53 protein-coding genes (1 of these 53 only partly in view) are annotated in these 56,337 nt (G+C 64.5%); 24 read left to right on the top strand and 29 right to left on the bottom strand.

All coding sequences use genetic code 11. The annotated features are described in order from the left end of the window. The 5 genes from IB235_RS11820 to IB235_RS11800 form a co-directional block, all read right to left on the bottom strand. On the bottom strand, positions 1 to 563 hold the 5' end (the start) of the coding sequence (locus tag IB235_RS11820; RefSeq protein ID WP_192336899.1) for an FAD-dependent monooxygenase. Its footprint begins 736 nt before the window's first position; the window shows 563 of its 1,299 coding nt (coding positions 1–563); it begins with the start codon at positions 561 to 563; its stop codon lies beyond the left edge, outside the window. Positions 564 to 593: 30 nt separating this feature from the next. Beyond that, on the bottom strand, positions 594 to 1,820 hold the full coding sequence (locus IB235_RS11815; RefSeq protein WP_192336898.1) for an MFS transporter: 1,227 nt from the start codon (positions 1,818 to 1,820) through the stop codon (positions 594 to 596). 109 nt (positions 1,821 to 1,929) lie between these two features. Then, a complete protein-coding gene (locus tag IB235_RS11810) occupies positions 1,930 to 2,325 on the bottom strand; it encodes a DUF4440 domain-containing protein (protein ID WP_192336897.1) in 396 nt (131 codons plus the stop codon). After that, positions 2,325 to 3,107 (bottom strand): SDR family oxidoreductase, encoded by a 783-nt coding sequence (locus IB235_RS11805; protein WP_192336896.1) that lies wholly within the window; start codon positions 3,105 to 3,107, stop codon positions 2,325 to 2,327. The genes IB235_RS11810 and IB235_RS11805 overlap by 1 nt, the downstream gene beginning before the upstream one ends. Before the next feature lie 8 nt (positions 3,108 to 3,115). Then, entirely contained in the window at positions 3,116 to 3,826 is a 711-nt protein-coding gene (locus tag IB235_RS11800; RefSeq protein WP_192336895.1) for a dienelactone hydrolase family protein, read from the bottom strand. A gap of 190 nt (positions 3,827 to 4,016) precedes the next feature. Here IB235_RS11800 and IB235_RS11795 point away from each other — a divergent pair, with 190 nt between their 5' ends. After that, positions 4,017 to 4,406 (top strand): 5-carboxymethyl-2-hydroxymuconate isomerase, encoded by a 390-nt coding sequence (locus IB235_RS11795; protein WP_192336894.1) that lies wholly within the window; start codon positions 4,017 to 4,019, stop codon positions 4,404 to 4,406. Between the two features lie 36 nt (positions 4,407 to 4,442). Here IB235_RS11795 and IB235_RS11790 read toward each other — a convergent pair whose 3' ends face one another. The 3 genes from IB235_RS11790 to IB235_RS11780 form a co-directional block, all read right to left on the bottom strand. Beyond that, positions 4,443 to 5,447, bottom strand: coding sequence for a VOC family protein (locus tag IB235_RS11790; RefSeq protein ID WP_192336893.1), 1,005 nt, complete (start codon positions 5,445 to 5,447; stop codon positions 4,443 to 4,445). A 103-nt stretch (positions 5,448 to 5,550) separates the two neighbouring features. Next, the gene (locus tag IB235_RS11785; protein WP_155041328.1) at positions 5,551 to 6,357 is read right to left on the bottom strand and encodes an IclR family transcriptional regulator; all 807 of its coding nucleotides are present in this window, start codon (positions 6,355 to 6,357) and stop codon (positions 5,551 to 5,553) included. Between the two features lie 22 nt (positions 6,358 to 6,379). Further along, the gene (locus IB235_RS11780; RefSeq protein ID WP_192336892.1) at positions 6,380 to 7,039 is read right to left on the bottom strand and encodes a GntR family transcriptional regulator; all 660 of its coding nucleotides are present in this window, start codon (positions 7,037 to 7,039) and stop codon (positions 6,380 to 6,382) included. A gap of 220 nt (positions 7,040 to 7,259) precedes the next feature. On the opposite strand from IB235_RS11780, the gene IB235_RS11775 reads away from it, so the two are divergent. The 7 genes from IB235_RS11775 to IB235_RS11745 all read left to right on the top strand — a co-directional run bounded on the left by IB235_RS11775 (position 7,260) and on the right by IB235_RS11745 (position 14,964). Continuing rightward, positions 7,260 to 8,495, top strand: a complete 1,236-nt coding sequence (locus tag IB235_RS11775) for a DUF3500 domain-containing protein (protein WP_192336891.1) — start codon at positions 7,260 to 7,262, stop codon at positions 8,493 to 8,495. Beyond that, positions 8,488 to 9,960, top strand: coding sequence for an NAD-dependent succinate-semialdehyde dehydrogenase (locus IB235_RS11770; RefSeq protein ID WP_225612246.1), 1,473 nt, complete (start codon positions 8,488 to 8,490; stop codon positions 9,958 to 9,960). The genes IB235_RS11775 and IB235_RS11770 overlap by 8 nt, the downstream gene beginning before the upstream one ends. Beyond that, a complete protein-coding gene (locus IB235_RS11765; RefSeq protein WP_192336890.1) occupies positions 9,957 to 10,811 on the top strand; it encodes a fumarylacetoacetate hydrolase family protein in 855 nt (284 codons plus the stop codon). Before IB235_RS11770 ends, IB235_RS11765 begins: the two co-directional genes overlap by 4 nt. Further along, positions 10,808 to 11,614 carry a 2-oxo-hept-4-ene-1,7-dioate hydratase gene (hpaH, locus tag IB235_RS11760; RefSeq protein ID WP_192336889.1) on the top strand — a complete coding sequence of 269 codons (807 nt, stop codon included), beginning with the start codon at positions 10,808 to 10,810 and terminating at the stop codon, positions 11,612 to 11,614. Before IB235_RS11765 ends, hpaH begins: the two co-directional genes overlap by 4 nt. Before the next feature lie 7 nt (positions 11,615 to 11,621). Then, a complete protein-coding gene (locus tag IB235_RS11755; RefSeq protein ID WP_192336888.1) occupies positions 11,622 to 12,392 on the top strand; it encodes an aldolase/citrate lyase family protein in 771 nt (256 codons plus the stop codon). Positions 12,393 to 12,513: 121 nt separating this feature from the next. After that, positions 12,514 to 13,611 carry an autotransporter domain-containing protein gene (locus IB235_RS11750; RefSeq protein WP_192336887.1) on the top strand — a complete coding sequence of 366 codons (1,098 nt, stop codon included), beginning with the start codon at positions 12,514 to 12,516 and terminating at the stop codon, positions 13,609 to 13,611. A 189-nt stretch (positions 13,612 to 13,800) separates the two neighbouring features. Then, entirely contained in the window at positions 13,801 to 14,964 is a 1,164-nt protein-coding gene (locus tag IB235_RS11745; RefSeq protein WP_192336886.1) for an acyltransferase, read from the top strand. Here the strand turns inward: IB235_RS11745 and IB235_RS11740 are convergent. The 8 genes from IB235_RS11740 to IB235_RS11705 all read right to left on the bottom strand — a co-directional run bounded on the left by IB235_RS11740 (position 14,921) and on the right by IB235_RS11705 (position 22,232). Next, complete coding sequence (locus IB235_RS11740; protein ID WP_192336885.1) at positions 14,921 to 15,796, bottom strand: sugar phosphate isomerase/epimerase; 876 nt, start codon at positions 15,794 to 15,796, stop codon at positions 14,921 to 14,923. The genes IB235_RS11745 and IB235_RS11740 overlap by 44 nt on opposite strands. Beyond that, positions 15,796 to 16,992 (bottom strand): NAD(P)/FAD-dependent oxidoreductase, encoded by a 1,197-nt coding sequence (locus tag IB235_RS11735; protein WP_192336884.1) that lies wholly within the window; start codon positions 16,990 to 16,992, stop codon positions 15,796 to 15,798. Before IB235_RS11735 ends, IB235_RS11740 begins: the two co-directional genes overlap by 1 nt. Before the next feature lie 57 nt (positions 16,993 to 17,049). Next, the gene (locus IB235_RS11730) at positions 17,050 to 17,994 is read right to left on the bottom strand and encodes a substrate-binding domain-containing protein (protein WP_192336883.1); all 945 of its coding nucleotides are present in this window, start codon (positions 17,992 to 17,994) and stop codon (positions 17,050 to 17,052) included. Between the two features lie 65 nt (positions 17,995 to 18,059). After that, a complete protein-coding gene (locus IB235_RS11725; protein WP_155041340.1) occupies positions 18,060 to 18,368 on the bottom strand; it encodes a MocE family 2Fe-2S type ferredoxin in 309 nt (102 codons plus the stop codon). Next, entirely contained in the window at positions 18,365 to 19,399 is a 1,035-nt protein-coding gene (locus IB235_RS11720; RefSeq protein WP_192336882.1) for a sterol desaturase family protein, read from the bottom strand. The genes IB235_RS11725 and IB235_RS11720 overlap by 4 nt, the downstream gene beginning before the upstream one ends. A gap of 84 nt (positions 19,400 to 19,483) precedes the next feature. Then, a complete protein-coding gene (locus tag IB235_RS11715) occupies positions 19,484 to 20,488 on the bottom strand; it encodes a LacI family DNA-binding transcriptional regulator (RefSeq protein WP_192336881.1) in 1,005 nt (334 codons plus the stop codon). Positions 20,489 to 20,614: 126 nt separating this feature from the next. Beyond that, entirely contained in the window at positions 20,615 to 21,526 is a 912-nt protein-coding gene (locus IB235_RS11710; protein WP_370576881.1) for a dihydrodipicolinate synthase family protein, read from the bottom strand. A 4-nt stretch (positions 21,527 to 21,530) separates the two neighbouring features. Further along, positions 21,531 to 22,232, bottom strand: coding sequence for a GntR family transcriptional regulator (locus IB235_RS11705; protein WP_192336879.1), 702 nt, complete (start codon positions 22,230 to 22,232; stop codon positions 21,531 to 21,533). A gap of 111 nt (positions 22,233 to 22,343) precedes the next feature. Between IB235_RS11705 and IB235_RS11700 the strand changes: the two genes are divergently transcribed. Genes IB235_RS11700 through IB235_RS11675 form a run of 6 tightly spaced genes read left to right on the top strand, consistent with a single transcriptional unit; the run spans position 22,344 to position 28,791 of the window. Then, on the top strand, positions 22,344 to 23,939 hold the full coding sequence (locus IB235_RS11700) for an ABC transporter substrate-binding protein (RefSeq protein WP_192336878.1): 1,596 nt from the start codon (positions 22,344 to 22,346) through the stop codon (positions 23,937 to 23,939). Between the two features lie 21 nt (positions 23,940 to 23,960). Beyond that, positions 23,961 to 25,025: an ABC transporter permease gene (locus IB235_RS11695; protein WP_370576880.1), complete on the top strand. Its 1,065-nt coding sequence runs from the start codon at positions 23,961 to 23,963 to the stop codon at positions 25,023 to 25,025. 2 nt (positions 25,026 to 25,027) lie between these two features. After that, entirely contained in the window at positions 25,028 to 25,942 is a 915-nt protein-coding gene (gene nikC / locus IB235_RS11690; protein WP_155041345.1) for a nickel transporter permease, read from the top strand. Further along, complete coding sequence (locus tag IB235_RS11685; protein ID WP_192336877.1) at positions 25,935 to 26,780, top strand: ABC transporter ATP-binding protein; 846 nt, start codon at positions 25,935 to 25,937, stop codon at positions 26,778 to 26,780. The genes nikC and IB235_RS11685 overlap by 8 nt, the downstream gene beginning before the upstream one ends. 18 nt (positions 26,781 to 26,798) lie before the next feature. After that, positions 26,799 to 27,569, top strand: coding sequence for an ABC transporter ATP-binding protein (locus IB235_RS11680; RefSeq protein WP_192336876.1), 771 nt, complete (start codon positions 26,799 to 26,801; stop codon positions 27,567 to 27,569). A gap of 34 nt (positions 27,570 to 27,603) precedes the next feature. Continuing rightward, positions 27,604 to 28,791 carry a galactarate dehydratase gene (locus IB235_RS11675; RefSeq protein WP_192336875.1) on the top strand — a complete coding sequence of 396 codons (1,188 nt, stop codon included), beginning with the start codon at positions 27,604 to 27,606 and terminating at the stop codon, positions 28,789 to 28,791. 39 nt (positions 28,792 to 28,830) lie between these two features. Here IB235_RS11675 and IB235_RS11670 read toward each other — a convergent pair whose 3' ends face one another. From IB235_RS11670 to IB235_RS11650, 5 genes are read right to left on the bottom strand one after another with little or no spacing between them, the layout of a single operon-like run. Next, a complete protein-coding gene (locus IB235_RS11670) occupies positions 28,831 to 29,796 on the bottom strand; it encodes a mannonate dehydratase (protein WP_192336874.1) in 966 nt (321 codons plus the stop codon). Positions 29,797 to 29,855: 59 nt separating this feature from the next. Then, positions 29,856 to 31,571 carry an ABC transporter ATP-binding protein gene (locus IB235_RS11665; RefSeq protein WP_192336873.1) on the bottom strand — a complete coding sequence of 572 codons (1,716 nt, stop codon included), beginning with the start codon at positions 31,569 to 31,571 and terminating at the stop codon, positions 29,856 to 29,858. Between the two features lie 8 nt (positions 31,572 to 31,579). Further along, complete coding sequence (locus tag IB235_RS11660) at positions 31,580 to 32,704, bottom strand: ABC transporter permease (RefSeq protein ID WP_192336872.1); 1,125 nt, start codon at positions 32,702 to 32,704, stop codon at positions 31,580 to 31,582. Between the two features lie 7 nt (positions 32,705 to 32,711). Further along, entirely contained in the window at positions 32,712 to 33,698 is a 987-nt protein-coding gene (locus tag IB235_RS11655; RefSeq protein WP_192336871.1) for an ABC transporter permease, read from the bottom strand. A gap of 57 nt (positions 33,699 to 33,755) precedes the next feature. Further along, on the bottom strand, positions 33,756 to 35,705 hold the full coding sequence (locus tag IB235_RS11650; RefSeq protein WP_192336870.1) for an ABC transporter substrate-binding protein: 1,950 nt from the start codon (positions 35,703 to 35,705) through the stop codon (positions 33,756 to 33,758). A gap of 221 nt (positions 35,706 to 35,926) precedes the next feature. Between IB235_RS11650 and IB235_RS11645 the strand changes: the two genes are divergently transcribed. Together IB235_RS11645 and IB235_RS11640 are read left to right on the top strand one after the other, a co-directional pair. Further along, positions 35,927 to 36,649 (top strand): FadR/GntR family transcriptional regulator, encoded by a 723-nt coding sequence (locus IB235_RS11645; protein ID WP_225612245.1) that lies wholly within the window; start codon positions 35,927 to 35,929, stop codon positions 36,647 to 36,649. 28 nt (positions 36,650 to 36,677) lie between these two features. Then, entirely contained in the window at positions 36,678 to 37,559 is an 882-nt protein-coding gene (locus tag IB235_RS11640) for an SMP-30/gluconolactonase/LRE family protein (protein WP_192336869.1), read from the top strand. Positions 37,560 to 37,562: 3 nt separating this feature from the next. On the opposite strand, the gene IB235_RS11635 is transcribed toward IB235_RS11640, so the two are convergent. From IB235_RS11635 to xylF, 3 genes are read right to left on the bottom strand one after another with little or no spacing between them, the layout of a single operon-like run. After that, complete coding sequence (locus IB235_RS11635) at positions 37,563 to 38,309, bottom strand: ATP-binding cassette domain-containing protein (RefSeq protein ID WP_155041354.1); 747 nt, start codon at positions 38,307 to 38,309, stop codon at positions 37,563 to 37,565. After that, positions 38,306 to 39,595 (bottom strand): sugar ABC transporter permease, encoded by a 1,290-nt coding sequence (locus IB235_RS11630; protein WP_192336868.1) that lies wholly within the window; start codon positions 39,593 to 39,595, stop codon positions 38,306 to 38,308. The genes IB235_RS11635 and IB235_RS11630 overlap by 4 nt, the downstream gene beginning before the upstream one ends. Positions 39,596 to 39,640: 45 nt before the next feature. Beyond that, positions 39,641 to 40,666 carry a D-xylose ABC transporter substrate-binding protein gene (xylF, locus tag IB235_RS11625; protein ID WP_192336867.1) on the bottom strand — a complete coding sequence of 342 codons (1,026 nt, stop codon included), beginning with the start codon at positions 40,664 to 40,666 and terminating at the stop codon, positions 39,641 to 39,643. A 160-nt stretch (positions 40,667 to 40,826) separates the two neighbouring features. Between xylF and IB235_RS11620 the strand changes: the two genes are divergently transcribed. Continuing rightward, the gene (locus IB235_RS11620) at positions 40,827 to 41,849 is read left to right on the top strand and encodes a LacI family DNA-binding transcriptional regulator (protein WP_192336866.1); all 1,023 of its coding nucleotides are present in this window, start codon (positions 40,827 to 40,829) and stop codon (positions 41,847 to 41,849) included. A 9-nt stretch (positions 41,850 to 41,858) separates the two neighbouring features. On the opposite strand, the gene IB235_RS11615 is transcribed toward IB235_RS11620, so the two are convergent. Both IB235_RS11615 and IB235_RS11610 read right to left on the bottom strand, forming a co-directional pair. Beyond that, the gene (locus tag IB235_RS11615) at positions 41,859 to 42,428 is read right to left on the bottom strand and encodes a UbiX family flavin prenyltransferase (RefSeq protein ID WP_192336865.1); all 570 of its coding nucleotides are present in this window, start codon (positions 42,426 to 42,428) and stop codon (positions 41,859 to 41,861) included. Beyond that, positions 42,425 to 43,894: a UbiD family decarboxylase gene (locus tag IB235_RS11610; protein WP_192336864.1), complete on the bottom strand. Its 1,470-nt coding sequence runs from the start codon at positions 43,892 to 43,894 to the stop codon at positions 42,425 to 42,427. The genes IB235_RS11615 and IB235_RS11610 overlap by 4 nt, the downstream gene beginning before the upstream one ends. A 150-nt stretch (positions 43,895 to 44,044) precedes the next feature. Here IB235_RS11610 and IB235_RS11605 point away from each other — a divergent pair, with 150 nt between their 5' ends. The 4 genes from IB235_RS11605 to IB235_RS11590 all read left to right on the top strand — a co-directional run bounded on the left by IB235_RS11605 (position 44,045) and on the right by IB235_RS11590 (position 46,959). Further along, positions 44,045 to 44,527, top strand: coding sequence for an SCP2 domain-containing protein (locus IB235_RS11605; protein ID WP_225612244.1), 483 nt, complete (start codon positions 44,045 to 44,047; stop codon positions 44,525 to 44,527). A gap of 5 nt (positions 44,528 to 44,532) precedes the next feature. After that, positions 44,533 to 45,528 (top strand): peptidase U32 family protein, encoded by a 996-nt coding sequence (locus tag IB235_RS11600; protein WP_192337016.1) that lies wholly within the window; start codon positions 44,533 to 44,535, stop codon positions 45,526 to 45,528. A 2-nt stretch (positions 45,529 to 45,530) separates the two neighbouring features. After that, the gene (locus IB235_RS11595; RefSeq protein ID WP_192336862.1) at positions 45,531 to 46,421 is read left to right on the top strand and encodes a U32 family peptidase; all 891 of its coding nucleotides are present in this window, start codon (positions 45,531 to 45,533) and stop codon (positions 46,419 to 46,421) included. 106 nt (positions 46,422 to 46,527) lie between these two features. Beyond that, on the top strand, positions 46,528 to 46,959 hold the full coding sequence (locus IB235_RS11590) for an EamA family transporter (RefSeq protein WP_155041362.1): 432 nt from the start codon (positions 46,528 to 46,530) through the stop codon (positions 46,957 to 46,959). A gap of 9 nt (positions 46,960 to 46,968) precedes the next feature. Here the strand turns inward: IB235_RS11590 and IB235_RS11585 are convergent, their stop codons facing one another. From IB235_RS11585 to IB235_RS11575, 3 genes are all read right to left on the bottom strand, one after another. Further along, complete coding sequence (locus IB235_RS11585; protein ID WP_192336861.1) at positions 46,969 to 49,128, bottom strand: cyclic nucleotide-binding domain-containing protein; 2,160 nt, start codon at positions 49,126 to 49,128, stop codon at positions 46,969 to 46,971. A 153-nt stretch (positions 49,129 to 49,281) separates the two neighbouring features. After that, a complete protein-coding gene (locus IB235_RS11580) occupies positions 49,282 to 50,751 on the bottom strand; it encodes an FAD-dependent oxidoreductase (RefSeq protein WP_192336860.1) in 1,470 nt (489 codons plus the stop codon). A gap of 42 nt (positions 50,752 to 50,793) precedes the next feature. Then, positions 50,794 to 54,048, bottom strand: coding sequence for an adenylate/guanylate cyclase domain-containing protein (locus IB235_RS11575; protein ID WP_192336859.1), 3,255 nt, complete (start codon positions 54,046 to 54,048; stop codon positions 50,794 to 50,796). A gap of 234 nt (positions 54,049 to 54,282) precedes the next feature. Between IB235_RS11575 and IB235_RS11570 the strand changes: the two genes are divergently transcribed. The 3 genes from IB235_RS11570 to IB235_RS11560 form a co-directional block, all read left to right on the top strand. Then, positions 54,283 to 54,684 carry a DUF983 domain-containing protein gene (locus IB235_RS11570; protein WP_192336858.1) on the top strand — a complete coding sequence of 134 codons (402 nt, stop codon included), beginning with the start codon at positions 54,283 to 54,285 and terminating at the stop codon, positions 54,682 to 54,684. 44 nt (positions 54,685 to 54,728) lie between these two features. Further along, on the top strand, positions 54,729 to 56,105 hold the full coding sequence (locus IB235_RS11565) for a PLP-dependent aminotransferase family protein (RefSeq protein ID WP_192336857.1): 1,377 nt from the start codon (positions 54,729 to 54,731) through the stop codon (positions 56,103 to 56,105). A 105-nt stretch (positions 56,106 to 56,210) separates the two neighbouring features. After that, positions 56,211 to 56,337, top strand: a 127-nt coding sequence (locus tag IB235_RS11560) for a cytochrome ubiquinol oxidase subunit I (RefSeq protein WP_192336856.1), incomplete at its 3' end; no start/stop codon positions are given.

Below are 56,337 nucleotides of genomic sequence, written 5' to 3'. Positions count from 1 at the left end.
ACGGTCACGCCGCGCCACATGGCGACGCCCGAGTAATGCGTGCGGGTGCTGTCGGGCACCAACTGCTTGCGCACCGCCGAATGGATGCCATCGACCCCGATCATCACATCGGCGCGGACGGTTCCCGGCCCTCCCTCGAACTGCATGGTGACGCCGCTATCGTCCTGCTCGAAACCCTGCAGACGTGCGCCAAGGGTGATCGCGTCGGAGCCAAGCCGTTCCAGCACCGCATCGCGCAGCATCATCTGGAAGGTGCCACGATGAACAAAGCGCTGCTCGTGGTCGTAGCCGATATGCTTGCCGCAGTTTTCGGCGAAGATCTCTTGCCCGTGGCCGGTATAGAAGACCGAGTCCAGCGCCTCGACCGAGATCTTCTGGAACTCCTCCAGCAGGCCCATCTCGGTCACTTCCTTGGTGCCATAGACCTTGATGTCGATGCCGACGCCCAAGGGCTTCAATTCGGGGGCGGCCTCATAGATTTTCGGGTTGAAGCCCTGCTGGTGCAGGCGCAGCGCGGTCGCAAGCCCGCCCGGGCCGGCACCGATGATGGCGATGTCGAGCATGGATTTCTCCTTGGATATCAGGGGGTGGGTTCAGTGGCTGCTTTCAGCCAGCGACCCGATGGTTTCGGTGGGGTGTCGGGCGGGTGCCCGATCCGCAAGGCGGCAGACCGGGTAGCGCAGCGCGCAAAGCCCCAGTGCCGACAGGAAGACCAGAAGTTGCGGGGCAGCCGTGACGGCGGCCTGCGCGGCAAAAAAGGCGGGCGGCCCCAGCAGCACGCCCAGCAGCGTGATCTGCGTCACCAGCCCCGAGGTTGCGCCGATGCTGTCGGACGATGGCGCGGTAAAGGGGACCAGCGTCCACATCCCGACCAGCAGCCCGCTGCCGAACATCAGCACCCAGACGGTGACGATCGAGGCCATGAAGCCCGGCGCGGTTCCGTAAAGCGCCAAGCCCGCAATCCCGGTGATTGCCATGCCCAGCGTGGTGATGGCGCGGCTGGAAACGCCCCGGCGCAGCATCAGCCCGACCGAGAGGCAAGCCAACGCGTTCGAGATCATCGAGACCGCGCTCCAATGCGCCACCGCGACTTCCTCGATGCCGTATTTCGCGCCCAGATAATGGCCCAGCGTCGCCAGAACCCCGGTCTGCAGGAAGGAATCCCCGGCAAAGGAAATCCCCAGCAGATAGACCATGGGCGAACGCAGCACCCGCCCTGCCCCGCGCGCCCGGTCCGAGCGGCTGCCCGTATCCCGTGCCGGGATGGCCAGCACCGCCAGCACCAGCAGAACGATCAGCAGCACGACGTGGAAACCGAATGCCGCGCGCCAGGTGCCGAAGCGGTCGGCCAGTCCTGCCGAAAGGAAGGGCAGCAGGAAGCTCATCGGGACAAATGTCGACCACAGCGCCAGCGCCATGCTGCGCTGCTGCCCCGAGGTCATGCGGATCAGCGTCGTCACCGCCGCCACCGCGGCAAGGACATAGCCCAGCCCGGTGACCGCCCGCGCCGCCAGCAGCCAGCCCAGCGACGGCGCCGCCGTGGTCAGCAGATCGCCTGCGATCATGACCAGAACGCCGGTGAACAGCACGCGGCGATCGCCGATCCGGTCGACGAAATAGCCCGAGATCAGCGCCCCAAGCGCCACGATCAGCGAGGGCATCGACATGACCCAGCCGATGGTCGAGCGCGAGGGCGGATGAAACTCGGCGGCGATCTTGCCCAGTTCGGTCACGGCCTCGCTGACGCACATGGCGGCGGCGACGCCAAGACCGTAGATGATCAGAACCCGCGCCAGCGGTGCCTTGATGATGGTCGACATGGTTTTCCTCCCTTGCCGTCAGCCTGATCCATGAGGGCGATGCAGGCCAACGGAACCTCCGCGAATGTTCATATTGCGGAAGCGGTCCTGAATGGGCCGCCTCTCAGGTTCACTTCCGAAGCAGGGTCATCTGCGACAGCAGCACCTGCCAGCGCTCAGCGGTCCGGACCGCGGCGATGGCGCTGAAGCCGTCCAGATCGACCAGCTCGCCCGTATCGATGCGGCGCACGCAGTTCAGGCTGGGACCGGTGATCAGCACGCCGTCGCCCAGGCTGCGCAGCTCCAGCGCGCCGCGCGTGATGGCGACAAAACCGCCCATCCGCCCGACATGCGCGATGAATTCACCCTTGCCATGGACCTGCCCCGAGCTGTGCACATGGGTCAGATCATCATGCAGGATGCGCGCCAAAGCTGCCGGATCGGCGGCGATCAGCGCCGCCTGTCGCGTGGCCTCAAAGGCAAGGATCTCCTGCCCCAGCGCGCTGCCGTGATCGATCAGCGCCATCAGACCAGCCCCTCATAGCTGCCGCCATCCAGTTGCAGGTTCTGCCCCGAGATGAACCCGGCCTGCGCCGAGCAGAGGAAGGCGCAGGCATCCCCGAATTCACCGGGCAGGCCGAAGCGTTTCGCGGCAATGGTGCTGCTGGCGCGGGCGCGGGCCTCATCTCGGGTGATCCCCTCGCGCGCCATCAGCCGCTGCGCCATGAATTCCTGCCGCGGCGTGTCGATGCGCTCGGGCAGGATATTGTTGATGGTGACATTGTCCGCCACCACCTCGCGCGAGATCGCCTTGCAGATCGCGGTCAGCCCCGCGCGGGCCGAGGTCGAAAGCCCCATCATGTAATGCGGCGCCTTCACCATGGCCGAGGTGATATTGACCACCCGTCCAAAACGGCGCGTCTGCATCCCCGGCACCCATGCCCGGATCAGTTGCACCGCCGGGATCATATTGGCCCCCATCGCGGATAGCAGCGCGGCCTCATCCCAATCGGCCAGCGCGCCGGGGGGCGGGCCTGCATTGTTGGTGACAAGGATGTCCACCTTGGGGAAGCGCTGCAAGATCGCGGCGCGGTCCTCGGGTCTGGTCAGTTCGGCGGCGATGAAATCGACATCCGCGCCGGGCAGGTCGGCGCGCAAGGCTTCGGCCACGCGGGCGAGCTTTTCCGCATCACGGCCGTTCAGGACGACCCGCGCCCCCTCGCGCGCCAGGGCCGTGGCGCAGGCAAGGCCCAAGCCCTGCGACGAGGCGCAGACAAAGGCCAGACGGCCGGAAATTCCCAGATCCATGATCTTCCTCAGGAAAAGATGTCATTGAAAAATGTGCTCATTGCGGCCCATGAGCGGCGATCTGCGCGGGCGTCATAGGCCGCAAACGGCGGACGCCCCGGCGCGTCAGGTTCGGTGAAGGCGTGCTTGACCCCGCCGTAAAGGTCCAGTTCCCATGCCACGCCTGCGGCAGACATGGCGGCGGTCAGGCGAGAGATATCCTCGGGCTTGGCCATTGGATCGGCATGTCCCGAACAGATCAGCACCGGGCCGCGCGACTGTGCACCCCAGTCATCCGAGACCAGATCCAGCCCGCCGTGAAAGCTGACGACACCCGCAACCGCGCCGCCGATGCGGGCATATTCCAGCACGCTTGTGCCGCCGAAACAGTAGCCAAGCGCGCCGATGCGGGTGCGATCGACTTCGGGCCGGGCGGCAAGCTGGGCGTGAGCGGCCTCGACACGGGCCATCCAGCCAGCAGGGTTGCGCACACATGCCCCCAGCTTCTCACCGATCCGGGCCGGGTCGGCGATCTGCTCGCGCCCGCCCCACAGATCCAGCGCGAGAGTCGCAAAGCCCTGCCCCGCCAGCCTTTCGGCAATGCCAAGGATAAAGCCGTTCAGCCCATGCGCGCCATGCACCAACAGGATGCCCGGCAGGCCGCGCGAACCGTCGGGGGCGACAAAACGGCCCGACATGGTCAGCCCGTCCTGACTGTAACTGATATCCTCGGCGATCATCGCAGCCCCCTTGTTTTGCCGATCTTGATAGGCGGCAGCGGTCTGCGGGCAATCGCGGGGGTCGGTTCTGTTCACATTGCGAAATGCGTCATGCGCACTCCACATGGTGAAAATCCGGGGCGGTTTTCGTTGCACAGGTCCGCGCGGCAAGGTCCGATCCCTGCCGTTTCAGCAGCGAAAAAGGGCCTTCATGCCGCATTGCATCGTGGAATATTCCGCCAATCTTGAACCGACCGGGCGCATCGACGAGTTGCTTCAGAAGATCGCCGCGCATTTCCGAACCGCGCCGGATGTCTTTCCGACCGGAGGCGTGCGGGTCCGCGCCATCCCGGTCAGCCATTACGTCATTGCCGATGGCAACCCCGACCATGCCTATGTCAACGTGACCTGCCGGATCGGCGCGGGCCGTCCGGCCGAGTTTCGCAAGGCCTTTTTCACCACGGCATGGGACATCACCGTCGCGCATTTCCGTGAGGAAAGCGCACGGCGCGGGCTGGGCATCACCTTCTATGTCGACCAGGCCGACCCCGAAGGCGCGTGGAAGACCAACTCGATCCATGTCCACATGGCCAAGGTATAGAAAATCGGGGCCAGAATTGCATCTGGCCCCGATTGCTCAGGCATTTTCGAGGAAGCGTTCCAGCGTCGGCGGCTCAATCGAAAGCAAGGGCTGCACCGGATCGGTTCCGGCAAAGCTGGTCGCCTCGTTGAACCATTTCGCCTGCGCGGGCAGGCCCCATTGATCGGCGCGGCGGGGATCGGACAGGCTCCACGCGACCGGGGGCTCAAGGTCGATATGTTGGTAATGGGTGTTGAACAGCTCGATCCGGTGGCCGTCGGGATCGCGGAAATAGCAGAACATCGCGCCCGAGATACCGTGCCGCCCCGGCCCGCGTTCCAGCCTGCGACCAAGGCCAAGGCTGCCCGCCACGTCGCAGGCATGGACCAGATCATGGGCGTCGCGCAGCAGATAGGCGAAATGGTGCAGCCGTGGGCCGAGGCCGTTGGTAAAGACCAGATCATGCGGGTTGCCCTTGCGCTGCATCCAGACGCCCCACAGGTTCACTTGTTCCGAGCTGTTTTCGGAATAGGTATATTCCGAGGTGCGAAAACCCAAAGGCTGCCAGAAGCGGAACGCCTTCCACACGTCCTGCGCCTGGATCTGCCAATGGTCCAACCGCTGCGCCGCCGCGCCGTGATAGCGGTCATAAGCCATGAACATGCGGTCACGCAGCGGCATGGACGAGGTGAACTCGACCGGCATCCCAATCGCATCCGTGACCTGCAGCGTCTTGCCCTGATAGGCCACATCGACCAGCTTTGCGGCGACGCCGATACTGTCGAAATGGTCCTTGGCCTTCAGGATGTCGTCATCGGTCAGCACGCGGAAACCGATGCGCGGACAGTCCGGAACCTCGCCTTTGACCAGCACCAGACTGTGATGGCAGTTCTCCTCGCGGCCGCGCAGCCACAGGGTGTTTGCATCCTCGTCGCTGACCACCAGCCCGACCAGATCGGTGTAAAACGCCTTGCTGGCGGCAAGGTCGCGGACGGTCAGCACGGTATGGCTGGCGCGCGTGACGTTGAAGGGCGGGTTCAGGACCGGATCGGGCAGGTGCATGGTTCTCTCCTCATCAGCAAGCTGGACCAGATGAGAGGGATTTTCCCCCTGCCCGCTTCTGCCTCAAGCGTGGCGGGGGGATCTGTTCACATGCCGGAACGCCTTACGCGCTCATGCGCTGGCGACCCAGCGCCTGCGCGACATCGCGCGCGCCCGCACGCAGCAAGGGCAGCAGGCGCGAGGCGCGCTCACCCTTCAGCCGGGCGGTGGGGGCGATGATGCTGATCGCGCCGACGGCACGGCCAACCACGTCGCGCACCGGAACGGCCAGCACATGGCGGCCGGGATCGATCAGGCTGTCCTCGCTGAGATAGCCTTGCGCGCGGGCGGCCTCGACACCGGCCAGCACGGTCGCATCAGAGCAGTGCCAATCGGCAAAACGCTCGGCATTCTGGCGCATCGTGTTGGCCAGACGCTCCTCGCCCATGAAGCCCAGCATGACACGCCCGCCGATGCTGACGCCCAAGGGCCTGCGCGCGCCGACCTTGATGCGCTGCGCCTGCAACGGGAAATTGCCAAACCGCCGGTCCGCATAGACCGAGTCATTATGCGACGGCACCGACAGAAAGATCGAATCCCCGGTCTTCTGCGCCAGATCCTCCAGCGTGGGAACGGCAAGACGGGTGATCGGACAGCGGTTGAAGGGCGCGACGCCCAGCCATGCGGTTTCCGCAGCAAGGCGATAGCGCTGCGTCCCCGAGGCGCGCTCGACGATGCCTTCCTGCTCAAGCGCCTTGAGGATGCGATGCGCCGTCGGATGCGACAGTTTCAGCGATCCGGCGATATCCACGAGCTTTTCGCCGTCGCAATCGCCTCCGGCCAGCAGCCTGACAATGGCGAACGAACGCTGGATGCATTGGGTGCCAGTTGCTTCGCGGCGCGACCCCTCGATCGACGTTTCCATGCCCATGTTCTTTTTCCTCCCAGAAAATTCAATCGTGACCACGGACCAGCCCGGATTCCAGCAACCTCCGGGTGGTCTTATGCATATGTCGTGTCAGCGCCTCGACGGCGGGTTCGGTCTGGCGGTCCAGCACCAGATCAAGGATTTCGCGGTGTTCGGCCTCGATATTGCGGATGCCCTCGACCTGCGGCAGCAGCATCCGGCGGTAACGCTCGGCCTGAACATAAAGCTCGCCGCGCAGATAAAGCCACCACTTGCTGTCGCAGGCGGCAACCAGATCGTCATGAAAGCGCGCATGGATATGCGCCCAGTCGGGATGGCCGCGCCCCTCGGGCGAGGTCCCGGCCCGCGACAGCCTGTGCCATGTCGCAAGCAACTGCGCCTCCCAGTCGACATCGCCAAGCGCGATCGAACGGCGCAGGCAGCGCGCCTCGATTTCGACCCGCACCTCGGTCAGATCCAACAGATCCTCGCGCGAAATGGCGGCGACGTGGAACCCGCGCTGCGGCATGGCGACGACCAGCCGGTCCGAGGTCAGCCGCGCCAAGGCCTCGCGGATGGCGCTGGCCGAAACGGTATAACGCGTGGCCAGCCCATCGATCGCCAGCTTCGCCCCCGGACGGAAGGCACCGTTCAGCAACTCTTCCTTCAGATCGTCGTAAACTTCGGCAGTCTTGCTGATTGCCATAAACCCTTGCCCCCCGATGCGATGGCGCTGTTCCCCCGCGCAATCGCAACACAGATTCTTCGGGGTCAGCAGAGCCTAAATAGATATTTCTGTCAAAATAGATTTTCCTGAAAAACGCGATTTTCCGCGATGTGGAAGATTTTTTTCGCACCGCTTGTCCGGCGGCGGTGGCTTGGGGCTGATGGCCCAAAGCCCGGCCTTATCGGGCAGGAGGAATTCGATGACTGTTGCGGATTTTCGCGCCTTCGTGCTGGCGGAAAGCAATGACCGGGTCGGCAAGTCGCGCGGGCTGGACCCGGTGACCTATTCTCGCCCCATCCTTGAAACACCGCGCGCCATCGCGCTGAAGGCGGAATGGGACCGGCTGCAGGATGAGCCTTATGTCGGCATCACCCATGACGGCACGCCGGAACGGGGGCTGTTCCCGCTGGAGGATCAGGGCTTTGACGCAGCACTGGCGGTATCCGCCGCCGAAAGCCTGCTGGCGACGCTGACGCCCGACGAACGGGCCGCATCCTGCAAGCCCATTGATGCCCGGCAATGGCGCGGCTGGTACAATCCCGAACTGGTCTTCAACACCGAAGGCGTGCGGCTGGAAGACCTGACGCCCGCCTCGCGCGACTGTTTCCTTGATCTGCTGGCGGCCTGCACCTCGGCGCGGGGGTTCCAGAAAATCCGGCGGCTGATGAAGGCCAACCTGTTTCTGGGCGAGGTCTATGACCTGCGCCAGATCATGAACGAGTGGTCCTATCACTTCCACATCTTCGGCACACCCTCGGTGACTGACCCTTGGGGCTGGCACATCTATGGCCATCATGTCGGCTTCAACGTGCTGATCCTTGGCCGCCAGTTGGTGATCGCGCCGCTGTTCATGGGCACCGAACCCAATGAAATCACGCTGGAAAGCGGCGAAACCTTTGCGATGTTCAAAGAGGAAGAGGTGCAGGGCCTTGCCCTGATGCAGTCGCTGTCGCCCGAATTGCAGGACCGCGCCACGCTGTTTATCCAGATGGAAGACCCGGCCATGCCGGCATGGCGCTTCAACTTTGCCGACCAGCGCCATCTGGGCGGGGCGTTTCAGGACAACCGCATCCTCCCCATCGAAGGCGTGCCAGTTTCCGAATTCAGCCAGGCGCAGCGTCAGGCGCTGCTGGACCTATGCGAGACCTTCCATGCCCATTGGCCCGACGGCCCCCGCCACGCCCGGATGCGCCAGATCAAGCAGCATCTGGACCGCACCACCTTCAGCTGGATCGGCGGGCATGGCGATGACGACCCCTTCTATTACCACATCCATTCGCCGGTCCTGATGCTGGAATTCGACCACCATTCGGGCATGTGGCTGAGCAACGAACAGCCCGCCAAGTTCCATATCCACGTCATCAGCCGCATCCCGAACGGCAATGATTACGGCAAGGCGCTGATCGCGCAGCATCAGGATGCCCGACATGCTTGATACCACCCTTTCCGCCATGCTGGACGACCCCGGACTGCTGCGCGAGGCTGCGCTTGTCGGCCCCCGCTGGATTGAAGCGAATGGCGCGGGCATCCCCGTCACCAACCCCTCGACCGGAGCCATTCTGGGCCATGTCCCCGACCTTGGCCCCGCCGAGGTCACCGAGGCGATCCGCGCCGCCGAAGTCGCGCAAAAGGCATGGGCCGCCCGCACCGCCAAGGAACGCAGCCAGATCCTGAGTCGCTGGTTCGACCTGATGATGGTGCATCAGGACGACCTTGCCCGCATCCTGACCGCCGAACAGGGCAAGCCCTTCCCCGAGGCCAATGGCGAGATCGCCTATGGTGCCAGCTTCATCGAATGGTTCGCCGAGGAAGCCCGCCGCGCCTATGGCGAGATCGTCCCCGGCCACGCCCCCGACAAGCGCATCCTTGTCACGAAACAACCCATCGGCGTGGTGGCGGCGATCACGCCGTGGAATTTCCCCAATGCCATGATCACCCGCAAGGCCGGTCCGGCCTTCGCCGCAGGCTGCGCCATGGTGCTGAAACCGGCCAGCGAGACGCCCTTCTCGGCCATCGCGCTGGCGGTTCTGGCGGAACGCGCGGGGCTGCCTGCGGGGCTGTTCTCGGTGCTGACCGGGCGCTCGACGGTGATCGGGGCGGTGCTGACCGCAAGCCCCGTGGTGCGCAAGCTGACCTTCACCGGTTCGACCGAGGTCGGCGCTGCGCTTTACGCGCAATGCGCCCCGACGATCAAGAAACTGGGGCTTGAGCTGGGCGGCAACGCGCCCTTCATCGTCTTTGACGACGCCGATCTGGATGAGGCGGTCGAGGGCGCGCTGGTCGCCAAGTTCCGCAACAATGGCCAGACCTGCGTCTGCGCCAATCGCATCTATGTCCAGTCGGGCATCCATGACGCCTTCGCCCGCCGCCTTGCCGCCCGCGTGGCGCGGCTGAAGACCGGCGACGGGTTCGATGTCGGCGTGACCTTCGGCCCGCTGATCGACGCCAAGGCCGTGACCAAGGTGCAGGAGCATATCGAGGACGCCAAGGCCAAGGGCGCGCAGGTGCTGACCGGCGGCGCGGCCCATGATCTGGGCGGGCGTTTCTGGCAGCCGACCGTGCTGACCGGTCTGACGGCTGACATGGCCATCACCCGCGCGGAGACCTTCGGCCCGGTCGCGCCGATCTATCGCTTCGAAACCGAGGCCGAGGTGATCGCCGCCGCCAATGACACGGAATTCGGCCTCGCCTCCTATGTCTATAGCCGCGACCTCGCCCGGACCCTGCGCGTGGCCGAGGCGCTGGAGGCTGGCATGGTCGGGGTCAATACCGGGCTGATCAGCACCGCCGAGGCACCGTTCGGCGGCATCAAGGCCTCGGGTCTGGGCCGCGAGGGCAGCCGCCACGGGCTCGATGACTTCATGGAGCTGAAATATATCTGCCTTGGAGGCATCCAATGAACCTCGTGTCCTTCACTGCCGGGGAAAAGGCGCTATGGGGCGTGACGGCGGGGGATGGTGTCCTTGCCCTGTCCCCGGAATTTCCCGAATTCCCGACCCTGCGCGACGTGATCGCGGCTCAGGCCATTCCGCAGGTTCTGGGCGCAGCACAGGGCCGCGCGGCCAGCCATGCAGCGGGCAGCTTCGCGCTGCAAATCCCCATCCCGAACCCGGAAAAGATCATTTGCGTCGGTGTGAACTTCCCCGAGCGCAATGCCGAGTACAAGGACGGCAAGGACGCGCCCGCGAACATGTCCCTGTTCCCGCGTTTCGCGCGTGGCTTCTCGGGCCACGGTGCGGCGCTGATCCGGCCCCCGGAAAGCGAGCAGCTGGATTATGAGGGCGAGATTGCCGTGGTCATCGGCAAGCCCGGTCGTCGCATCGCGGAAAGCGAGGCGCTCTCCCATATCGCGGGCCTGACACTGTGCAACGAGGGCACGATCCGCGACTGGGTGCGCCACGCGAAATTCAACGTGACGCAGGGCAAGAACTGGGACCGCTCGGGCGCGATGGGGCCGTGGCTCGTGCCCTTCACCGACCCCGCGCAGATCCTTGATGTCGCCATCGAGACGCGGGTGAACGGAGAGCTGCGCCAATCCGACCGCACGGGGCGGATGCTGTTCCCGGTCGCGCGGCAGATCGCCTATATCTCGACCTTCACCACCCTGGTGCCGGGCGACATCATCGTCACCGGAACGCCGACCGGCGCGGGGGCGCGCTTTGAGCCGCCGATCTGGCTGAAGCCCGGCGATGTGGTCGAGGTCAGCGCCGAGGGCATCGGGATGCTTTGCAACGAGGTGGCCGACGAATGACTCTCTCGGACCATGATATCCGCGCCGCCGCCGAGGACCTGTTCCGTGCCGAAACCGAACGCCGCCAGATCGGGTTGCTGTCGCTGAAACATCCGCAGATGACGCTGGACGACGCCTATGCCGTGCAGGCCGAACTGGTGCGCAGAAAGCGCGCGGCGGGCCTTGGCGTGATCGGCTGGAAGATCGGCCTGACCAGTCGCGCCATGCAGCAGACGCTGGACATCACCACGCCCGATTCCGGCATCCTGTTGTCGGACATGCTGTTTGCCGATGGCGCGGTGGTCCCGCAGGGCCACTTCATCCAGCCACGGATCGAGGCCGAGATCGCCTTTGAGATGAAGGCTCCGCTTGCCGGAAAATCCGTGACCCGCGCTCAGGTTCTGGCCGCGACCGATTTCGTCACGCCCTCGCTTGAGATCCTTGATACCCGCATCCTGCGCGCCGATCCCACGACCAAGGCCACGCGCAGGATTCAGGATACCGTGGCCGACAATGCTGCCAATGCCGGGATCGTTCTGGGGGTGCAGCGCCATGCCCCCGACGCATTCGACCTGCGCCGGGTCGGCGTGATCGTCAAGCGCTGTGGGGTGGTCGAGGAAACCGGCCTTGGCGCAGGCGTGCTGGACGATCCGGTCACCGGCATCCTGTGGCTGATCCATCGCCTTGCCGAATATGGGCAGGGTATCGCGCCGGGCGAGGTGCTGCTGTCAGGCAGCTTCATCCGCCCGATCGAGGCCCCGCCCGGCAGCCGATTTGATGCCGATTTCGGCGATTTCGGTCATGTGACCCTGAATTTCGCGTGAGTCTGATATGCCCGCCCCCATCAACTACCTGAAGCATCGCCTTGCCGCTGGCGAGGTCACACATGGCATCTGGCTTGGCCTTGCCGATCCCTACACCGCCGAGATCGCGGCAACTGCCGGTTTCGACTGGCTGTTGATCGACGGCGAACATGCGCCGAACGACATCCGCTCGCTTTCGGCGCAGGTCGCAGTGGTCGCGGCCTCGGAGAGCGCGCCGATCATCCGCCTGACCGATGACGATCCGGCCAAGATCAAGCAGGCGCTGGATATCGGCGCGCAGACCCTGCTGATCCCGATGATCGACAGCGCGGATCAGGCGGCCCGCGCCGCCCGCGCCTGCCGCTATCCGCCCGAGGGTTTTCGGGGCGTCGGCTCGGCGCTGGCACGCGCCTCGCGCTTTGCGGCGATCCCGGATTATCTGGCGACGGCCAATGCCCAGATCTGCCTGATCCTGCAGGTCGAGACCCGCGCAGGCCTTGCCGCGCTGGATCAGATCGCGGCAACCGAGGGCGTGGACGGCGTTTTCATCGGTCCCTCGGATCTTGCCGCCGATATGGGCCATCTGGGCAATCCCGGCCATCCCGAGGTGCGGGCCGCCGTGCTGGACGCGCTGACCCGCATCCGCGCCGCGGGCAAGGCGGCGGGCGTCCTGACCACCGACCCGGATTTCATCGAGGCCAGCAAGGCCGCTGGCGCGAATTTCGTCGGTGTGGGCATCGACGTCACCCTGTTTGCCCAGACGCTGCGCATGCTCGGCCAACGCTGCCGCGCGGGCTGAGACCACGCCTCATCGCCAAGATTTCCCGAACGTCCCCATTGGGGGCGATCGGGTACGGCCGGCCTGATCCGGCACCGGCTGGAAGACCCGGAAAGATCTTCGAAAGGGAGGAAGAATGAACATGAAATCCATCATCTGTGCGGGTCTGCTGATCTCGGCCAGCGCGCTGCCCGGCGTGGCGCAAGACCGGTCTGCGGGACATGCGGGTGCCCATGCCGGAGGGCCACCCAGCGGCATGGCGACGTTCCAGCGCAAATTCAGCGCGGCGGGTCTGCTAAGCATCTGGGGCGTCGACGATACTTTCGGCGCGACCCAAAGCCGGATCAACAACGGCCTGTCGCAACAGGCCAAGGCCGAGGCCACGGGCATCACCACCGGCTATGAGGACGACATCTCGACCCTGCTGGTTCCGGTTTCGGTGTTGCAGGGCCTGCCGGACGGGCAGTCGTTCATCTATAGCAAGTTCACCTTCAACGCCAATCGCGGCGCCGAGAACCCGACCTATTCCGAAGGCACGCTGCCCAGCATCCTTGTGTCATATCTGAACATGCCCAGCGACAATCTGGTCTGGGGCATCGGCGTGCTGGGCCAGCGCGCGGATTCCGACATGAAGCATAATGGCGGCGAGATCAGCTCGACCTCGGCCGGGTTCCGGGGCGATCTGATGTATATCATGAACGACCATTGGGCGATGGCGCATCGGGTGGTGGCGCTGTGGGGGGATAGCACCACGGATATTCCGACGCCCTTCGGAACGGTCAGCGAGGATCGCGACAGCTCGCTGCTGTACTGGCAGGGCGATCTGGTCGGCACCTTCACCGACGCCGACCTGCCGCAGCTGGGCAAGGGCTGGGTGCTGCATCCGCGACTGGGCATCGTGGCGCAGGAAACCATCCGCGACGAGGCAACCAACAACAAGGGCGGCCACAGCCCCGAGGAAGATCTTGACTACGGCATGGTGCAGGCCGTCGCGCGCCTTGAGAAGCCGGTCTTCAAGCCCGGCGAATGGTCCCCGCAATTCGAGCTGGGCGTGAAGCACGAATACGAGAACTCGGTCGGCAGCTACACCGATGAGGACGACTACCTGTACAGCCAGATCGCCTTTGGCCGGAAGTTTCAGAACGGCGCCTTCCTCAACGCCGCCTATACCCGCGACGACGGCTTCAACGGCAACCGCCGCACCCAGACCTTCAAGCTGATCTATTCGATGAGCTTCTGAAACTGGACCGGGCGGCACCGTTCGCCGCCCGGCGCTTTCTCGGTCCGTGGCCGCAACAGGTTTGCCGCCGTGCCGTCCCCTTCGCTGCCTTTTTGACCGGGTTTCGGCAACGACCTGTCCCCCTGAACAGATTGACAGATCCCCTAATCCCCGCCCATTTCTAGGAAGAACGGTCTGGAACTGGGACAGATGAGCGCTCCGACCCCCTATGCGGCCCTTGCCGACGACCTTCGTGCCCCGGTGCAAGCGGCACATCAGGATTATCTTTCAAGGCGTTACTTCTCATCCCTGAACGGGCTGCGCTGCCTGTGCATCGCCGCGGTCATGTGGCATCACAGCCCATTTGCCAATCCCGAGGGCGGCCCGCGCATCCTGAGCCGCGGTTTTGTCGGAGTGGATTTCTTCTTTGTTCTCAGCGGCTTTCTGATCACAACTCTTCTGTTACGTGAGGAAAGCCGAACCGGAAGGATCGCGGTCGGTGCCTTCTATGGGCGGCGGGCATTGCGGATCCTGCCGGTCTATCTGCTGTTGGTGACATTGCTGGCAATCTATTGGATCGCGGTCAAAGGTCAGAGCGACATCGCCAAACTGCCCTATTACTACCTGTTTCTGGCCAACTTCCTGAAGGAACATATCCCGCTTCTGTCAGTGACCTGGTCGCTGTCGGTCGAGGAACAGTTCTATTTTCTTTGGCCGGCGCTGCTGGTGCTGTTGCCCGCTGCCGCTCGGTTTCGGACAGGTCTGCTGATCACGCTGACCGTCATCTGCCTGCTGATCTCGCTTGGCCTCGCGGATTGGCTTGGCCTGCCCAGGATCGAGACCGAGCAGGCGATCTTCAAGCTGCCGGGCGCGTCCTACATGGCGGTCCTGTGGGGGGCTTTGACGGCTGTGCTGCTGCATCAAAGGACCGGCTATTCCTGGTTGATGGCGGTGACCGGCTGGCGCGGTGCGCCATTGGTCTTTTTCCTGATGCTGGCGCTTTATCTGCAATTGTCCCCGCCAATGCTGGTCGGCTGGGCGGCCTTGGGCATGGACGTGTTGATGGCGCTTTGCCTGATTTCGATCGTCATCCGCGAGGATCACGTGCTGCGACCGGTCCTGACCTTTGCTCCGGTCGCGCGTGTCGGAGAAGTCAGCTACGGCATCTATCTGTATCACCTGATCGGGCTGCATATCGCCCATGAGATTGGCCGGCGCGTCCTGCCGGACCCATCGCAGGGCCTTTGGTTGGTCACGCTTCTGTTCGTGGTGATCTCAATCGCCATGGCCGAGGTCAGCTTCCGCACCTATGAGCGTTTCTTCCTGTCGCTCAAGGGCCGCATGTCGAAAACTGCGGTTGCCGAGCGGGCCTGAGCCCCTGCACGCGTTGCCATAAGGTCAGGACCATCTCGCGCAGCGCCAGCGCCTCGGACCAGCGGTCGGACAGTTCATCGCCGTCCGCGCCGGTGATCGCATAGGGCTTTGGACCCAGTTCGCAGGTAAAGATCAACTGTGCATCCGGGGCCGACCGCGCCGACCAGTCGCGGAAACCGTGCTCCCACCAGTCAAGGAACAGATCCAGCCATGGCCGGTGCTGGGGAAACGAGATTTCAACCTGCACCTGCTCGCGTGAGGCGACGCGACCGTGAAAGGCCCATGAGTTCCGCAGGATGCGATGGATCATTGCGTGGTTTTCGACATCGACCGGAAAGGCGAATTCGCGTCCGACAAGGAAATGCGAAAGGTCGGCCAGCAAGGGCAGATCGGGCCGGGCATCCAGCAGGTCCAGCGTGAAATGCAGATCCGTCGTCATCCGGTCGCGATGGGTCTCGATCAGGACGGGCACGCCTGCCCGCTGGGCCAATTCCATCCAGCCGTCCAGCAGCGGCAGGCAGTCCTGAACCCGACGCGGGCGGATGTCGGGTTGCAGGTTGATGTGGCGGACCGGGAACTCCACCGCCAGTTCCAGAGGCAGCCGCAGGTCGTCGACCGAACGTGGAAAGCAGACGCCTTCGATCCCCAGCCCCGTGCCTTGGGTGGCACGGTTCAGGCGTTCGACAGCCGCGCGGTCGGTGTAATGCGCGCTGATCCCATCAAAGCCCGCCGCCGCGATACGGGCAATGTTCTCCTCCAGACTGGGTTCAAAACCATCGGCATGGCGACGCTCCATCGCCCAGAGCGATTCAAAGACAAGCAGCTTTTGCATCAGGCGGCCCGCGCGGTCTTGAGCAGCGCTTTCAGTCCCACGGCCGGATCGGCCAGCACCTTTGGGTCGGGGCGGCTGCCGGCGGCGATCAGCATCTCGGCCAGCCGGATATCGCGGGCGATGCTGTTGCCGGGGCCAAGGCCTGCTGCGGCGACCAGCAGACCATCGGCCAGATAGAAGCTGATCTGGCCGTCACCCAGCGGGCGCGTGACCATCTCCTGTCCGGATTGTGGCAGGCCCACGACCTGAAGACCAAGATCGTATTGATCGGACCAGAACCAGTGCAGCGCCGCGAAATCCTCGGTCCCGCCCAGCATGTTGCGCGCGGCGGTCTGGGCCTGATCGCGGGCATTCCGCCAGCTTTCAAGGCGCATATGCCCGCCGCCGGGTTGGGCAAAGGCAGCGCAATCCCCCGCCGCAAAGATGGCCGGGTCCGAGGTGGCCAGTCGCGCATCGGTCAGGATGCCGTTTCCGGTCGCAAGCCCGGCTGTCTGGGCCAGCGCGGTGTCGGGGGTGACGCCGATGGCGCTGATGACCAGACCTGCGGCAACATGATCTCCGGACGCCAGCGTCACCCCGTTGGGATCGATCCGTGCGATGCCTTGGCCGAAATGGAAATCCACGCCTTCCGCAATATGGCGGTCGTGCAGGGCCGTGGCCAGATGGGGTGGAACTGCGCGTGACAGCGGCGCGGGTCCGGCTTCGATCACCGTCACCTTGATGCCCCTGCCCCGCAGCAGCGCGGCCAGCTCCATGCCGATCAGCCCCGCACCGATGATGGCCACCGGACCGGTCGCGGCGACCAGCACGGCTGAAGCATCGGCATGGGTGCGGAAATCCAGTGCAAGCTTAGCCCCCGGACAGCTCAGGCGGCGCGGACGGGCACCGGTGGCGATCAGTAGCCGGTCATAGGCCAGGCTGCCGCCCGTCAGGGTCAGGGTTCGGGTCTGCCGGTCGATCGCCTCGACCGACATGCCGGGGCGATAGTCGATCCCCGCCGCGTCCAGCGCAGCCTGTTCGCAGATCGGCTTGCGGATGGCCTGTCCGCCGTCGGGTTTGGACAGGGGAGGACGCTCATAGGGCAGCCCGGCTTCCGCGCCGATCAGGGTTACGGGACCGTCATAGCCCTGTTCGCGCAGGGCAAATGCCGCCCGCGTCCCACATTCGCCAGCACCGATGATGACCATGCCGTTCATGTCGCTCTCCTGCCTGAAGGGGACCGGCGCGGTAAGGCGACCGCGCCGGTCAAGGGGTCAGTTCCGGCCCGCGAAACGGGCGATGCTGTCGGGGGTCACCAGCTCAAAGGGGATCATCACCTTGGAGGCGACCTTCTCGTTCCGGCTCAGCGCCAGTGCCGCGTCAATCGCGCCAGCGGCCTGACCGGCAGCGTTCTGAAACACGGTCACGTCCAGCTCGCCCGCCTGCATGGCGGCCAGCCCGTCCTGCGTGGCGTCGATGCCGACAACGACGACATCCTCCATCGCGGTTCCGGCGGCCTTCAGCGCCTGTATCGCGCCGATGGCCATTTCGTCATTATTGGCCAAGACAAGGTCGATCGGACGGCCCGAGGTGATCCAGTTGGTCGTCAGGTCCAGCGCATTGGTGCGCTGCCACGCGGCGGGCTGTTCGTCGGCAATGGTCACGCCCTTGCAATCGCTTGCGGCCAGCGCGTCCTTGGCGGCCTGCGTCCGCTCGCGCGTCGCCTCATGCGCCAGATCGCCCATCAGCAGATAGGCCTGTGCATCGTCCTGCTTGCCGCGCGCCTTCAGCAGCGCACAGGCCGCTTCGGCCCCCAGCCTGCCGGAATCCGCCTCGGCCGAGCCGACATAGGCTTGCGTCGCGGGAAGGCTGTCCACATTGGCGGGCTGCAGGTTCAGATAGACCAGCGGAATGCCCGCGTCCGCCGCCGCCTGACTGATGCCGGGCGCGGCCGAGGTATCGGCCAGCGTCACGATCATCGCGTCCACGCCCGAGGCGATGAAATTATTCACCTGATTCAGTTGCTTGGCGACGTCAGTTTGCGCGTCTTCGACCTGCAGCTCGACGCCGCCGACTTCGGTGGCGCGGCTTTGCAGGCCCTCGCGCAGCAATGTCTGGAAGTTGTTGTCGAAGCTTTGCATCGAGACGGCGATGGTTTCGGCATCGGCGGCAGCCGCCATCAGGGCCACGGCCGAGACCGCAGCAAGAAACGTCTTCATCTTATCCTCCCTGGCGGGGTGCCGGCTCACCCCCGTGACATGCCGGAGCTGGGGGATGCGCGGCGCTACAGCGCCACGCGGACCTCGCCTTCGACGATCTCGACCGGGTAGGTGCGCAGGTTCTCGCAGGCAGGCAGGCGCAGGGCTTCGCCGGTGCGATAGTCGAAGGCACCGGAATGCTTGGGGCATTCGACCTCGAAATCCATCACCAGCCCTTCGGACAGGTGGATCGCCTCATGGGTGCACAGACCGGCGGTGCACCAGACACTGTCATCCGGGGCGCGATAGATCGCATAGGTGCGGCTACCATGGTCAAAGCGGATGGCGCCTTCCTGTTCGATATCGTCAAGCTTGCAGGCGGTGACCCAGTTCATTCGGTGGCTCCTTTCGCGTCCAGTTGCGCCTTGCGGGCAGCGAGCTTTTCCTTGCGTTTGCGATAGCGGGCCTGCATCCGCGCCTCGCCTTCGGGCGAGCCGTCGTGCCAGGTGCCGAACCACTTGTCCAAGGGGATCAGGGCGTCGCCGTAATTCACCTCGAAATACTTGTGGTGCAGGTAATGGGCATAGGCATGGCTATCGACCAGCCGCTCATCCCCAACCTCGATCTTGTCAAAGCCGACATGGCCCGGAATGGCGCCGAAACCGGCGAAATTCATCTGATAGATCATGATGATCGGGTTCGAGGGCAGGATCAGGTGATAGAAGGCCGTGCCGAAATACAGCAGATGCTCGACCGGATGCATGGCCAGCGAGGACCAGGGTGAGGGGTTGACCGAATTGTGGTGAACCGAATGCACCCATTTATACAGAAACGGCGTGTGGATCAGCCGATGGACAAGGAAGAAATGCACCTCGTGGATGATCGGCACGGCCAGCGCGACCAGCGCCAATGTCCAGGGGTTGTCGGCAAAGCTGAGCCAAGGCGCGTAGCCATTGGCATAGGCCCACAGCATCAGCGCCTCGATTCCGGTCCAGATGGTGACGCCGGACAGGAAGCTGCGCAGCATGCTGTCGATCACCTGGCTTTCGAACCAGAAGGCCTTGCTTTTCTGCTCGGACGGGAATTTCGCGTTATATTTGAAACGGCTGCCCTGACGGCGCAGGACATACAGATGCAGTTCGAACGCACCGTAGAACAGGAACACGCAGACCGCATTCACGGCGTATAGCCACAGGACCCAGCCAATCTGGATGCTGCGCAGCACCTCGACCGGGGGGATCACCCAAGCCCAATAGGCCACGGCAGAGGCGGCAAAGATCAGGTTCCACGGCAGGAAGTAATGCGGCAGCCAATGCAGCACCGCCTTGAGCTGCGGCGGCATCTGCCAGATCGGGGCGGGCTGGACCGTCGCATGTGGCGTCCAGTCGCCGCGCTTGTTCCGCGTGCCGAATTTCAAGTCATCCATGACGCTTTCCTCCAAGCGATCTCCCTGCGATCAGGGGTAACAGCGCAGGGAAAGACTGGCGAAGGATTCCCTGATCAGATTTGATCAGATACTTTCGGCGGTGATGGTGACAAAGCGGATCGGGCTTTGATCCGGGGCAATCTCGGTCAGGCCGACATGGTGCAGGATCAGGTCCAACGCACGGCGGGCCTGCGCCTCGGGGGCCTGATCCAGCACGATCTGCATATAGCCCTCGCGCAGGGCACGGGCGGTGTAATCGGTCAGTTCATGGCCGACGAAATAGACCTCGCGTCCGCGCGGATCGCGGCGCAGGACATCCAGCAGCGCCGCATTCGCACCGCCCGCATTGTATAGCCCAGCCAGATCGGGGTGACGTCGCAGCGCATGGAACAGCAGATCGGCGCTGCGGGCATCGTCGTCATGCCCAAAGCCCAGCCAGACAAAGCGTGTCGCAGCGCCCGGATTGTCGCTGAAATAGTCCGAGAATCCGCGAATCCGGTCACGATGGACCCGATAGATCGGATGGCACAGCGCGATCACTGGCCCGCCCTGCGGCAGCATCCGCGCCATGAACATCGCGGCCGAGCGTCCCGCCGCGTAATTGTCGATGCCGACGAACTCGCCCACCCGGTCCGAGGCGCGCGTCACCACATGGACCACTGGCACGCCGCGCGCGGCGACGGTTTCGATGGCGGCGCGGATCAGCGGATGGTCCGGCACCGCAAGGATCAGCCCCGCCCGCGGCGTCTCGGTCGAGGCGATCCGGCGTGCGATCTCGACCGGATTCATCTCATCGGGAAAGCTGCGGTGAACGACGACCAGCGGGTTGAGCGTCGCGGCGATCCGCTCGAAGGCACGCGAGAGTCTGCGAAAGAAGGTGGTTTCGGGCCGCACCAGCATGACCTCGATCCGCAGCAGGCCACGATGCCGTTCGGGCAGGATGCGGGGATAGCCCAAGGCCCGCGCCGCCAGCACGACCCGTTCGACCGTATCGCCGCGCACGCCGCCACGACCGTTCAACACCCTTTCGACCGTGGCCGTCCCCACCTTGGCCAGGGTCGCGATATCCTTGAACGTGGGCTTGGCCATGCTCTGCTCCGGCTTGCGCGAGGCCAGCATAACGGGCGCAGCCCGCGGCGGAAGCCAGCATCGCGCGAGGGATCAAGGCCAAGGCTGGCCCCGCATCGCGGAAGCCAGCCTTGCTTGGATCGCTGTTCAGACCGCCGCCATCTGCGCGGCAATGATGCCTTCCAGCGTGGCGCGTTCCGCAGGCGCCAGTTTCGGGACGCCCGGCAGGCGGACGGGGCCGACCTTATAGCCCAGAATTCCCAGCGCCTCTTTGACCACGGTGACATTCGCGCCATTGCGATGATGGGTGCGAAGTTCCTCGAAACCGGCGAAACGGTCGATCAGGTCGCGCGCCCCGGCGAAATCGCCGCGGACCAGTGCAGCATGAACGGCCAGCGAGATTTCGGGGAAAACGTTCACGAAGCCCGAGGTAAAGCCCTGCGCGCCGATGGCATAGAAGGCGGGTGCCCAGGCCTCGGCCAGACCGCAGACCCAGATCGTCGGCAGGTCCTTGGTCGAGCGGATCACATCCGCCAGCAGCATCAGGTTGGGCGAGGCGAATTTCACCCCGGCGATATTGTCATGGCTGCCCAGACGCCGGAAATCGGCCACCGAGAAGGTGTCGGTGCGGACATAGGCAATCACCGGCACGGTGGCGGCATCGGCCAGCGACAGGAAATAATCGACCTGCGCGGCGGGCCCGGCAAAGGGATCCATCGGGTGATGGCTCATGATCGCGCCACATCCGGCGGCGATGGCGTCACGGGCCAGCGCCTTGGCCTCGACCAGCGAGCGCCCGACGGCGGCGCTGATCAGCGCCCGGCCCTCATTCGCCTCGGCGGTGACGGCATGGACGCGGCGGATCTCATCCAGCGACAGCGAGAAGAACTCGCCCGTGTTGCCCGCTGCCATCAGGTTGTGGATGCCCGCCCCCGCGACCCGCGCGATCAGCTTGGCAAGCAGCGCTTCGTCAATGTTGCCCGAGGCGTCATAGGGGGTCACGGGCACGCCGGAAATTCCGGTCAGGGTCTGGCGGATCGCCTGGATGTCCTTGGTCACAATGTCAGTCCTTGTTCTTTCTGAAAACGAGATCGAGATAGCTGTTGCCGGCACGCAGGACATGGGCCTTCATCGCGACTTCGGCGGCATCGGGGTCGCCAGCAATGACCGCGCGGCCAATCTGCCGATGCTCGGTCAGCGCCTGCTGGCGTTCCGCCGGATCGGAATGGATCACCCGCCTTGCGCCGCTGTCATAGACATCCTGCCGGTCGTTCAGCAGCCGCAGGTAATTCGCCCGCGCGACCGAACGGATATGGCCGTGAAAGACTTCGTTCAGCTGCACCAGTTCCTCGGCGCTGCTTTCGGCAGTGGCGCGCTGCATGTCGTCAAGGATGGCCTGCAGCACCGGCTTGTCCTGCGCGGTGATGCGCTGCGCGGCCAGCCGGGCGATGGTCGATTCGATGGCGGCGCGGGCGAGGATCATTTCCTCGGCCCAAGCGAAATCGAAATTCACGATCACGCCGCTGCGGGGCTTGGTGCGGACCAGACCGTCGGCCTCCAGCAGGCGCAGGGCCTCTTTCACCGGGGTGGTGCTGACGCCCAATTGCTCGGCGATGGCGCGTTCGTTCAGCCGCGCGCCCGGCTCGAATCCGCCCTGCAGGATCACCTGCCGCAACGCGCGGTGCACATGCTCGCGCAGCCCCGCCACCGCCAGGGGATCAAGGCGCGAAAGCGCAGCTTCCGCAGGGGGCGTGGCAGCATTCATCGGGATTCTCCGGGTTGACTGTAATCCTCCGTTGTGACATTTGATATATCACATCTCAGATGCTGTCGACCCAAAAGACGCCTGCCGGATGCAATGAGGGAGGAGAATCCAATGCTTAGACGTCAGTTTCTGGCGAGCGTCGCCGCTGCGGCGGTGGCTGCTGCCCTGCCACTGGATGCCGCGATGGCGGCAACGCCCAAGGATCAGTTGGTGATTGCCACGAACATGACCACGATGCGCGGCGTTGACCCGCACGAGGCCAACCAGATCGAATCGATCGAGATCCTTGCCAACCTTTACGACCGTCTGGTCTATTTCGAACCGGACAATCTGGCCGAACCGAAGCCGCAACTGGCAACCGAATGGCAGGTCTCGGCCGATGGCCTGACCTTCACCTTCAAGATCCGCGACGGGGTCAAGTTCCATTCCGGCAATCCGCTGACCGCCAAGGACGTGGAATGGTCGCTGCACCGCTTGGTCAAGCTGGGCCTGTCCCCCGCCATCGACCTGCGCCAATGGGGCTTCAACGACGAGAACGTCGAGAAGCTGATCCGCGCGACCGACGCCCAGACCGTTGTCATCGAGACCCCGGAGCTGTGGAACCAAAGCCTGATCCTGGCCTCGCTGGCCAGCTCTGGCTGCTCGATCGTCGACCGCGAATTGGCGCTGAGCAAAGAGCAGGACGGCGATATGGGCCGCAACTTCATGCAGGCCTCGGATGCGGGATCTGGCCCGTTCTCGTTGCGCAATTTCCGCCCGAATGACGTGCTGATGGCGGATGCCAACCCCGATTACTGGAACGGCGCCCCGGCCATGCGCCGCGTGATCATGCGCCACATGCCGGAATCCTCGGTCCAGCGTCTGCAGCTTGAAGCGGGCGATGTCGATGTGGCGACGCGGCTGTCCTCGACCGATCTGGCCGGATTTGAAAGCGCGGGCAATATCGACATCCAGAAGGTGCCGGGTTTTGGCTTCTATTACATCGCGCTGAACCAAAAGGACGACATCCTGTCGCGTCCGCAGGTCCGCGAGGCCTTCCGCTATCTGATCGATTACGAAGGTCTGGCCAGCACCGTCATGCGCTATTACGGCGTGATGCGGCAGACGATCATCCCGACCGGCCTGCCCGGCGTCGTTGATGAAGCGCCCTACAAGCTGGACGTGGAAAAGGCCAAGGCGCTGCTGGCCGAGGCCGGTCTGGCCGACGGCTTTGCCAAGACCTGCTACCTGCCCTCGGGCACGCCCTATTTCGAATTCGCACAATCGCTGCAGGCCAATGCCGCGAAGGCCGGGATCAAGCTGGACCTGCAGGTCGGCGACTATCTGGGCAAGTTCCGCGAACGCGCCACCGACATCTATTTCGCGCGCAGCGGCGAACGCCTGCCCGATCCGCATTCGATCCTGCAATCCTATGCGACGAATTCCGACAACAGCGACGGCGCGCCGCTCAGCGGGCTGCTGGCATGGCGCTCTGCCTGGGATGTGCCGAAACCCTTGCAGGAAAAGGTCACCCTCGCCGCACGCGAGACCGATCCGGCCCGCCGCGCCGAAATCTACACCGCCCTGAACGAAGAATACCTGAGCTGCTCGCCAGCGCTGGTGACCTCGTTCGAGCGCATCGACGTCAAGGCGGTCGGCAAGCGTGTCAGCGGTTACACCGGGCATCCCGCCTGGGTGACGCGCTGGGACAAAGTGACCAAGGCCTGAGCCAAAGATCAGGAGACCGAAGTGAGCGAAACCGACCTGACGGCACAGGATCACGATACCCGCTGGCAAGGCCTGCTTGAGGCGCTGCGCAAGGTATCCACATCTGTGGCCGTGATCCTGACGACCTTATTCGGTCTCCTGGTTCTGACTTTCGTGATTGGCCGGATGGTTCCGGCCGATCCGGTGCTGGCGATCCTTGGTGATACCTTCGATCAGGCCGCCTATGACCGCGTCTATCAGCAGCTGGGACTGGACCAGCCACTGTATGTCCAGTTCTTCCACTATGTGCAGAACATCCTGCATCTGGATTTCGGGCAGTCGAACGTCACCAAGAACCTTGTGGTCGACGATCTGGCCCGCGTGTTTCCAGCCACGCTGGAACTGGCGATCCTTGCCATCACCATCGGCACCCTGCTGGGCGTGCCGCTGGGCATCATCTCGGCGGTGCGGCGCGGCACATGGGTCGACCATCTGGCCCGCGTCGTCGGACTGCTGGGGCATTCCACGCCGATCTTCTGGCTGGGAACCATGGTCATCCTGATCTTCTATGCGGGGCTGGGCTGGATTCCGGGCGGCGGCAGGATCGATCTTTACAATGACGGGCTGGTCGAAGGCCCGACCGGGATGCTGATCCTTGACGCGGTGCTGGCCGGGGAATGGGAAGTGTTCTGGTCCGCCCTGCACCACATCCTCGCCCCCGCTTTGCTGCTGGGCTATGCCGCCATGGCCTATCTAAGCCGGATGAGCCGCAGCTTCATGCTGGAACAGCTAAGCCAGGAATATATCCTGACCGCGCGGGCCAAGGGCCTTGCCCAGCCTGCGGTGGTCTGGAAGCACGCCTTCCGCAACATCCGGGTACAGCTGCTGACCGTCGTGACGCTGGCCTTCTGCGGGTTGCTGGACGGGGCCGTCCTGATCGAGACCGTCTTTGGCTGGCCCGGCCTTGGCCAATACCTGACCGCCGCCCTGTTTTATGCCGACATGAACGCGGTTCTGGGCGCGGTGCTGCTGATCGGGCTGATCTCGATCCTGATCAACCTGCTTTCAGATGTCGTCTACCGCTTCGTCGACCCAAGGACCCGCTGACCATGACCATGATCCACAAGAATGAGGGGCTGCGGGCGTGGCTGCTAAGCGACGACTTCACCTCGACGCGGCAGGCCCGCGCGCATAAGGCCTATGTCTCATGGCTGCGGTTCAGCACCAATCCTCTGGCCTTTGGCGGGCTGCTGGTGGTGCTGATCCTGATCCTGTTCGCGGCGCTGGCACCGATCATGGCGACGCATGACCCGCTGGCGCAGGATTTTTCGCAGGCGCTGCAAGCCCCCTCGTTCAGCCATTGGTTCGGAACGGACGAACTGGGCCGCGACGTCTATTCGCGGCTGGTTTACGGTGCGCGCACCACGCTTTACATCGCGATCCTTGTCACCGTGATCGTGGGCCCGATCGGTTTCGTCGTCGGTGCCGCCGCCGGCTATCTGGGCGGCTGGGTCGACATGATCCTGATGCGCGTCACCGACATCTTTCTGGCCTTTCCCAGTCTGGTTCTGGCGCTGGCCTTCTCGGCGGCGCTTGGCGCGGGCATCGAAAACGCGGTGATCGCCATCGCTCTGACCATCTGGCCGCCCGTCGCAAGGCTGGTCCGGGCCGAGACGCTGACCTTCCGCAAATCCGATTTCGTCGTCGCCGCCGAGCTTCAGGGTGCCAGCACCGCACGCATCCTGTTTCGCTACATCGTGCCGCTTTGCGCGCCCTCGGTCATCATCCGCCTGACGCTCAACATGGCGTCGATCATCCTGACGGCGGCCGGTCTGGGCTTTCTGGGCCTTGGCGCGCAACCGCCGCAGCCGGAATGGGGGGCGATGGCGGCACAGGGTCGGCAATACCTGCTGGATGCATGGTGGCTGACCGCCGTTCCGGGGCTGGCGATCCTTGTGGTCAGCCTTGCCTTCAACCTGCTCGGCGACGGGCTGCGCGATATTCTGGATCCCAAACATGCGTGACACCCAGCCTTTGCTTTCCGTGCGCAACCTGACGGTCGCCTTCCCCTCGCTCAAGGATCTGGTTCCCGCCGTCCGGAATGTCAGCTTCGACGTGGGGCGCGAAAAGGTCGGAATCATCGGCGAATCCGGCTCGGGCAAAAGCACGACCGGGCGCGCCATCATGCGCCTGCATCCAGGCAAGACCCAGATCACCGCCGACCGGATGCAGTTTCAGGGTCTGGACCTGCTGTCGCAATCCGAACGCCAGATGCGCACCATCCGCGGCCATCGCATCGCCATGATCCTGCAGGACCCGAAATATTCGCTGAACCCGGTGATGACGGTGGGCGAGCAGATCGCCGAAACCGCCATCCTGCACGAAAACCTGTCCCGCCGCGAGGCCCGCAAGCGCACCATCGAGATGCTGGAAAAGGTCCATATCCGCGACCCCGAGCGCGTCATGGGTCTTTACCCGCATGAGGTCTCCGGGGGGATGGGGCAGCGGATCATGATCTCGATGATGCTGATCGCCAAGCCCGCGCTGATCATCGCGGATGAGCCGACCTCGGCGCTGGATGTCTCGGTGCGCCAGCAGGTGCTGACCATTCTGGATGAGTTGGTGACCGGCAATGACATGGGGCTGCTGTTCATCTCGCATGACCTCAATCTGGTGCGCAGCTTCTGCGATCGGGTGCTGATCATGTATGCCGGGCGCGTCGTCGAAGAACTGCGCGCCAGCGAACTGGATCAGGCCCGCCACCCCTATACCCAAGGTCTGCTGGAAGCCCTGCCCAGCCTGACCGATCCCAAGGATCGTCTGGCCGTGCTGCGCCGCGATCCGGCCTGGGCAGAGGTCTGAGCCATGCAAGACAGAAACATGATTGAAGTCGCCGGTCTGAACGTCAGCTTTGGTCGCAGGCCAAGGGTCAACCATGTGGTGCGCGGCGTCGATCTGACCATCGCTGAGGGCGAATGCTTCGGTCTGGTGGGCGAATCCGGCTGCGGCAAGTCCACCATCCTCGGTGCCATCGCCGGACGGGTGAAGGACTGGCAGGGAACCATCAGCATCGCAGGCGTTCCGGTGCGCCCGGACCGCCGCGAGCTGGCGCAATTGCGCCAGCAGCAGATCGTGTTTCAGGACCCATTCGGCTCGCTGCATCCGCGCCACACGATCGGTCGGATTCTGGCCGAGCCGCTGGAGATCCACGGCATGGACGATCGCGACGGCAGGATCGACCGCGCGCTGGATCAGGTCGGCCTGCCGCGTCGCTTCCGCTTTCGCTATCCGCATCAGCTGTCGGGCGGGCAGCGCCAGCGCGTCGCCATCGCCCGCGCCCTGATTCTTGATCCGCAGATCCTGCTGCTGGATGAGCCGACCTCGGCGCTGGATGTCTCGATTCAGGCGGAAATCCTGAACCTGCTCAAGGACCTGCGCGAGGAACGGCGGCTGACATATCTGCTGGTCAGCCATGACATGGCGGTGGTCACGCATCTTTGCGACCGCATCGCGGTCATGCAGAAAGGCCAGTTCGTCGAGGTCGCCACCCGCGAGGCGATGGTCCGCGGCGATCTGACCCATCCCTATACCCGGCTGCTGCGCGAGGGCAGCCTTGGCTATCGTCCCGCCGCCAGCGTCGCCGCCGAGTGACCAGCCCGCCGGACCCATTTTCAGGAGGAGCATTATGAAGATCGATCGCATGCGGGTGTTCATGACCCGCGACAAGGACCGCCCCCGCGTCATCGTGGCGCTGGACACCGATGACGGCCTGACCGGCTGGGGCGAATGCTACAACCATGGCCCCGATCTGGCCCTGCCGCCGCTGCTTGACTACCTCTACGGTTTCCTTGCCGGGCAGGACCCGACGCGGGTCGAATATCTGTACAACCTGATGATCCAGCAATGCCGCTTCCCGCCCGGCGCGCTGGGACTGGCGGCGATTTCCGGGCTGGATCATTGCCTGTGGGATCTGGCGGCCAAGGTGGCGGGCGTGCCGGTCTACAAGCTGCTTGGCGGCGAGGTCCGCGACCGGGTCAAGGTCTATGCCGGGGTCTATACCGCGCCGGACGTGCCCGCCGCGCGCGACGAACTGGATCGCCTGAATGAGCAATGGGGCTTCAAGGCCTTCAAGCTTAGCCCTTGGCGGCTTGAGCCGAACAGCCATCGCTGGGGCGAGGTCGTCCGCGCCTCGGCCGAATATTTCCGCGAATTACGCGAGACGGTCGATAGCAGCTATGAAATCGCCTTCGACGCCCACGCCAAGATCTTTGAGCCCGCGATGGCCCGCCAGCTTGGCAATGCGCTGGCCCCCTATGATCCGCTGTTCTTCGAAGAACCCCTGCGCCCCGAGAATATCGAGATGTATGGCGACCTGAAGCAGGGACTGAACTGCACCTTGGCCACCGGCGAGTCGCTGTATCACCGCAACGAATTCCTGCGGCTGCTGCAGGTGCGGGGCGCCGACATCATCCAGCCCGACATCTGCGTCGTCGGCGGTATCTCGGAAATGCGCCGCATCGCCACCCTGGCCGAGGCGCATTTCGTCAGCGTCGCGCCCCATAACCCGATGGGTCCGCTGGCCACGGCGGTCAACGTCCATTTCTCGGCAGCACAGCAGAACTTCAAGATCCTCGAATACCGCCTGCCCGTCGGACAGGGCTATGTCTATGGCGGGACCGAGATCGACCAGCGCGAGATGGAAGCGCGCTATGTCGTCGACCCCTACCTGCCCAAGGACGGCTATCTGGAACTGCGCCCCGACCGTCCCGGCTGGGGTGTCGAGATGGACGAAAAAGCCATGCTTGAAGAAGGCTACATCCACTGGCAGCGCAAGGTCCCGAAACGCCCCGACGGGTCTTACGCCTTCGCCTGACGCAGACGAAACCGGACCGGGGCCATCGCGCCCCGGTCGCTATCCGCGCCGTTCCTGCAAAAGCGCGGCGATATAGCCGTAACAAAAGGCGAATGCCACGCCGCGCTCATTCTCTCCCGACAGGGTGGGGGCATGGTCGGGCATCACCATGTAGCGATAGCCGGTGTCGCGCAGGGCGTCCATCACGGCGGGCATGTCGATATCGCCTTCGTCGGGCAGCGTCTCGCGGAAGGAATATCGCCCGCCCGCGATATTGCGGAAATGGATGTTCATGATCTTGCCGCGTTCGCCGAACCAGCGGGTGATCTCCGGAACCTCGGAAACCTCGTCCAGCATCTCGCCCAGCGTGCCGATGCAGAAATTCAGGCCATGAACCGGGCTTTCATGCATCGAGACAAAGCGCTTCATCCCCTCGACCGTGCCCAAAACCCGCGTCACGCCCTTGTAGCCGGGGGGCGTCGCCGGATCATGCGGATGGCAGGCCAGCCGGATCTTCGCCGCCTCGGCCACCGGAACAATGCGGGCAAGGAAATAGTCGATCCGGCTCCAGATCTCCTGCTCGGCGATCTCGCCTGCGGGGCCGGGTTCCTGCTGATCCATCAAGTCCCAGCGAAAGGCCTCGGCGCGCGCGCCTCCTCGTCCGGCCTCAAGCGGGCTGCGGGGAATGCCGATATAGTTGAAGTTGTATTTGACCGAAGGGATCCCAGCGGCGGCGCAATTCTCGATCAACTGGCAGATGCCGTCGATCTGGCGATCACGATCCGGCCCGGCCAGCATGATGTCGGGACATTTCGCGCGATCCACCGGGACCGAGGCCAAGGGCAGTTGCAGCATATCAAGGGTCAGGCCGAACCCCTCGATCCGTTCGCGAAAGCGCGACAGATGCGCCACGTCCCAATCGCGCCAGTCACCTTCGGGGTCGGCGCAGATATGGTCGACGCCTAATTGCTTCATCACCCGATAGTCGTCGTCATTGCGCGCCGGAAGTTGGGTGCCAAGATACATCGCGGTCCTCGTCAGTTTGCTATTTGCGGCGCAAGGCCGGCGGAAGGCTGCGGCGCCCCTTAGCCGACGGCCCGTGCGGGTTCGGGCTGATCCTCGGCCCGGTAGCGGAAGCGACGCGAGCGGTCGCGGTCGCGCGGATCGGGTCGCGGGATCGCCGAAAGCAGCGCTTGCGTATAGGGGTGATCGGGGTTGTTGCAGACCTTGTCCGCCGCGCCTACTTCGACCAGCTGGCCGCGATACATGACGCCCACGCGGTCGCACATGTAGCGGATCACGCCGATATCATGGCTGATAAAGATATAGGCCAGCCCCAGTTCGTCCTGCAGCCGCATCAGCAGGTCCAGCACCTGACTGCGGACCGAGACATCCAGCGCCGAGGTCGCCTCATCCGCGACGATCACACGCGGGTTCAGGGTGATCGCCCGCGCAATGCCGATCCGCTGACGCTGCCCGCCGGAAAAGGCATGAGGGTAGCGTTCGCGCGTCGCCGGATTCAGGCCGACCTGCTCCATCAGATGGCAGACACGCTCATCCAACTGGCGGCCACGGGCGATGCCGTTCACAAGCAGCGGCTCTGCGATGATCTGCGCCACCGTCATGCGCGGGTTCAGCGAACCGAACGGGTCCTGAAAGACCATGCGCAATTCCTGGCGCACGGCCTTGAGGTCAGAGCCATGCAGTTCGGCAAGATCGACCTGTGGGCCATCGGCGCGCCGGTAAAGGATGCGCCCGCCGCTTGGATCGTAAAGCCGCATCACGGCGCGGCCCATCGTCGTCTTGCCCGAACCGCTTTCCCCCACGATCCCCAGCGTTTCGCCGGGTTGCAACGTGATCGAGACCTTGTCCAGCGCGGTGAATTCACCGAACTTCATGGTCAGCCCCTGAATGTCCAGGATCGGGGTCACCGTCATGTCGATCGGCGGGCGGCTGGCGCGGGCCTCGGCCTTGTGCTCAAGCTTCAAGACCGAGCCGATCAGCATCTTGGTGTAATCGTCCTTGGGCGCGTGGAAAATCTGCTCGACCGGGCCATATTCCTTGACGACGCCCTGATGCATGACCAGCACGTCATCGGCGATCTGGGCGACGACGCCCATGTCATGGGTGATGAACAGCACCGCCATGCCATGCGCCTTTTGCAGCCGCGCGATCAGGTCAAGGATCTCGGCCTGCGTGGTCACGTCCAAGGCTGTCGTCGGCTCATCCGCGATCAGCAATTGCGGCTTGCAGGCCAAGGCCATCGCAATCATCGCGCGCTGCCGCATTCCGCCGGAATATTCAAAGGCATAGCGGTCCACCGCTTTTTGAGGGTCGGGAATCTCGACCTGACCAAGCAGAGAGATGGCCTCTGCCCGCGCTTCGGTCTTGTTCATCCGCAGATGCAGGCGCAGCGCCTCGATGATCTGGTCGCCAACGGTATGGACGGGCGACAGCGATGACATCGGCTCCTGAAAGATCATCGCGATCCGCGCGCCACGAACGGCACGGATCGCACGACCGCGCGGGTCAAGCGTGGCAAGGTCCAGCATGTTGCCGTCGGGACCGCGCAGCAGGATCTGTCCCCGCGCGATCCGACCCGGCTGATCGACGATCTGCAGGATCGAGCGCGCAGTGACGGATTTCCCCGAGCCGCTTTCGCCGACCACGCAAAGCGTCTTGCCCGGCGCGATGGAAAAGGACACGCCGTTCACTGCGGTGAACACGCCGGTGCGGGTCGGGAACTCGGTGACCAGATCGCGGACATCCAGCAGCGGTGGGGTCGGCTCGACTTGCGGCATGGGTGCCCTCATTTGTTATAGGGATCGGCCGCGTCGCGCAGCCCGTCACCCAGCAGGTTCAGCGCCATCACCGCCAGCACCACCGCCGCGCCGGGCAGGAACAACCAGGGCGCCGTGGCGATCGAGCGGATGTTCTGCGCCTCACGCAGCAGCACCCCCCAGGATATCGTCGGCGGCTGCAGCCCCAGCCCCAGGAAAGACAGCGAGGTTTCCGCCAGGATCATCGCGGGCACTGCCAGCGTCACCGAGGCGATGATGTGGCTGGCAAAACTGGGCAGCATGTGCCGAAAGATGATCCGCCGCTCCGATACGCCGTCCAACCGCGCGGCGGCGACGAATTCCTCGGATCGCAGCGACAGGAAGCGCCCACGCACCACGCGGGCAAGCTGCGCCCAACCGGTCAGCGACAGGATGATGGTGATCATCATGTATTGCAGCGTCGCGGGCCAGTTCTGCGGCAGCGCCGCCGCCAGCGCCAGCCAGATCGGAATGGTGGGCAAGGCCAGCACGAATTCGATCACCCGCTGGATGACGAAATCGATCCTTCCTCCGTAATAGCCCGATATCCCGCCCAGGACCACGCCCAAGGCCAGTGACAGCGCCACACCGACCAACCCGATCGACAGCGAGATCTGCGCCCCCTGCACCACGCGGGAATAGACATCCCGCCCCAGCCGATCCGCCCCGAACAGGTATAGCGGCTGTTTCGGATCGCTCGACGCCAGAAGGTGGATATTGCTGCGAAACAGCCCCAGCACCGAATATTCATAGCCCCGCCCGAACAGGCGGATGCCGACCTTTTTCGTGGGGTCTTCCTTGAAGATGGCGGCCAGTGTCTCGGGGTCGCGGGTCATCTTGAGGGGGCGGAAATACAGACCGATCTGAAGCCCGTCTGTGCGGTCGATGACATGCACCCGCTGCGGCGGATGAAAGGTCGAGCGCGCGTTCTGCTTGACCGGGTCGTTGATTGCGAAGAACCCCGGCACCAGCGCGACGGTGTACAGCGCGATGGTGACGACCAGCGCGATCATCGCCAGTTTGTGGCGGCGGAAGGCCCACCAGATCAGCTGCCATTGCGAGGCGACGGCGACGCGCTCGGCCGGGACTTCGGCTTGCAGGCTGGCATCGGTCATTGGTCCCTCACTCAAGCCGGATGCGCGGATCGACCAGCGCCAGAAGGATGTCGCTGATCAGCGAACCGATCAGCGTCAGCGCGCAGATCAGCAAGACGAAGGCCCCCGCCAGATACATGTCCTGCGCCATCAGCGATTGCAGCAGCATCGGCGCGGCGGTGGGCAGGTTCAGCACGATGGCCACCACGACCGAGCCCGAAATCAGGTTCGGCAGCAGCCATGCGATGGTCGAGATGAACGGGTTCAGCGCGATCCGCATCGGGTATTTCAGCAGCAGGCGCAGCTCTGACAGGCCCTTGGCGCGGGCGGTGGTGACATAGGGCTTGGGCAATTCGTCCAGCATATTTGCGCGCATCACCCGGATCAGGCTGGCGGTCGAGGACACGGCCAGAATGATGACCGGCAGCCACAGGTGATGCAGCAGGTCCAGAAGCTTGCCGAAGCTCCACGGTGCGTTTTCATATTCTGGGGAAAACAGCCCGCCGACGGATTGGCCGAAATGGACGGCCGCGACATACATCAGGACCAACGCCAGCAGAAAGGACGGGATCGACAGACCCAGAAAGCTGAAAATGGTAAAACCGTAATCGCCGATCGAATATTTTCTGACCGCCGAATAGACCCCGATCGGCAGCGCGATGGCCCAGGTGACCAGCAGGCTGACCACCGCCAGCACCAGCGTCAGCGCCATGCGTTCCCAGATCAGCCCGGAAACCGGCTGCTGCCATTCGAAGGACAGGCCGAAATCGCCCCGCGTGACGATGCCCCAGACCCATTTCGCATATTGCACGATCATCGGCTGATCGAGGCCGAAGCGCTCGCGCAGTTGCGCGGCGGCATTCTGGTCGACGATCTCGTTCGAGGAAGCCAGCGTCGCCACATAGGTTGTCACGTAATCGCCCGGCGGCAACTGGATCAGCACGAAGGCCAGAAAACTGACCGCAAAAAGCGAGGGGATCATCCACAGAAATCGCTTGGCGATGAAACGCAGCATCCAATGGCTCCGGTCGGGCGGGGAAGGACCGGCCCGTCACGGGCCGGCCCGAACGCGTCAGGCGGTGAAGTAGAATTGCTGCGGCATGGCCGGACCGGGATTTGGCCATGACCAGCTGTCGGGCTGGGTCTCGGGCACATTGTGCAGATTGTTGCGAATGATCCCGAAACCGCCCACCGCAAGACAGATGCCGATGGTCTCGAAGGCTTCGGCGGTCAGGTCGAACACCTGCTTCATGATCTCGCCGCGCTTGGCCAGATCGGCAGTGGCGCGGGCCTGATCGAACAGCGCGAAACGCTGCTTCTGACTTTCGGGCGGCTCCTCGCCCGCCGCGCCATTCGAGGTGTACCACATCGCCCACGGGATGGCGTAGCGCGAGCCCTGCGGATGGAAGGCGAAATAGTCGCGAGGGTCCAGCATCGGATCAAGGCCGCCCGGCCCCGGCCAGACCTGCGCGTCATGCGCGTTGTCATCGCCACGGGTATAGTACAGCGCGCGTTCGATGGTGTTGACCTTGACGTCAAAGCCCAGCTCGGCCCAATGCGCCTTGACCAGTTCCAGCGTGTCCACAAGGTCCGGATACAGCGTCGGGATCACGTCGATGGCAAAGAAGGTCGCCCCGCCATCCGGCCTCAGCCGCCAGCCATTGCCGTCGCGCTTGTCATAGCCCGCCTCATCCAGCAAGGCATTGGCCTTGTCGGGGTCGAATTCGGTGAACTGCTTGGACAGCCCCTCGTGATGCCAGGGATGGGTCGGGCGTGGTCCGGTCTGATAGGGCTCACTTTGGCCGAAATAGACGATGTCGATGATCTCTTGCCGGTTCAGACCCAGAGACAGCGCCTGACGGACCGCCTTATTGGCGAACATCTCGCGCATGCCGGGGTCCTTGTGGGTCATGTTCAGGTAGATCTGGCATTGCTGCGACGCCGAGGGGACCAGCTTCAGCAACCGGTAGCCGCCCTTCTCGGCATTCTCGGACAGGGTGGGCTTGTTCGCGAGAATGTTGATATGGCGGTCCTGAATGTCGATCTGCCCCGAGATCACGTTCAGCATCAGCGATTCCACATCCTGCGAGATGCCGAAATTCAGCTCATCCGCATAAGGCAGCTGATTGCCCTCGGTATCGACCTGCCAGAAATAGGGGTTGCGGGTCATCACCACGCGGGTCGCGCCGCCGGTATAGGGCTCTTTGACGACCCAGGGGTCCAAAGTCGGCTTGTCGGGATTGGCCCAACGGCTGGGGATCTCGATATCGCCGCATTTCGCGCGGAACAGTTCCGTCCAGGTGCCCAGGCCCGCCGCCTTGGCCTCGGCCACCAGATCGCGCCCGGACGAGGGCAGGAACTGGCTGCAATAATGCTTGGGAAACAGCGTCGGGTGCTGGCCCAACGGCGTCGCGAGGTTCTCCAGAAACAGCGCATTCGCCGCGGCAAAGGTGAAGCGCACCGTCGCGTCGTCCACCTTTTCGACCACCACCGGCTTGCCCGCGACCTGCAATTGCGCCGGGGTCGCGCTGTACAGTTCGGGGTTCTTCACCACTTCTTCGATGGCGAAGACCACGTCATCGGCGGTGAAGGGGTGGCCGTCAGACCAGCGCATTCCCGGCCGCAGCTTGAAGGTGAACTGGGTCGCGTCGGGGCCGATTTCCCAACTGTCGGCGACATTGGGCAGGACCTCGGTGAAATCCATGTTCCAGCGCACAAGGCCCTGATTGCCGACCATGCGCAGAATGCCGTTATGGTCCGAGGACCCGCGCAGCCCGCGCCGGATCGCACCGCCATAGGTGCCGATCTTTTCATGCGGGGTCACGACCAGCGGATTCTGCGGCAGGCGGTCATTCAATGCGGGCAACCCGCCCGATTTGACCATATCGGCCAGCGCCGGAGCCTCGTTCACGGTCGCGGCGCGGGCGCGGGTGGCAAGCGCGGCCAGCGCAAATACGCTGCCGGACGCCGCCAGAAAGCCACGGCGACTTAGCCCGCCGGGCAGCGGAATAGGGTCTTGCATCCTCGTTCTCCTCCCAAGGCGTCTTGGCTGCCGACACGCCGTCGTCGCTGGCCCCTCCCAAGGCCGGTTCGCCACGCGGCGATCGCAACAAGAGAATCGTTATCAGAGGATCAGAAAATTACAAGTATTGACAGATTATGACAGCTTTCATAACGCTAGATCTGATGTGGCGGCCGTATATTACCGCCGCCGCCGATCACGAAATGCCTGCGGGGAAAGACATGACGTCCGCAATGACAGGGCATGAGCAGAAAGCGGGCGCCACCCGCTATAGCGACATCATCTATGAAAAGATCATCGCGATGATTGCCGACGGGCGCTTTGCGCTGAATGCGCGCCTTCCCGCGGAGCCCCAGCTTGCAGCCATGCTGGGCGCATCGCGGCCCGTGCTGCGCGAGGCGCTGGAACGGCTGCGGCAGGACAATCTGATCGTTTCGCGCAAGGGCTCGGGGTCCTATGTCCGCCAGCGCCCGGACAGCACCATGCTGCAGCAGGTGCCTGTCGGATCGCTGGCCGATGTGCAGCGTTTCTTTGAGTTCCGCGCCGGGCTTGAGGCGGCGGCGGCTGGACTGGCCGCGCGCAATGCCACCGCGCAGGACCGCAGCCGCATCACCGAGGCCTTAGCCCGGTTGGAAGCCGCGATGCTGCGCGGTGATCTGGGCGCCGAGGAAGATCTGGCCCTGCATGACGCCATCGCCGAGGCAACCGGAAACCCGTTCCACATGCAGGTGCGCGGCATGTATCGTGGACATTTCTCGATCGGGCATTCGGTCACCCGCAGCCTCAGCCTGCGGCGTTCGCCACCCCATGCCCGCGCCGTGCAGCGCGAGCATGACGCCATTGTCGCCGCGATCCTCGCACGGGACGAGGACGCCGCCGCCTTGGCCATGCGCGACCATATTTTGAACGCCCGCAACCGTATGTTCAGCGGCGTCGATGATTGATCCAACGCCTTATAAAAAAAGGAATGCCATGACGAAACCGCAGCGTTTCCAGCCAAAGGTGCGGCAGGTGATCGACACGCCGCTGCAGGTCGGGGAATCTCCGGTCTGGGACGCGCGCACCGGCGCGCTGTGGTTCGTCGACACGCTGGCCCCGGCTCTGTTTCGCCGCCATGCGGATGGCAGGCTGGACCGCTTCGACATGCCAGCGGCGGCGGGCAGTCTTGGCCTGTGCGACAGCGGCCTGATCGTGGTCGGGTTGCAGACGGGCGTGCATCTGCTTGATCCCGCGACCGCCGCGCTGTCCTTGCTGTGTGATCCCGATGGCGGGCGGGCGGACAGTCGGCTGAACGATGGCAAGGTCGGGCCGGACGGCTGCTTCTGGGTCGGCACAAGGGACGAGGCCGAGCCGCAGACCGGCAATGCCCGGCTATACCGCGTCGCGCCGGATGGCAGCTTCGCCACCGTTCTTGACGGGCTGCTGACCTCGAACGGGCTGGCATGGAGCCCCGACGGTCGCCGCATGTATCATTCCGACAGCAGCGGACTTTATGTGCAGACTTTCGATTTCGACCCGATGAGCGGCGGCATCGGCGATGCGACCCGCCTGCATGACAATGCCCCTGACGAGGGCCGCCCGGATGGAGCCGCCATGGACGCCGAGGGCTGCTATTGGAGCGCCGGGGTCCGCTCGGGCCGGTTGAACCGCATGGATGCCCAAGGCGAGATCATCGAAATCTGGGAAATGCCTCATAAAGGCTGCAGCATGCCCTGTTTTGGTGGGCCGGATCTGCGGACGTTATATGTCACCTGCCTGCACATGACGCGCGACGACGGCACCATGCAACCCGGCACGCTGCTTGCCTTCGACGCCCCGGTCGCCGGGGCACCAGTGCATCGCATGGCGCTGTGAGGCTTACGCTGCCTGCGCGGGCTTCTTGCCCATGATGATCATGCCAAGGATGTCGTCATCGGTGACCTCGTCCACGCGCACCGTGCCGACCCTTTGGCCGTTTTTCATCACCACCGCGCGGTCGCAAAGCTTCATCACGGCGTGAATGTCGTGTTCAATCAGGAAGATGCCCAGACCCTGTCGCTTCAGCTCCTGGATCAGCTCGGCGACCATCTGGGTTTCCTGCGGGCCAAGGGCGGCGGTCGGCTCATCCATGATCAGGATGCGGGCGTTGAAATAGACCGCGCGGGCGATGGCCACCGATTGCCGTTGCCCGCCCGAAAGCGCCATGACCGGATCGGCGAATTTGCGGAAATTGGGGTTCAGCCGGGCCATGATCCGGCGCGTCTCGGCCTCCATCCGGGATTCGTCCAGCAGGCCCGAGGGCGTCACCAGCTCGCGCCCCAGAAACAGGTTCGAGGCCGCGTCCAGATTGTCGGCCAAGGCCAGCGTCTGGTAGATCGTCTCGATATTCAGGGCACGGGCGTCGCGGGTATTGCGGATATCGACCTTTTGCCCGTCGATATAGATCTCGCCCGCGTCGGCGCGATAGGCCCCGGACAGGCATTTGATCAGCGTCGATTTCCCCGCGCCGTTATGGCCCAGCAGGCCCACGACCTCGCCCGGATAAAGGTCGATCGAGACGTGATCCACCGCCTTGATCCCGCCGAACGCGATCGAGATGTCGCGCATTTCCACTAAAGGTGTCATCGCATCCCCAGCCTTCTGCGATATTGGATGTCGATCCAGACGGCCAGAACCAGCACGACGCCGACCACGATATTCTGCAAAGGCGCGTCGGCCCCAACCATGGCCATGCCCGATTGCAGGCTTTGCATGATCAGCGCGCCAAGGATTGCGCCATAGATGGTGCCAATCCCGCCCGACAGCGCCGTGCCACCGATCACCGCCGCCGCAATCACCCGCAATTCGTCCAGCGTGCCGATGTCATTGGGGTGCGATTGCAGCCGCGCCTGTGCAATGATCGCCGACAGCCCGCACAGGAACCCCATCAGCGCGAAAATCTTGACGGTCAGCAGCCGCGTATTGATACCCGAAAGCTCGGCCGCGTCGGGGTTGCCGCCGGTGGCAAAGATATAGCGGCCAAAGCGGGTGCGCCTGGCGATGACCGTCATTGCGACCGCTACAAGGATCAGGATCAGGACCGAGATCGGCAGGCCGTAGCCCTGCGTATACCCCTCGGGCATGACCTCGCCGCGCGCCTCAAAGATGCGCTTCAGCTTGGCCTGCGGCAGCTCATAGGAATTCAGGATGGCGACGAAGCCCATGACCAGGCCGACCACCAGTGCCATGACCGCACCCTCGGCCCAGATCGGGCGCACGGGAAAGCCATGCGATTGCTTGCGGCGACGGGCGCCATAGATCACCCACAGCGCCGCAATCGAGGCCAGCCCGCCCACTATCCAACTGGTGGTGACGCCCAAGGTGCCCTCGGCCCCCCCGAACAGCAGAAAGGTCTGGTCAAGCGGTGCGATGGTCTGTCCCGCCGTCAGATACCAGCCGACATAGCGCCAGATCAGCAACCCGCCCAAGGTGACGATAAAGGCCGGGATGCGCTGATAGCCGACCAGCCAGCCGTTCAGCGCCCCGATGGCCGTCCCGACCAGCAGGCCGGTGACCATGGTCAGCGGCGCGATCAGCGGATGGCCCAGCTCCAGCCCGAAAATGCCGGGCAGCCAGCGCGCCTGCATCATCCCCATCATCGCCGAGGCCAGCGCAAGGATCGCGCCCACGGACAGGTCGATATGGCGGCAGACGATGATGAAGACCATGCCCGTGGCCATGATCGCGACCGAGACCGTCTGGATCGTCAGGTTGAAGATATTGCGCGCCGACAGGAAGCGACCATCGGTCACGATCCAGAAGCACAGGCAGACCAGCGCAAAGGCCCCGATCATGCCCAGCAATCTCAGGTCGATTTCAAGCTGTTGCAGCCAGTTGCGGCGCGGCGGGGCGGCGGGGGAAAGGTCACTCATGGGCATGGTGTGGTGGCGGCGCTGGTGACGCCACCACCCCTTCCATCAGTTACAGGGCGCGGGGCCGTTCTGGACCCCTTGGCACAGGGCATCCTTGGTGATCCAACCCGCATCGACCACGGTGGAGAGGTTCTCCTTGGTGATCGGCACGGGGGTCAGCAGGATCGCGTCCATATCCTTGCCACCGGGCGTCTTGAACTTGATCGCATTCGGGACCTCGGCCGCAGCCTTGCCACCGGCCAGCGCCAGCGCGATTTCGGCGGCGGTCTTGCCCAGCACGCGCGAGTCCTTCCAGACCGACACCGTCTGCGTGCCAAGTGCCACTCGGTTCAGCGCGGCATGGTCGGCATCCTGCCCGGAAACCGGAATGCCCTGCATCCCCTGCGCGGTCAGCGCGGCGACAACCCCGCCTGCGGTCCCGTCATTCGAGGCCACGACCGCATCGACCTTATTGTCGTTCTGGGTCAGGATCTGTTCCATGTTCTTCTGGGCATTGGCGGGCAGCCAGCCGTCGGTATAGGCCTCGCCGACGATCTTGATGTCGCCTGCATCAACGGCCTTTTGCAGGACCTCTTGCTGGCCACCGCGCAGGAAATCGGCATTGGGATCGGTGGGCGAGCCCTTGATCATCACGTAATTGCCCTTGGGCGCAGCCTTCAGCACCTCGGCGGCCTGCATCCGACCCACTTCGACGTTGTCGAAGGTCAGATAGAAGGCGCGCGGGTCCTCGATCAGGCGGTCATAGGCGACGACCGGGATACCTTCGTCGGCGGCGGCCTGAACGGCGGGCACGACAGCCTCGGTATCCTGACCCAGAACGATCAGCGCATTCACGCCTTGAGCGATCAGCGCCTCGATATCGGAAAGCTGCTTGGCCGAGGACGATTGCGCGTCAGCCGAGACATATTTGGCCCCGGCGGCCTCAAGCGCGTCCTTGATGGCCTTTTCATCGGTCTTCCAGCGCTCTTCCTGGAAGTTCGACCAGGACACGCCGACGGTCATGGTTTGTGCGAATGATGCAGACGAAAAACCCACCGTCGCAAGGACGGCGGCCAGAATGGCAGTGCGCATCGATACCTCCCAATAGATGCGACCATCCGGTCGAGTCGCCGGATCTGGGCCAAGACTGCGCCGCGCCCGATAGCCTGTCAAAGAAAAAGAAAGACGTCTGTCAGATTGCTGATTGACGTCTGTCATTCCGATTGGAATCTTCGGACGCGGAGGAGAGATCATGCGAAACCCGACGCTGCATGACGTGGCGCGGGCGGCAGGCGTCAGCTATTCGACCGCCGACCGCGTCCTGAACCGGCGTGGCGGGGTGGCCGAAAAGTCGGTCCTGCGCGTCCAGCGCGCCATAGATGAACTGGGCTACCAGCGCGACATCCATGCAGCGAACCTGTCGCGGCGGCGCAGCTATGTCTTTCGCTTCTATCTGCCGCAGGGGGATCACAGCTTCTTCACCGTGCTGCGTCAGGTGGTCGAGGCGCAGGCCGCGCAGCGTCTGGCCGAGCGCATGCAGATCCAGATCCATGACGTGCCGCCGCTGGATGCCGATGCACTGGCGGCCGAACTGTCGCGGATCGAGACCGGGGATTGCGATTGCGTCGGCATCATCGGCAGCGACTCGGGCGCGCTGACGGCTGCGGTCGAACGGCTGCAGGCCATGCGCATTCCGGTCGTGACGCTGGTTTCCGACGCCGCGGTCGAGGCGCGGATGCTATATGTCGGGATCGACAATGTCGCCGCGGGCCGGACCGCGGGCCGCTTGCTGCGCCTGGCGCATGGGCGCGGTCCGGGTCGGGTGCTGCCGATCCTTGGCGCGCTCGCCTCGCGCGATCACCGTGACCGGCTCAAGGGCGCGCATGAGGTCCTGACCGAGCCGGGGCGGCATCTGCATCTGCTGCCCCCGATCGAGGTTCAGGACCGGTCCGACATCCTGCGTCAGAAGCTTGCGGCAATGCTGGCCGCAGACCCGCAGATCACTGGCATCTATTCGATCGGCGCAGGCAATCGCGCGCTGATCGCGATGCTGCGCGACATGCCAACCCCGCGCCCCTTCGTCGTCCTGCACGAGTTGACCGCCCCTACCCGCGCGGCGCTGGAAGCCGACCTGATCGACGCGGTCATCGACCAGAACCCGGATGAGGAAATTACCCTTGCCCTGCAAGCCATGAAAGCCATCGCCGATGAGTTGCCCGCGACACCCCCCGAGGTGAACCCGACCATCTATCTGCGGGACAATCTGCCCCGCTAGCACAGGCCGTCAGCCGTTCTGCCCCGGCAACCATGCCGTTGCCTGAGGCGGGGCAAGGCGCAGCAGGTCGACGGCGCGGGCGGCAATCTGGGCGGTCACCTCGGCAAGGCTGACCGGGCGCAGATAGAAGGCGGGAACCGGCGGCAGGATCACCGCGCCCATCTCGGCGGCAGAGGTCATGTTGCGCAGATGCGCCAGCGTCAGCGGAGCCTCGCGCGTCAGCAGGATCAGCGGGCGGCGTTCCTTGAGCTGCACGCCTGCAGCGCGGGTCAGCAGGTTATCGTCGAACCCTTGGGCGATGGCGGCAAGGCTGCGCATTGAGCAAGGCGCGACGATCATCCCCGCGACCGGGCAGGACCCCGAGGCGATTTCCGCCCCCAGATCGCCGCGCGGATGCACCCGCGCCGCCATCGCGCACAGGCGGTCGTAGGCATCGGGGCCGATTTCCTCGGCCAAGGTGCGTTCGGCCATGGCCGACAGGACCAGATCGATAGTGACCCCGGCGCGGGTCAGCGCCTCGGCGCAGTCCATTGCCAGCGCGGCACCCGATGCGCCGGAAACACCCAGCACCACCCTCATGGCATGATCCCTTTCAGAAGCTTTGCGGCCCATGCCTCATGCGCGGGGTCCAGATGCATTTCCCGGCCCCATTCGCGGGTCGTCTCGCTGCCGATCTTGGTGGTGGCGTCGATCCCGATCTTGCCCGCCAACCCTTCCAGCGGCGAGGCGAAGTCCAGATAATCCATCGGCGTGCGGTCCAGCAGCATGACATCCCGCGCCGGGTCCATGCGGGTCGCCAAGGCCCATGCGATGTCGTCCCAGTTGCGGATGTCCAGATCGCCATCCACCACCACCACGATCTTGGTATAGGAAAACTGCGGCAGCATCCCCCATAGCGCCATCATCACCCGCCGCGCCTGTCCGGGATAGCGCTTGTCGATACTGACCACCGCCATGCGATAGGAACAGGCGGCAGGCGGCAGCCACAGATCCTGCACCTCGGGGATCTGGGCGCGGATCACCGGCAAAGCGAGTTCGTTGAAGACCTCTCCGATGACCGAGGGCTCATCCGGCGGCCTGCCAGTGACGGTGGTCAGGTAAAGCGGATCGCGGCGGCAGGTAATCGCACTGACCCGCATCACCGGAAACGGCTCAACCGCGTTGTAATAGCCGGTATGATCGCCAAAGGGGCCTTCGGGGGCGGTCTCGGCGGGGTCGATCCAGCCCTCGACGATGATCTCGGCACGGGCCGGAACCATAAGCGGGACGGTCCGCGCCGCAACCAACTCGGTCCGCTGGCCGCGTAGCACGCCGGAAAATCCCAGCTCGGAAACGGTTTCGGGCAAGGGCAGCGCCGCCGCCAGCAGCAGCGCCGGGTCGGCGCCAAGGGCGATCGCCACCGGCATGGGCACGTTGGCGCGCTGCCAGCTGCGGTGATGCGCGGCGCCGCCGCGATGGGCCAGCCAGCGCATGATCAGCCGGTCCGGCCCCAGCACCTGCGCCCGGTAGACGCCCAGATTGTAACGCGCCACATCGGCTGCCGCGCTGTCCTGCGGGCGGGTGATCACCACCGGCCATGTGATCAGGGGGCCTGCATCCTCGGGCCAAGGGGTCTGAACCGGCAGCGCATCAAGACCGCCCAGTTCCTGATCCTGCGCGGGGGCATGGCGCAGCACCTTTGGCCGCGCAGCAAGCGCCGCCCGCAGCATCGGCCAGCGCGACAGCGCATCGCGCATGCTCTCGGGCGAGGCCGGGCTGCGCAGGCTGGCCAGAAAGCTGCCAAAGGCGGGGATTTCGTCGGGCAGCAGACCCAGTCCGGCGGCGACCCTTTCGCGCGTGCCGAACAGGTTCGTCACCACCGGCATGGGCGGCCCGTCATGGCCCTCCAGCCGCAGGACCGGACCGCCCGCCCGCAAGGCTGCCAGTTGCAGGGCCGTCATCTCGTGCCGCAAGGACATCGGGTCGGGGATGCGCGCCAGATCGCCGCGCCCCTCGACAAAGGTCAGAAAGGCCCGCAGATCGGGAAAGGCAGGAAGGCTGCGCATCGGCGGCTCCGTTATCGTGATGCCGTGCTGTCTAGAGACTGAAAACCGGTGCAAACTTGACATATGTCAATTGTGGCGCGGTTTTACCGATCTAGCCTTGCGGGCATGATAGCTCAAAGACCCCTTCCCCCGCCCTTTCGCCATCTGCCGATGCCAGTCCCGGCAGCCTCGGTCATCGGCTTTGCCCTGTCGCGGCTGCTGCGCCGGATCGCGGCGCATAAGCCCGCCATCCTTGGCCGTCTGGGCGCGTATCAAAGCGCGCGCTTCCTGATCGACGTGATCGACGGCCCCGCGCTTTTGCTGATCGAGCCGCAGGCGCAGCGCATTACCGCATGGTCGCGCAAGCGCCCCCTGCCCCCGCATGATGCGGCGATCCGGGGCCAGCTGGCTGCCTTTCTGGCGATGCTTCATGGCAGCGAGGATGGCGATGCGCTGTTCTTTTCGGGCGATCTGGAAATCGCGGGCGACACCTCGGCGGTTCTGGCGTTCCGCAATGCGCTGGACGACGCCGAGCTGGACCTGACCGAGGAACTGGCCACCCTGTCCCGCAGCCCCTTTGACGGCTGGCTGCGCCATGCCTTGGCGCTGGCGGAATCCCGCACCGGCTATCCGCTGACCCGGCAGGAGATCTGATGATGATGGAACTGGTCTGTCCGGCGGGCACACCTGCCGCCTTGCGCGCTGCGGTCGAGGCGGGCGCGCATACCGTCTATTGCGGCTTTGCCGATGAAACCAATGCCCGCAATTTCCCCGGTCTCAATTTCTCGCGCGAGGAAATGGCCGAAGGCGTCGCCTATGCCAAGGCGCGCGGCGCCAAGGTGCTGGTCGCGATCAACACCTTCCCGCGTGCGGGCGCACAGGCGCTGTGGCACCGGGCCGTGGCCGATGCCAAGGCCGCAGGCGCGCATGCGGTCATCCTTGCCGATCCCGGCCTGATTGCGCATGCCGCCGAAACCCATCCTGATCTGCGGCTGCATCTGTCGGTGCAGGCGGCGGCCGCCAACCCGGATGCGATCAACATGTATGCGGAATCCTTCGGTATCCGCCGCGTGGTGCTGCCCCGCGTGCTGACGGTCGAGGAAATCACCGCAATCAACCGCGAAATCGACATCGAGACCGAAGTCTTTGCCTTTGGCGGGCTTTGCGTCATGGCCGAGGGGCGGTGTTCACTGTCCTCATGGGCCACCGGCCTGTCGCCGAACATGAATGGCGTCTGCTCTCCGGCCAGCCATGTCGCATATGTCGAACAGGACGGCCAGAATGAGGCGCGTTTGGGCGGCTACCTGATCCACCGCACGCCCAAGGGCGCACCCGCACCCTATCCGACGCTGTGCAAGGGCTGCTTCACCGCCCCCGCCACCGCCAGCGGCCCGGCCCAGACCGGGCATCTGTTCGAGGATCCGGTCAGTTTGGACGCCACCGAACTGATCCCCAAACTGCAAAAGGCAGGCGTCACCGCGTTGAAGATCGAGGGGCGGCAACGCAGCCGTGCCTATGTCGCGCAGGTGGTCCGGGCATTCCGCGCCGCCGTCGAGGCCGCCGAGACCGGGGCCCCCATGCCCACCGGTCTGCTCGCCCGCCTGACCGAGGGCCAATCCGCCACCACCGGCGCCTATGCCAAGACCTGGAGATGAGCATGGACCTGACCATCGGACCCATCGCGTTTTTCTGGCCCGCCGCGCAGCTGCGCGATTTCTATCAGATGATCGCCGCCACTCCCGCGCGCCGGGTGGTGATCGGTGAATGGGTATGCTCGAAGCGTCTGCCCTTCTGGCAGAACGAAATCCCGCAGGCCATCGAATGCCTGACCGCAGCGGGAAAAGAGGTCAGCCTGTCGACGCTGGCGCTGATCACCCTCAAGCGCGAAAGACGGCAGGCCGAGGAATTGTTTGCCTCGGGCGTGCCGGTCGAGATCGCCGATCTGGGCGCGCTGAAATATCTGCCCGAGGGCGTGCCCTTTCAGGTCGGCCCGACGGTGAATGTCTATAACGAAGGCACGCTGGAATGGCTGGCGCGGAAAGGCGCGACGCGCATCTGCCTGCCGCCGGAACTGCCGCTGGCCTCGGTCACGACGCTGGCGCAGGCCGGGCTGGCCGCCGGGGTCGCGGTGGAGGTCTGGGGCCATGGCCGGGCGCCGCTGGCGATCTCGGGGCGGTGCTATCACGCAAGGTTGCACGAGCGCGCCAAGGACAATTGCCAGTTCGTCTGCGGCGAAGACCCCGACGGGCGCGATGTCGAGACATTGGACGGCCAAAGCTTCCTGACCGTGAACGGCGTGCAGACCCTTGGCCACGCCCATACCACCGTGGCGCTGCAAATGGCGAAACTTCAGGCGGCCGGGGTCGCATCCCTGCGCCTGTCGCCCCATCCGGGGGATTTCGCTGCCATCGTCAATCTTTACGACCGGGCGTTGCATGACGGAATCCCCGGCTCCGAAACCATGACCAGACTGCGGGGATTGATGCCGCAGGCCAGCTTCGCCGATGGCTTTCTGGATGGACAGCCGGGGCTGCGGCAGGCGGGTTAAGGGCCGCCCAGCGGAAGGGATCAGGTTGCCTCTGTCGCTCTGATCGTTTTTCGGGACTATGGGCGTGGAAGGCGGGACTGACCCGCCATGGGCCAAAAGGTGCGACATGAGGCTTTTCGACAGCTGGCAGATCTGGGCGCTGCTTTCGGCGATGTTCGCGGCGCTGACCGCGATCTTTGCCAAGGTCGGGATCGAGAACGTCAATTCCGACTACGCGACCTTTGTCCGAACCGTGGTCATCCTGCTGGCAGCCGGCGGCATCGTCCTTGCCACCGGCCAATGGATGGACCCGGCGACGATCTCGGGGCGGACATGGCTGTTCCTGATCCTGTCGGGATTGGCCACGGGCCTGTCATGGCTGTGCTATTTCCGCGCCCTCAAGCTGGGCCAGGCGGCGCAGGTCGCGCCCGTCGACAAGCTGAGCGTGGTGCTGGTCGCAATCATCGCGGCGCTGTTTCTGGGCGAGCGGATGTCCATGACCGGCTGGGCGGGCGTGGCGATGATCGCCTGCGGCGCAATCCTTGTCGCGCTGAAGTAACCGCGCCCCTCAGCCCAGCAGCCGGTTCGCGCGGACCAACTTTTCTCCCAGACCGCGTGCCAGCCAGCGATGGATCGCGAATGCCGTGGCGGGGTCCGTCGCCTCCAGATCACGCAGATCCTGCGCGGCAAAGCACAGCAGGCGGCAAGGCGCATCCGCGCGGATCTCGGCACTGCGCGGGCCTGCGGTATATAGCGCGATCTCGCCCACCAGATTTCCGGGCGCAAGCGAGCGCAGCCGCTTTGGCCCCGTCGTTGTCCGCGCGAAAACGCCAAGCTGGCCGGATTGCAGATACCAGACCTCGTCGCCGGCGCTGCCCTCGGTGACCAGCAGATCGCCCTGCGCCAAAGCCACCGCCTTAAAGAAGCCGGGCGGCGCGTCGGGCAGGTCGGTCGCGCCATGGGCAAGCGCCTCGGGCGGGGCATGGGCCAGCAGAAGGGTTTCGGCCGCCTCCAGGGCCGTGGCCACATCCGGTGCCAGTCGCAACTGGGCATGGATGTCGAAATCCCGGTCCCAGGCCCGCAAGGCGCGCAAGCAATCGGCATTCAGCCCGGCCAGCCAGCAGGTCACATCCCGGTCGCCCAGTTGCAGCAAAATCCGCATCAAGGCGGCGCAGGCCGCCCCGTCCAGCCCGCTGACCGACGAAAAATCGAGGATCAATTTCCGCGGCAATCCCTGTCCCGCCGCATCCGGCCATTTCAGCCCCCGGATTTCCTTCCGCAGCAGATCGACCCGACCAAAATAGATATGGCCAAACAGCGTCAGCCCCTGAATGGCCGCACCCTGACCGGACAACCACAGCTCGGCCGAGGGCGCCCGGTCCAGCGGCGAGCGGCGCTCACGCGCGGACCAGCGGGCGCTGACCAACGGCGTGCGGCCATAGGCCATGGCAAAGCTGAGCGCCGAGAGCAGAATTCCCAGCCCGATGGCGGCAAGGATGTCGACAAGACAGGCCACGGCGACCACGGCGATCACCACGCACCATTCCAGACGGTCGATCTGGCGGCGCACCGACCACAGCCAATCCGCGACCAGACCATAACCGATGAACAGCAGAATCCCGGTGCTGACGAAGACCGGGAAATAGGGGATCAGCCAGCCCATGAAGACGCAGCCGGTCAGCGCGGCTAGCCCATAGCCCAGCCCGACGCTGTTGCGCCGCAATCCAAGGCTGTTGGTCAGCGCGGTGGTCGGGCTATCGGCATAGCTGACCAGCCCGCCGAACAGCCCGATCAGGATATTCGCGCCCCCCGCCAGCCGGGTTTCATGATCAAAATCGACATCGCGGCGGCTGTCCAGCTCAATCCCGCTGAGGTTCAGCACCACGCTGAGGACATTCAGCAGCACCACGACCAGAATCGCGCCCGACGACCCCAGCAGCACCGCAACGTCGATCTGCCCAAGTGCCAGCACAGGCTGGTCCGTCGTATCGAAGGCAACCAGCTGACCCGATGCCACCAGACCCGCGATATCCTGACCCAGCACTGCCTGTACGATCCAGAATCCGGCGACCGCCGCCACCAGAACCGTCAGAAACCCCAGCGCCGTGCGCAGGTGCTGGCCGGAAAGCGCCAGCAGCAGGGCAAGGCCGATGGCGGGCAGCAGCACCTTGACCTTGTCGGCATCAAGGCCACCGCGCCACGCCTGCCAAGGGCTGCCGCCCAGAACAAGCTCGATCGCGGCGATGATCAGCAGCAATCCGCAAGCGGCCAGAAACCCGCAGGACACCGCAAAGGGCAGCAGCCGGGCAAAGCGCGTCAACCGCAGCTTGCCCAGCAACAGCAAGGCGATCCCGGTCAGCGTCGTCGAAATGCCCATGACCGCAATAGCGGTGACCAGCGCCGCTGCCGGGCCTCCGGTCGTGGCCGCCGCGGCGGATGCCATGGCGGCGGCAAGCACCGCGATCGAGGCATCCTGCGCGGTTCCCAGTGCGCCTGGAATCCGGCTGAACAGCGCCGTCGAAAACGCCGATACCGCGGTCGAAAACAGCAGGATCAGCGTGCCGGAACCCAGACCCGTCGCCAATGCCCCCGCGAAGCAAAGCGAGGCCAGCGCATAGCTTTCCCCCACGGAATCAAGCCCCAGCAGAAACCCCGCCACGATGCTGGACATGCGGCCCGGCGCTTTGGGCAGGCTGGTCGCGGCGGCAGGGCGGGCGGGCAGATCCATCGGCCGGGGTTCGTTCCAGAATGATGGGAAAGGTCCAGAAAACCCGGTCGGCTGTCCGACCGGCCCGGAAATGATACACGGATTCCCGGATTTGCCTTGGGCAAACTGGCTCAGGGAACCCGCCGATAAGGAACTGCCCTTTGCCGATGCGGATCAGCTGGGTTGCATGTTCCGGTGCAGCCGCGCGCCAGCCAGCTCGGCAAAGTCCAGTGCCTTGAGCTTTTCGTGGTGTTCGGTCTCGCCAAGGATCAGCTTGGCGACATCCTGACCCTGAACCCAGCATTCCTCATGCAGGCCCGCCCCCTGCGTCCAGCCCCCGGCATAGTAGATGCCATTGACGCCCTGATTTTTCAGACAGACCGCCTGAGCCTGCAAGGTGGCGAAATCAAGGACATTGTGGCGCAGGTTCTGCACCGCCGGGTTGCCCTGCGCATCCTTCAGGACCAGATCATCCGGGATCGGGCGATAGGGATTGACCGAAACAAAGAACAGCGGATAGCCGAACTTGTCATAAAGCGGGTTCTGGGCATCGTTCTGGTGCCGGTTCGCGACATAGTTGATCGTATAGGGCATCTGCGCCACCGCGCCCGGCTGGTGGATCAGGATGTTGTAGGTCGACCAGGCATTGCAATTCACGGGCAACAAACGGCTGTCGGTATGGGCCACCGAAATGCCGTTGGTATATTCGATCGAGGCCATGGCCGAGGCAACCTCGCCCGGCAGCCCCTGCTTGACCGCAATCAGCGAGGAATCGGCATGCGCCGCCAGCACCAGCTTCTTGGCCCTGAAAGGCTGCGATGTCGGGGCAAGATCATTGCTGATCGTGAACAGCCCGTCCTCAAGGCTGGCCGAGGCCCGATAGTTTTGCACGAAGGTGATCTCGGGCATCGTCGCCGTCATATAGGCGACCAGTTGATTGATCCAACGCGACGCCCCGCCGACGAAATAGCACCTGTTGGCGGGTTTGCCGCCCGCGCCTTCCTGTATCGCGTAATAATGCATCACCGCCAGAAAGGGCATGCCGCGCGGCCCAAGCTCGGTGACGAAATACATGCCGTTGATCCGGGGATAGATCACCTGCGGACCCAGCCGGGCGTCCCATGGCGGGCTTCGCGTCGGCCCCACCATATCGATATATTCGCTGATCGTGGTCGTCGCGAATTGCCCGGCATTCTTGGTCGCGTCCACACCCGCAACCTGCATGAAATCGTTGACCGAGGCCGCCAGTGCCTTATCGATCGCCGTCCCCCACCATGCCGAGGCGCTGTCGGCAAAGCAGATGCTGCCATCCCCGGTCGAATAGCTGGTCGAATCCTCAAGCGGCAGATAGTCCGTGCCCGCCTTGAAGCCGATCTGGTTCATCACCGCCACGATGTTGGTATAGGCGGTCACGTTGAAATCATTGACGCCAAGATCGGCCCAGCGGTCGATCGTACCATCGGGGCCATTGCCGAAGGTAAAGTCGAACGTGTCGACATTGCCGCCGAAACGATCGCTGGCCTCAAGGACAGTGATCCGCGGCACCGCCGAGGGGTTTTTCTGTCTGGCCGTCAGGATGATGTTCCACGCGGCTGCCAGACCGCCAATGCCGCCACCGATGATGGCAATATCCGTGTCATTCATTCCAGGTCCCTCCCTTGATTTGAATTCAAACGATGGAAAAGCTCAGGTGGTGGTGCCGGTCACTTCAAGAATGGCGCGCCGGGTGGTCAGTTGCGCCGCAGCGCTGGCGCGATCGGCAATGTCATGCAGGGCCTGCCGGGCCGCGCCGTCGCCCTTGCCCCATGCCGCCAGCGCATGGCCAAAGCCGATATGCAAATCGGACCAAGGGGTTGGCTCGTCCTTGGTATAGGCGGCAAGGGCCGCTGCCTGCCGCCCCGCCCCGTCCCAATCGCCCGCCTGCGCACAGGCCCGGATCGCATAGGCGCGAAAGCGGTAATGGTTATGCCCGACGCAACCGCCCGCCAGCAGGACCTCGCCCTCGCCCAGCGAAGTGCTGCGCTGGTAGGGATCGCGGCAGGTCATCGCATGCGAGGCCAGAACCCAAGGCCCGATGAAATTCATCGCCCCCATGCTGCGGGCCTGCTCCAACACCTCGCAGGCCAGCGCATGCGCGGCGGGAATATCGCCTTCGGACAGGCAGACGCGCACCAGCGTCTCGCGCAGGAAGGGCAGAAAGCGGGGGGCACCAAGTTCCTGCGCGGCCTCCAACCCGCGTTCGATCTGTTGCCGGGCGGCGTCATGTTCGGCCATGGACTGATAGATCCAGCCCGCCGTCAGGCGCGCGACGATCTCGGGGCGCAGTTGGCCGATCCGCTGGGCCAGCGCAGCGGAACGCAGCGCCTCGTCCAGCGCGGCGCGGGTTTCCAGCATGTAGATCTTGGTCGTGCCCAGCATGAAGCGATTGGCGCATTCGACGCTGCTCAGGGCATGCGCGTCGCAAAGCGCCAGACATTCCTCGAACACGCCATGGGCAAGATGCATCCGGCCCTGCGCGTAATAGGCATCGCCAAGGCCGCTCAGCGCGCGGGCCCGCAGTTCCGGGTGATCGGCGCGAACCGCATAGTCAAAGGCCTGACGATGCGCGGCAAGACAGCCACCGAAATCGCCGCGCGGAAAGCAAAGCCCGCCTTTCAGGTAATGCAGCCGGGCCATATCGGGCAGGAATTCGGCCTCGGCATCGCGCATCAGGGTTTCGGTCTCGGCAATCATCGCGAAGGCATCGTCGATCCGGTCCAGCACCCGCATGGTCGAGACCAGCCCGATCCGCGCCTTCAGCGCCGCGGCAGGCCCCTTCGCCTCGGCCAGTGCCGATTCAAAGGCGGCAATGGATTCCGGGCCACGACCCAGATCGCGCAGCACATCGCCGCGCAACAGCAGCAAAGGCACGCGAATATCATCGCCAGCCAATGCCAATCCGCGATCGACAAGCGCGATGGCGCTGTCGCGGCGGTGGCGATCCAGCACCTCATTCGCGGCGGTCAGATAGGCGGCGGGGGCATCGGGGTCGGCTGCCTTCTCAAGATGCTCGGCATGAAGCAACCGGTCATGGGGCGCGAACCAGTCGGCTGCGGCGCGATGCAGGCGGCGCAACTGGTCACGCAGGATCTGGGAATAGACGGCATCGCGTATCAGCGCGTGGTGGAACAGATAGCCGTCCTCATGCCGCCGGATCAGCGCGCTTCCCTCCAGCACCGCCAGATTGTCGATGCGGATTCCGGCAATCGCCGCCGCCGCCGCCATGTCGAAACGCTGCCCGATCACCGAGGCGGCAATCAGGATTCGGCGATTGTCTTCGCTGAGCATGTCGACGCGGGACTGGATCAGGCCCTGAATCGTCTCGGGGACATTGGCATCCTGATCCGAGCCGCTGCGCAGCAATTGTTCAAGGAAAAGCGGGTTGCCCTCGGCGCGGCGCACGCAGGCGACGACAAACTCACCCTGCGCCCCGTGCAGGGCAAGGCCAAGCTCCAGCCCCTCCTCGATGCTGATGGCGTTCAGGTCGATCTGCCGGACATGCGCGTCAAGCCCGGCAAACAGTTCCTGCGGGTCGATCAGGCGTTCGGTGCGGCGCTCGGTCAGGATCAGGCAGACCCGCGCCTGCGGAACCGTCCCGGCCAGCACCGACAGGATGGCGCGGGTTTCCGCATCGGCCCAATGGATGTCCTCGACCACCAGCAGCAGCGGGCGGGCGCGGGCGCGGGCCTGAACCACGCGGGCGACGACCGCCCTGCGACCCTCGGCCAGGGCCGCGGAATCCAGCCCGGCGAAAAAGGCCTGCGCGGTTCCCGCAGGCACCAGCCCCAAGGCCAGCTCAAAGAACCGCGCCCCGGCCGGGTCCAGCGCGCCCTGACGCAGATATTCCTCGGTTCGCGCCCGGACGGCATCCGCGCTGGCATCGCGCGGCAGACCGGACAAGGCGGCAAGGATGTCACGGTCGACGCTGGCCTTTTCGCCCAGACCAAAGTCCAGAACCAGCGTCCGGTGCGAGGCAAAACCGGCATCCTGCGCCATGGACAGGATATGTTCGACCAAGGCGGTCTTGCCGATCCCGGCCTCACCACGAATATGCAGGACACCGCCCGGTGCGCCCTGCGCACAGGCCCGCAACAGACTGTCTGCCAGCGCGATTTCAGTCTTGCGACCAACGAAGCGGCTGGGCGCGGAGGCCGCCCGCAGCGCCCGGAAACGGTGGACAGGGACCGGGCCATCAAAGCCCTGCACCTCAATCCGGCGCTCCTGATCGCAGATGATCCGACCTTCCAGCCCGCGATAGACGCGCTCAGAAATCAACGTCTCTCCGGCCTCGGCATTGTCGGCAATGCGCGAGGCCAGATTGACCGAATCCCCGCTGACGGTAAAACCGATGCCACCCAATTCGCCCAGACCACCCTGCGCGAAAAGCACCTGTCCGACCGCGATGCCGATATGGATCGACAGCTCGCGCCCCATCCGCGCCGACAGCCCCGGCATGGCCGCATGCATGGCGATCGAGGCGGTCAGCGCGCGCTCGGCCTCATTGCCATGCGACCGCTCGGTGCCGAACACCGCCATGACGCAATCGCCGATATGACTGACCGTGCCGCCCGTCTGGCGCAGGATCGCATCGAATTGCGAGAAGAACTCGGACAGCAGCACATGCATGTCCTCGCTGGGCAATTCGCGGGTCAGGCGCGTGTAACCGGTCAGGTCGGCAAACAGCACAACCACGGCGCGCAACTGCGCCTCGGCCGGTGTCCGGGCCACGGAGGCGATCGCGGCAAGGATCTGCTTGCGATGCCCAAGCGAACTGATGCCGATTTCCTTCAGGTCGGCATCGGTCAGCGTGGCCAGCAGATCGTCGGTCAGGTGGTTGCGTTCGAAATGGGGCAGATAAAGCGACAGTTGCAATTCGCGAAGGAGACGCTCGACCAGAGGCATCATATCCCTCCGTAAGTTTCCGCGCGGGCCAACATCGTCTTTGTTGAATTTCATATCATTAGGTCAGGCCTGACGCTGGGGCAATTGTTTTAACCGCCCTGCTGGTTCGGGATGGGATACAGGCAATGATGTAGGCGTATGCCTAATATCCATACATTGATGATTGTATGTCCATACAATTCGCGTATGATCACCGCAAGCGAATCGAGCTGTCGCAGGGGATGATGTGCGATGATGAAGCAAGGACAGATGCTGGTTCAGGGCGCCGAAAGCGTGAAGCCCGCAATGTTGCGGGGGGCTTGCCTGAAATGCCCACGCTGCGGCGAAGGCAGGATGTTTTCGGGCTATCTGAAGGTCGCAGCCAGTTGCGACGCTTGTGGATTGGACCTGACCCCACAGCGCGCGGATGACGGACCCGCCTATTTCGTGATCCTGATTGTCGCCCATCTGATCGGGTTTTCGCTGCCGGTCATGTTCAACCTGCTCGGCGACAGGCCGACGACGATCGCGGTCACTTTGGGCCTCGCCAGTGTCGTGCTGTCGCTGGCCCTGCTGCCCCCGGTCAAGGGCAGCTTCGTCGCCTTTCAATGGGCCAAGGGCATGCACGGGTTTCAGCCCGGCACCCAGACGCAGTAGACCCATACACGCCAACAATACATCCATACAATACGAGTAACCCCATGTGGAAGCCGCGACTGATCGAAAACGCCCGGATGAAATATCTGGGCATCGTCGAGGCACTGGCGGAGGATATCCGCGCCGGGCGCATCGCGCCGGGCGAGCGTGTGCCGCCCCAGCGCAGCGTCGCCGAGGCGCTTGATGTCGACCTGACCACCGTCACCCGCGCCTTCAACGAGGCGCGCCGCCGGGGGCTGGTTCAGGCGCAGGCAGGACGCGGTACCTTTGTCAGCGAGGGGCTGGACGGCAAAGCCGCGGATTTGGCGCAGCCGCTGATCGATCTCAGCATGAATATCCCCTCGCAGCCCGCCGATGTCGATTTCCGCAAGCTGTTCCCGACCGGCATCGCAAGCATTCTGGGGGGCACGCAGGGCCTGCTCAGCCTGCACTATCAGGAAAGCACCGGGGCCGAGCCCGACCGCCGGGCCGCCGCAAACTGGCTGGGCGCGCGGATCGAAGGACTGTCCCCCGACCGCATCGTTTTGACCGGCGGGGCGCAAAGCGCGCTGTTTGCGGTCTGCGAATTGCTGCTGCGGCGTGGCGACGTGATCGCCGCCGGGGCGATGACCTATCCGGGGATCAAGGCCGTCGCCATCCAGAAGGGGCTGAAAATCGCCGCGCTGGACATGGACGATCAGGGCATCATTCCCGACGCCTTCGACCGCGCCTGCCGCGATCGTCACGTCAGGACGCTGTATCTGATCCCCAGCATCGACAACCCGACCACCGCGACTTTGCCCGAGGAACGGCGCAGAGCCTTGGCCCAGATCGCGCGCCAGCACGGCGTCGCGATCATCGAAGATGATCCCTACGCCCCGCTGTTGCCCGAACGCCGGGTGACGATGGCCGAGCTTGCGCCGGACCTGACCTGGCATATCGCGACCCTGTCGAAATGCGCCTCGCCCGCGCTGCGCGTCGCCTATGTCGTGGCCCCTGCGGCGACCCAGGCGCTGAGGCTGGCGGGCGTCCTGCGCGCCACCATCCTGATGGCCCCGCCACTGATGTCGGCGCTGGCCAGTCGCTGGATCGCCGACGGCACGCTGGACCAGATCACCGCGGCGATCCGCGTCGAAAACGCCCTGCGCCAGAAGCTGGCGGGCTCGATCCTGAAAGGCATGGATTTCGCCGCCGATCCGCATGGCCATCACCTGTGGCTGCGCCTGCCCAACCATTGGCGCGCGGCGGACTTTGCCGAGCATGCCGACCGGGCCGGAGTCTCGGTCGTGCCGGGGCAGGTCTTTGCCACGGCCTCCCATCCGGTCGAGGCAGTGCGCATCTCGCTGGGGGTGGCCCCGGATCGCGGCGATCTTGAGGACGGGCTGATGCTGCTGTCCGGCCTGATCGCGCAGCCCTCACTGGGCGCAAGGGCCGTCGTCTAGGCATCAAGGCCCGCCTCAGGGTCATTCCCCGGGCGTTTTCGCCCGCGTCTTATCTGTTCAGGCCGGTCCCCCGCGGGCCGACCCATTCATCAGGATTTTTCGGTCATGTTTACGCTGAGTGCGTTGGAGTTGGCGCGAGTTCAGTTTGGTTTCACGGTGTCGTTTCACATTGTGTTTCCGGCGATCACGATTGGTCTGGCGAGCTATCTGGCGGTGCTGGAGGGGTTGTGGC

The sequence above is a fragment of the Paracoccus sp. PAR01 genome (assembly GCF_014851995.1).
Taxonomy (GTDB): Bacteria; Pseudomonadota; Alphaproteobacteria; order Rhodobacterales; family Rhodobacteraceae; genus Paracoccus; species Paracoccus litorisediminis.
The sequence above is the reverse complement of the archived record's forward strand: the minus strand, read 5'-3'. Positions and strand labels throughout refer to the sequence as shown.

Bases quoted from the DNA above. Each gene is read 5' to 3' on its own strand.
- IB235_RS11590 (WP_155041362.1), top strand. From the start codon at position 46,528: ATGAGGCTTTTCGACAGCTGGCAGATCTGGGCGCTGCTTTCGGCGATG.
- IB235_RS11650 (WP_192336870.1), bottom strand. From the start codon at position 35,705: ATGCAAGACCCTATTCCGCTGCCCGGCGGGCTAAGTCGCCGTGGCTTT.
- IB235_RS11810 (WP_192336897.1), bottom strand. From the start codon at position 2,325: ATGGCGCTGATCGATCACGGCAGCGCGCTGGGGCAGGAGATCCTTGCC.
- IB235_RS11805 (WP_192336896.1), bottom strand. From the start codon at position 3,107: ATGGATCTGGGAATTTCCGGCCGTCTGGCCTTTGTCTGCGCCTCGTCG.
- IB235_RS11790 (WP_192336893.1), bottom strand. From the start codon at position 5,447: ATGCACCTGCCCGATCCGGTCCTGAACCCGCCCTTCAACGTCACGCGC.
- IB235_RS11570 (WP_192336858.1), top strand. From the start codon at position 54,283: ATGAAGCAAGGACAGATGCTGGTTCAGGGCGCCGAAAGCGTGAAGCCC.
- IB235_RS11620 (WP_192336866.1), top strand. From the start codon at position 40,827: ATGCGAAACCCGACGCTGCATGACGTGGCGCGGGCGGCAGGCGTCAGC.
- IB235_RS11705 (WP_192336879.1), bottom strand. From the start codon at position 22,232: ATGAATGCTGCCACGCCCCCTGCGGAAGCTGCGCTTTCGCGCCTTGAT.
- nikC (WP_155041345.1), top strand. From the start codon at position 25,028: ATGACCATGATCCACAAGAATGAGGGGCTGCGGGCGTGGCTGCTAAGC.
- IB235_RS11775 (WP_192336891.1), top strand. From the start codon at position 7,260: ATGACTGTTGCGGATTTTCGCGCCTTCGTGCTGGCGGAAAGCAATGAC.
- IB235_RS11595 (WP_192336862.1), top strand. From the start codon at position 45,531: ATGGACCTGACCATCGGACCCATCGCGTTTTTCTGGCCCGCCGCGCAG.
- IB235_RS11635 (WP_155041354.1), bottom strand. From the start codon at position 38,309: ATGACACCTTTAGTGGAAATGCGCGACATCTCGATCGCGTTCGGCGGG.
- IB235_RS11605 (WP_225612244.1), top strand. From the start codon at position 44,045: ATGCCAGTCCCGGCAGCCTCGGTCATCGGCTTTGCCCTGTCGCGGCTG.
- IB235_RS11670 (WP_192336874.1), bottom strand. From the start codon at position 29,796: ATGTATCTTGGCACCCAACTTCCGGCGCGCAATGACGACGACTATCGG.
- IB235_RS11785 (WP_155041328.1), bottom strand. From the start codon at position 6,357: ATGGGCATGGAAACGTCGATCGAGGGGTCGCGCCGCGAAGCAACTGGC.
- IB235_RS11800 (WP_192336895.1), bottom strand. From the start codon at position 3,826: ATGATCGCCGAGGATATCAGTTACAGTCAGGACGGGCTGACCATGTCG.
- IB235_RS11815 (WP_192336898.1), bottom strand. From the start codon at position 1,820: ATGTCGACCATCATCAAGGCACCGCTGGCGCGGGTTCTGATCATCTAC.
- IB235_RS11735 (WP_192336884.1), bottom strand. From the start codon at position 16,992: ATGAACGGCATGGTCATCATCGGTGCTGGCGAATGTGGGACGCGGGCG.
- IB235_RS11770 (WP_225612246.1), top strand. From the start codon at position 8,488: ATGCTTGATACCACCCTTTCCGCCATGCTGGACGACCCCGGACTGCTG.
- IB235_RS11680 (WP_192336876.1), top strand. From the start codon at position 26,799: ATGATTGAAGTCGCCGGTCTGAACGTCAGCTTTGGTCGCAGGCCAAGG.
- IB235_RS11600 (WP_192337016.1), top strand. From the start codon at position 44,533: ATGGAACTGGTCTGTCCGGCGGGCACACCTGCCGCCTTGCGCGCTGCG.
- IB235_RS11745 (WP_192336886.1), top strand. From the start codon at position 13,801: ATGAGCGCTCCGACCCCCTATGCGGCCCTTGCCGACGACCTTCGTGCC.
- IB235_RS11665 (WP_192336873.1), bottom strand. From the start codon at position 31,571: ATGCCGCAAGTCGAGCCGACCCCACCGCTGCTGGATGTCCGCGATCTG.
- IB235_RS11565 (WP_192336857.1), top strand. From the start codon at position 54,729: ATGTGGAAGCCGCGACTGATCGAAAACGCCCGGATGAAATATCTGGGC.
- IB235_RS11615 (WP_192336865.1), bottom strand. From the start codon at position 42,428: ATGAGGGTGGTGCTGGGTGTTTCCGGCGCATCGGGTGCCGCGCTGGCA.
- IB235_RS11765 (WP_192336890.1), top strand. From the start codon at position 9,957: ATGAACCTCGTGTCCTTCACTGCCGGGGAAAAGGCGCTATGGGGCGTG.
- hpaH (WP_192336889.1), top strand. From the start codon at position 10,808: ATGACTCTCTCGGACCATGATATCCGCGCCGCCGCCGAGGACCTGTTC.
- IB235_RS11660 (WP_192336872.1), bottom strand. From the start codon at position 32,704: ATGACCGATGCCAGCCTGCAAGCCGAAGTCCCGGCCGAGCGCGTCGCC.
- IB235_RS11655 (WP_192336871.1), bottom strand. From the start codon at position 33,698: ATGCTGCGTTTCATCGCCAAGCGATTTCTGTGGATGATCCCCTCGCTT.
- IB235_RS11700 (WP_192336878.1), top strand. From the start codon at position 22,344: ATGCTTAGACGTCAGTTTCTGGCGAGCGTCGCCGCTGCGGCGGTGGCT.
- IB235_RS11610 (WP_192336864.1), bottom strand. From the start codon at position 43,894: ATGCGCAGCCTTCCTGCCTTTCCCGATCTGCGGGCCTTTCTGACCTTT.
- IB235_RS11645 (WP_225612245.1), top strand. From the start codon at position 35,927: ATGACGTCCGCAATGACAGGGCATGAGCAGAAAGCGGGCGCCACCCGC.
- IB235_RS11725 (WP_155041340.1), bottom strand. From the start codon at position 18,368: ATGAACTGGGTCACCGCCTGCAAGCTTGACGATATCGAACAGGAAGGC.
- IB235_RS11630 (WP_192336868.1), bottom strand. From the start codon at position 39,595: ATGAGTGACCTTTCCCCCGCCGCCCCGCCGCGCCGCAACTGGCTGCAA.
- IB235_RS11755 (WP_192336888.1), top strand. From the start codon at position 11,622: ATGCCCGCCCCCATCAACTACCTGAAGCATCGCCTTGCCGCTGGCGAG.
- IB235_RS11685 (WP_192336877.1), top strand. From the start codon at position 25,935: ATGCGTGACACCCAGCCTTTGCTTTCCGTGCGCAACCTGACGGTCGCC.
- IB235_RS11640 (WP_192336869.1), top strand. From the start codon at position 36,678: ATGACGAAACCGCAGCGTTTCCAGCCAAAGGTGCGGCAGGTGATCGAC.
- IB235_RS11580 (WP_192336860.1), bottom strand. From the start codon at position 50,751: ATGAATGACACGGATATTGCCATCATCGGTGGCGGCATTGGCGGTCTG.
- IB235_RS11675 (WP_192336875.1), top strand. From the start codon at position 27,604: ATGAAGATCGATCGCATGCGGGTGTTCATGACCCGCGACAAGGACCGC.
- IB235_RS11740 (WP_192336885.1), bottom strand. From the start codon at position 15,796: ATGCAAAAGCTGCTTGTCTTTGAATCGCTCTGGGCGATGGAGCGTCGC.
- IB235_RS11750 (WP_192336887.1), top strand. From the start codon at position 12,514: ATGAAATCCATCATCTGTGCGGGTCTGCTGATCTCGGCCAGCGCGCTG.
- IB235_RS11795 (WP_192336894.1), top strand. From the start codon at position 4,017: ATGCCGCATTGCATCGTGGAATATTCCGCCAATCTTGAACCGACCGGG.
- IB235_RS11780 (WP_192336892.1), bottom strand. From the start codon at position 7,039: ATGGCAATCAGCAAGACTGCCGAAGTTTACGACGATCTGAAGGAAGAG.
- IB235_RS11715 (WP_192336881.1), bottom strand. From the start codon at position 20,488: ATGGCCAAGCCCACGTTCAAGGATATCGCGACCCTGGCCAAGGTGGGG.
- xylF (WP_192336867.1), bottom strand. From the start codon at position 40,666: ATGCGCACTGCCATTCTGGCCGCCGTCCTTGCGACGGTGGGTTTTTCG.
- IB235_RS11730 (WP_192336883.1), bottom strand. From the start codon at position 17,994: ATGAAGACGTTTCTTGCTGCGGTCTCGGCCGTGGCCCTGATGGCGGCT.
- IB235_RS11585 (WP_192336861.1), bottom strand. From the start codon at position 49,128: ATGGATCTGCCCGCCCGCCCTGCCGCCGCGACCAGCCTGCCCAAAGCG.
- IB235_RS11575 (WP_192336859.1), bottom strand. From the start codon at position 54,048: ATGCCTCTGGTCGAGCGTCTCCTTCGCGAATTGCAACTGTCGCTTTAT.
- IB235_RS11720 (WP_192336882.1), bottom strand. From the start codon at position 19,399: ATGGATGACTTGAAATTCGGCACGCGGAACAAGCGCGGCGACTGGACG.